The sequence below is a fragment of the Burkholderia sp. BCC0097 genome (assembly GCF_902832985.1).
GTDB classification, from domain to species: domain Bacteria; phylum Pseudomonadota; class Gammaproteobacteria; order Burkholderiales; family Burkholderiaceae; genus Burkholderia; species Burkholderia orbicola.
The window spans coordinates 906,703-961,508 of the sequence record NZ_CADFDM010000002.1; the positions used below are offsets into that span (position 1 = coordinate 906,703).

Annotated in this window: 44 protein-coding genes and 1 pseudogene (1 of these 45 running past the window's edge); 19 read left to right on the top strand and 26 right to left on the bottom strand. The window is 68.9% G+C overall.

Translation table 11 applies throughout. The features are described from left to right. Positions 1-584 carry the 5' end (the start) of a hypothetical protein gene (locus HWX07_RS09370; RefSeq protein ID WP_175876096.1) on the bottom strand. 940 nt of this gene lie to the left of the window's left edge, so 584 of the gene's 1,524 nt are visible here — the first part of the coding sequence; the start codon lies at positions 582-584; the stop codon falls past the left edge of the window. A 450-nt stretch (positions 585-1,034) separates the two neighbouring features. Here HWX07_RS09370 and HWX07_RS09375 point away from each other — a divergent pair, with 450 nt between their 5' ends. Then, complete coding sequence (locus HWX07_RS09375) at positions 1,035-3,203, top strand: hypothetical protein (RefSeq protein WP_175876097.1); 2,169 nt, start codon at positions 1,035-1,037, stop codon at positions 3,201-3,203. A gap of 7 nt (positions 3,204-3,210) precedes the next feature. Continuing rightward, positions 3,211-3,918: a DUF3142 domain-containing protein gene (locus HWX07_RS09380; protein WP_175876098.1), complete on the top strand. Its 708-nt coding sequence runs from the start codon at positions 3,211-3,213 to the stop codon at positions 3,916-3,918. 124 nt (positions 3,919-4,042) lie between these two features. On the opposite strand, the gene HWX07_RS09385 is transcribed toward HWX07_RS09380, so the two are convergent. Together HWX07_RS09385 and HWX07_RS09390 are read right to left on the bottom strand one after the other, a co-directional pair. After that, the gene (locus HWX07_RS09385; protein WP_124468777.1) at positions 4,043-4,879 is read right to left on the bottom strand and encodes an alpha/beta hydrolase; all 837 of its coding nucleotides are present in this window, start codon (positions 4,877-4,879) and stop codon (positions 4,043-4,045) included. A 135-nt stretch (positions 4,880-5,014) separates the two neighbouring features. Beyond that, positions 5,015-5,848 carry an oxidoreductase gene (locus HWX07_RS09390; protein WP_175876099.1) on the bottom strand — a complete coding sequence of 278 codons (834 nt, stop codon included), beginning with the start codon at positions 5,846-5,848 and terminating at the stop codon, positions 5,015-5,017. Between the two features lie 94 nt (positions 5,849-5,942). Between HWX07_RS09390 and HWX07_RS09395 the strand changes: the two genes are divergently transcribed. After that, positions 5,943-6,914 (top strand): AraC family transcriptional regulator, encoded by a 972-nt coding sequence (locus HWX07_RS09395; protein ID WP_175876100.1) that lies wholly within the window; start codon positions 5,943-5,945, stop codon positions 6,912-6,914. A 48-nt stretch (positions 6,915-6,962) separates the two neighbouring features. On the opposite strand, the gene HWX07_RS09400 is transcribed toward HWX07_RS09395, so the two are convergent. Both HWX07_RS09400 and HWX07_RS09405 read right to left on the bottom strand, forming a co-directional pair. After that, a complete protein-coding gene (locus HWX07_RS09400) occupies positions 6,963-8,168 on the bottom strand; it encodes an MFS transporter (RefSeq protein WP_175876101.1) in 1,206 nt (401 codons plus the stop codon). After that, the gene (locus tag HWX07_RS09405; RefSeq protein WP_006481349.1) at positions 8,165-8,530 is read right to left on the bottom strand and encodes a RidA family protein; all 366 of its coding nucleotides are present in this window, start codon (positions 8,528-8,530) and stop codon (positions 8,165-8,167) included. Before HWX07_RS09405 ends, HWX07_RS09400 begins: the two co-directional genes overlap by 4 nt. Before the next feature lie 134 nt (positions 8,531-8,664). Here HWX07_RS09405 and HWX07_RS09410 point away from each other — a divergent pair, with 134 nt between their 5' ends. Together HWX07_RS09410 and HWX07_RS09415 are read left to right on the top strand one after the other, a co-directional pair. Continuing rightward, complete coding sequence (locus tag HWX07_RS09410) at positions 8,665-9,483, top strand: TrmB family transcriptional regulator (RefSeq protein WP_175876102.1); 819 nt, start codon at positions 8,665-8,667, stop codon at positions 9,481-9,483. Positions 9,484-9,499: 16 nt separating this feature from the next. After that, positions 9,500-10,360 carry a PhzF family phenazine biosynthesis protein gene (locus HWX07_RS09415; protein ID WP_175876103.1) on the top strand — a complete coding sequence of 287 codons (861 nt, stop codon included), beginning with the start codon at positions 9,500-9,502 and terminating at the stop codon, positions 10,358-10,360. A 33-nt stretch (positions 10,361-10,393) separates the two neighbouring features. Here HWX07_RS09415 and HWX07_RS09420 read toward each other — a convergent pair whose 3' ends face one another. Both HWX07_RS09420 and HWX07_RS09425 read right to left on the bottom strand, forming a co-directional pair. After that, entirely contained in the window at positions 10,394-11,557 is a 1,164-nt protein-coding gene (locus HWX07_RS09420) for an aldose epimerase family protein (protein ID WP_175876104.1), read from the bottom strand. A gap of 101 nt (positions 11,558-11,658) precedes the next feature. Then, positions 11,659-12,564 (bottom strand): AraC family transcriptional regulator, encoded by a 906-nt coding sequence (locus HWX07_RS09425; RefSeq protein WP_175876105.1) that lies wholly within the window; start codon positions 12,562-12,564, stop codon positions 11,659-11,661. Between the two features lie 120 nt (positions 12,565-12,684). Here HWX07_RS09425 and HWX07_RS09430 point away from each other — a divergent pair, with 120 nt between their 5' ends. Beyond that, positions 12,685-13,593 (top strand): LysR family transcriptional regulator, encoded by a 909-nt coding sequence (locus HWX07_RS09430; protein WP_006481353.1) that lies wholly within the window; start codon positions 12,685-12,687, stop codon positions 13,591-13,593. Between the two features lie 45 nt (positions 13,594-13,638). Here the strand turns inward: HWX07_RS09430 and HWX07_RS09435 are convergent, their stop codons facing one another. From HWX07_RS09435 to HWX07_RS36940, 6 genes are all read right to left on the bottom strand, one after another. Next, positions 13,639-15,120 carry a mechanosensitive ion channel family protein gene (locus HWX07_RS09435; RefSeq protein ID WP_175876106.1) on the bottom strand — a complete coding sequence of 494 codons (1,482 nt, stop codon included), beginning with the start codon at positions 15,118-15,120 and terminating at the stop codon, positions 13,639-13,641. Between the two features lie 111 nt (positions 15,121-15,231). After that, on the bottom strand, positions 15,232-15,657 hold the full coding sequence (locus tag HWX07_RS09440) for a DoxX family protein (protein ID WP_175876107.1): 426 nt from the start codon (positions 15,655-15,657) through the stop codon (positions 15,232-15,234). Between the two features lie 230 nt (positions 15,658-15,887). Continuing rightward, on the bottom strand, positions 15,888-17,705 hold the full coding sequence (locus HWX07_RS09445) for a winged helix-turn-helix domain-containing protein (protein WP_175876108.1): 1,818 nt from the start codon (positions 17,703-17,705) through the stop codon (positions 15,888-15,890). 448 nt (positions 17,706-18,153) lie between these two features. Further along, positions 18,154-18,975 carry an alpha/beta hydrolase gene (locus HWX07_RS09450; RefSeq protein ID WP_175876109.1) on the bottom strand — a complete coding sequence of 274 codons (822 nt, stop codon included), beginning with the start codon at positions 18,973-18,975 and terminating at the stop codon, positions 18,154-18,156. Between the two features lie 64 nt (positions 18,976-19,039). Then, complete coding sequence (locus HWX07_RS09455) at positions 19,040-19,471, bottom strand: DUF3331 domain-containing protein (RefSeq protein ID WP_175876110.1); 432 nt, start codon at positions 19,469-19,471, stop codon at positions 19,040-19,042. A 126-nt stretch (positions 19,472-19,597) separates the two neighbouring features. Continuing rightward, on the bottom strand, positions 19,598-20,017 hold the full coding sequence (locus HWX07_RS36940) for a hypothetical protein (RefSeq protein ID WP_244129962.1): 420 nt from the start codon (positions 20,015-20,017) through the stop codon (positions 19,598-19,600). Here HWX07_RS36940 and HWX07_RS09460 point away from each other — a divergent pair. Then, positions 19,998-20,819 (top strand): alpha/beta hydrolase, encoded by an 822-nt coding sequence (locus HWX07_RS09460; protein WP_244129963.1) that lies wholly within the window; start codon positions 19,998-20,000, stop codon positions 20,817-20,819. The two genes, HWX07_RS36940 and HWX07_RS09460, sit on opposite strands and share 20 nt — an antisense overlap. 100 nt (positions 20,820-20,919) lie before the next feature. On the opposite strand, the gene HWX07_RS09465 is transcribed toward HWX07_RS09460, so the two are convergent. Continuing rightward, on the bottom strand, positions 20,920-22,500 hold the full coding sequence (locus HWX07_RS09465; RefSeq protein ID WP_175876112.1) for an MFS transporter: 1,581 nt from the start codon (positions 22,498-22,500) through the stop codon (positions 20,920-20,922). A gap of 83 nt (positions 22,501-22,583) precedes the next feature. Between HWX07_RS09465 and HWX07_RS09470 the strand changes: the two genes are divergently transcribed. Together HWX07_RS09470 and HWX07_RS09475 are read left to right on the top strand one after the other, a co-directional pair. Beyond that, positions 22,584-23,612, top strand: a complete 1,029-nt coding sequence (locus HWX07_RS09470) for an HlyD family secretion protein (RefSeq protein WP_175876113.1) — start codon at positions 22,584-22,586, stop codon at positions 23,610-23,612. After that, positions 23,609-25,045, top strand: coding sequence for an efflux transporter outer membrane subunit (locus tag HWX07_RS09475; RefSeq protein ID WP_175876114.1), 1,437 nt, complete (start codon positions 23,609-23,611; stop codon positions 25,043-25,045). The genes HWX07_RS09470 and HWX07_RS09475 overlap by 4 nt, the downstream gene beginning before the upstream one ends. Positions 25,046-25,076: 31 nt before the next feature. Here the strand turns inward: HWX07_RS09475 and HWX07_RS09480 are convergent, their stop codons facing one another. Continuing rightward, positions 25,077-26,348, bottom strand: coding sequence for an NAD(P)/FAD-dependent oxidoreductase (locus tag HWX07_RS09480; RefSeq protein WP_175876115.1), 1,272 nt, complete (start codon positions 26,346-26,348; stop codon positions 25,077-25,079). 229 nt (positions 26,349-26,577) lie between these two features. On the opposite strand from HWX07_RS09480, the gene HWX07_RS09485 reads away from it, so the two are divergent. From HWX07_RS09485 to HWX07_RS09515, 7 genes are all read left to right on the top strand, one after another. After that, a complete protein-coding gene (locus HWX07_RS09485) occupies positions 26,578-26,850 on the top strand; it encodes a UBP-type zinc finger domain-containing protein (protein ID WP_175876116.1) in 273 nt (90 codons plus the stop codon). Positions 26,851-27,199: 349 nt separating this feature from the next. Then, positions 27,200-28,480 carry a cytochrome c gene (locus HWX07_RS09490; RefSeq protein ID WP_175876117.1) on the top strand — a complete coding sequence of 427 codons (1,281 nt, stop codon included), beginning with the start codon at positions 27,200-27,202 and terminating at the stop codon, positions 28,478-28,480. Beyond that, positions 28,477-28,977, top strand: a complete 501-nt coding sequence (locus HWX07_RS09495) for a (2Fe-2S)-binding protein (protein WP_006498476.1) — start codon at positions 28,477-28,479, stop codon at positions 28,975-28,977. The genes HWX07_RS09490 and HWX07_RS09495 overlap by 4 nt, the downstream gene beginning before the upstream one ends. After that, entirely contained in the window at positions 28,977-31,238 is a 2,262-nt protein-coding gene (locus tag HWX07_RS09500; protein ID WP_175876118.1) for a molybdopterin cofactor-binding domain-containing protein, read from the top strand. The genes HWX07_RS09495 and HWX07_RS09500 overlap by 1 nt, the downstream gene beginning before the upstream one ends. Positions 31,239-31,342: 104 nt before the next feature. After that, positions 31,343-32,260: a LysR family transcriptional regulator gene (locus HWX07_RS09505; RefSeq protein ID WP_006481367.1), complete on the top strand. Its 918-nt coding sequence runs from the start codon at positions 31,343-31,345 to the stop codon at positions 32,258-32,260. A gap of 180 nt (positions 32,261-32,440) precedes the next feature. Beyond that, entirely contained in the window at positions 32,441-33,658 is a 1,218-nt protein-coding gene (locus tag HWX07_RS09510) for an MFS transporter (RefSeq protein ID WP_175876119.1), read from the top strand. Positions 33,659-33,735: 77 nt separating this feature from the next. Further along, positions 33,736-34,848 (top strand): alkene reductase, encoded by a 1,113-nt coding sequence (locus HWX07_RS09515; protein ID WP_175876120.1) that lies wholly within the window; start codon positions 33,736-33,738, stop codon positions 34,846-34,848. 96 nt (positions 34,849-34,944) lie between these two features. Here HWX07_RS09515 and HWX07_RS09520 read toward each other — a convergent pair whose 3' ends face one another. The 3 genes from HWX07_RS09520 to HWX07_RS09530 all read right to left on the bottom strand — a co-directional run bounded on the left by HWX07_RS09520 (position 34,945) and on the right by HWX07_RS09530 (position 40,683). Further along, on the bottom strand, positions 34,945-35,619 hold the full coding sequence (locus HWX07_RS09520; protein ID WP_175876121.1) for a phosphohydrolase: 675 nt from the start codon (positions 35,617-35,619) through the stop codon (positions 34,945-34,947). 81 nt (positions 35,620-35,700) lie between these two features. Further along, on the bottom strand, positions 35,701-37,599 hold the full coding sequence (locus tag HWX07_RS09525) for an amidohydrolase (RefSeq protein WP_175876122.1): 1,899 nt from the start codon (positions 37,597-37,599) through the stop codon (positions 35,701-35,703). A gap of 144 nt (positions 37,600-37,743) precedes the next feature. After that, complete coding sequence (locus HWX07_RS09530; RefSeq protein WP_175876123.1) at positions 37,744-40,683, bottom strand: winged helix-turn-helix domain-containing protein; 2,940 nt, start codon at positions 40,681-40,683, stop codon at positions 37,744-37,746. 398 nt (positions 40,684-41,081) lie between these two features. Between HWX07_RS09530 and HWX07_RS09535 the strand changes: the two genes are divergently transcribed. Further along, the gene (locus HWX07_RS09535; RefSeq protein ID WP_175876124.1) at positions 41,082-42,002 is read left to right on the top strand and encodes an AraC family transcriptional regulator; all 921 of its coding nucleotides are present in this window, start codon (positions 41,082-41,084) and stop codon (positions 42,000-42,002) included. A 30-nt stretch (positions 42,003-42,032) separates the two neighbouring features. Here the strand turns inward: HWX07_RS09535 and dld are convergent, their stop codons facing one another. The 3 genes from dld to HWX07_RS09550 all read right to left on the bottom strand — a co-directional run bounded on the left by dld (position 42,033) and on the right by HWX07_RS09550 (position 47,813). Next, the gene (dld, locus tag HWX07_RS09540) at positions 42,033-43,775 is read right to left on the bottom strand and encodes a D-lactate dehydrogenase (RefSeq protein ID WP_175876125.1); all 1,743 of its coding nucleotides are present in this window, start codon (positions 43,773-43,775) and stop codon (positions 42,033-42,035) included. 307 nt (positions 43,776-44,082) lie between these two features. After that, positions 44,083-45,072, bottom strand: a complete 990-nt coding sequence (locus HWX07_RS09545) for an alpha/beta hydrolase fold domain-containing protein (protein WP_175876126.1) — start codon at positions 45,070-45,072, stop codon at positions 44,083-44,085. Between the two features lie 179 nt (positions 45,073-45,251). Next, positions 45,252-47,813 carry a winged helix-turn-helix domain-containing protein gene (locus HWX07_RS09550; RefSeq protein ID WP_175876127.1) on the bottom strand — a complete coding sequence of 854 codons (2,562 nt, stop codon included), beginning with the start codon at positions 47,811-47,813 and terminating at the stop codon, positions 45,252-45,254. A gap of 261 nt (positions 47,814-48,074) precedes the next feature. On the opposite strand from HWX07_RS09550, the gene HWX07_RS09555 reads away from it, so the two are divergent. Next, entirely contained in the window at positions 48,075-49,046 is a 972-nt protein-coding gene (locus HWX07_RS09555; RefSeq protein ID WP_175876128.1) for a LysR family transcriptional regulator, read from the top strand. A gap of 275 nt (positions 49,047-49,321) precedes the next feature. Here HWX07_RS09555 and HWX07_RS09560 read toward each other — a convergent pair whose 3' ends face one another. Further along, entirely contained in the window at positions 49,322-50,368 is a 1,047-nt protein-coding gene (locus HWX07_RS09560; RefSeq protein WP_175876129.1) for an MBL fold metallo-hydrolase, read from the bottom strand. A gap of 216 nt (positions 50,369-50,584) precedes the next feature. Between HWX07_RS09560 and HWX07_RS09565 the strand changes: the two genes are divergently transcribed. Further along, entirely contained in the window at positions 50,585-51,490 is a 906-nt protein-coding gene (locus HWX07_RS09565) for a LysR family transcriptional regulator (protein WP_175876130.1), read from the top strand. Between the two features lie 28 nt (positions 51,491-51,518). Here HWX07_RS09565 and HWX07_RS09570 read toward each other — a convergent pair whose 3' ends face one another. From HWX07_RS09570 to HWX07_RS09585, 4 genes and pseudogenes are all read right to left on the bottom strand, one after another. Beyond that, on the bottom strand, positions 51,519-52,985 hold the full coding sequence (locus tag HWX07_RS09570; protein WP_175876131.1) for an alginate export family protein: 1,467 nt from the start codon (positions 52,983-52,985) through the stop codon (positions 51,519-51,521). A gap of 14 nt (positions 52,986-52,999) precedes the next feature. Next, positions 53,000-53,953: a glyoxalase gene (locus tag HWX07_RS09575; protein WP_175876132.1), complete on the bottom strand. Its 954-nt coding sequence runs from the start codon at positions 53,951-53,953 to the stop codon at positions 53,000-53,002. 204 nt (positions 53,954-54,157) lie between these two features. Then, positions 54,158-54,610, bottom strand: coding sequence for a DoxX family protein (locus tag HWX07_RS09580; RefSeq protein WP_175876133.1), 453 nt, complete (start codon positions 54,608-54,610; stop codon positions 54,158-54,160). 1 nt (position 54,611) lies between these two features. Next, positions 54,612-54,806: pseudogene (locus HWX07_RS09585) on the bottom strand (amidohydrolase); the annotation flags it as partial.

The window sequence follows — 54,806 nt, forward strand, 5'->3', positions numbered from 1 at the left end:
ACGTCCGGCGCGACTTCGAACGCCGTGCCCCAGCCGCCGGCCGGGCTGTACGGGCGCGCCCACAGCGCATACGTGTTCGGGCCCGGCATCCATTCGGTCCAGAACGCGACGGCCTGCCCGCTCGCGTTGCCGACCACGCGCGACGGACTCGAGCTCGTCGTGTTCATCGAATGCGAGCCGTCGCCCGTATCGAGCCGCGTCGCGGTTCCCCAGCCGGAGCCCGCGGCATAGCGCGCGCCCCACATCTCGTTGCCGTTCGCGCCGGTCGGGCCGTTGGTCATCCAGGTGGCGAGCGCATTGCCGCTCGCGTCGATCGTCACGCTGGGGGCGCCCTCCGGCCCCTTGCCGTCGACCGCGGCGGCGGTCGACCAGCCGGCCTGCGGCTGCGCGGTGCCGCCGCCGGTCGGGCCGCCGTTCGACCCGCCGCTCGTTCCGCCCCCGGGCGACGTCGAGCCGGACGGCGAACCGGGATTCGTCGGCGTCGACGACGATGACGACGCGCCGCCGTTCGGCGCGACATCGTCGCCGCCGCATGCGGTCAGCGCGAGCGCGGCCGCCATGACCATCCATGTAATGGGTTTCATCGGAATCCTCTTGTTTTCGTTGTCCGGCGCACGCTCGTCTGCCGTTGGCCGACACGGCGTATCGTGTCGCCCTTAAAATTGTTAAGCAATGCTACTGAACAGGCATGGAAAACGGCATCCGTTCGCCTCCCTCTCACGATCGATTCCGTCGCGCGGATCGATGCGAACGCCGCTTTCGGCAGACCTCCCCCGCCGTGCAGTGCGGCCCCCGTCAGATCGTCCATCGTCGGACGTCCGCCGCTGCCGGCTGCATCTTAATTCAAGCGATCCGGATTCAAGGTGGCGTTGCGTCCACACTGAGTGGATTTCCGTTTCACGGCGGCCGGCCCGCGGCGCGGCTGGCGCCCTGCGCACCGCCGGCCGTCACGCCCCGTGAGGTACGATACGCGCCGGGGCAAAACACCCCCTGAGAGAACCGGCCGTCGCGGCCCCCTACCCGGCACAAGAAAAATGCGAAGAAACCCGACGCTGAACCGAACCCTGTTCGCCGCGCTGGCGGCCAGCCTGCTCTGGACGCCCGCCGCCCACGCCAGCGGAGACGACGGCTGCTACGTGCCGAACACGCTCCGGCAGACCTCCTACTCGTGCGGCAACGTGCCGATGCTGACGCCCGCCAACGACACGCGCATCAACGCGATGCTGATGATGGTCGACAGCGCCAAGGTCGCGCAGGTGTTTCCGGACCCGAAGACCATCCCGGCGAAAGACCGGATCAACCAGATCGTCGTGCCGTTCCCGATGGATTTCTCCGGATGGATCTACATCGGCCAGAAGGAGCCCGACAAGAGCGGCGGCACGGCGGATGCCGATGCGTCGTCGAACCGGTATGCCGACGGCGAAGGCAGCATCTGCCGCAGCATGAGCGCGGGCGCCGACGCGTTCAACGACGCGCTGGTCGGCGCCGGCAGCCTGCCCGCCGACGAAGCCGCGCGCCTGCGCGCGGCGCGCGCCGACATCGCGCAGAAGACCTGTGCCGCGGGCGGCGCGAGCGCCGCGTGGACGAAACCGCCGGTCAAGTCGCCGCTCGGCCAGCAGTTCGCCGCGTACCTCGACGGCACGAACGCGTTCTACCGCGCCGACTTCCTCACCGCGACCCGCGCGTTCGCGAACGCCTCGCACAGCGCGGACCCGTGGCTGAAGGAAACCGGCCTCTACATGGCCGGCCGCGCGCAGTTGAACGCCGCGCAGGCCAACGTATTCGACAACGACAGCCCGACGCCGACGCGCGCACGCGTGACGAAAGTGTCGCTCGACGCGGCGAACACGGTGTTCCGGACCTACCTGAAGGTGTATCCGAAGGGACGCTATGCGGTGTCCGCGAGCGGGCTGCTGCGACGGGTCGCTTGGCTCGGCGGGAACGTCACGCAGCAGGCCGACCTGTACGGCCATGCGCTCGCCCGCTGGTCGCCGGCGACGTCGAACGTGCCGCTGATGCAACTGGCGAACGAACTCGACAGCAAGCTGCTGTTCGGCTCCGAATTCGACGCCAGCCAGATCCAGTCTCCGACCGTGCTCGCCACCGTCGACCTGCTGCGCATGCGCGCGTCCGACAGCAGCGACGCGAGCCGCAAGCCGATGACGCTCGACGAGCTGCAGGCGCAGAAGCCGCGCTTCGCGAACGCGCCCGCGCTGTACGACTACCTGCTCGCGACCTGGTACGTGCAGATCGGGCACAAGCCGGACGCCGCGCTCGACCTGCTGCCGCAAACGCCCGCCGCGCCGCTCGACTACTTCGGGCTGAGCCAGCAGGCGCTGCGCGGGTTCGCGCTGGAGGACAGCGGCCAGAACGACAAGGCCCGCCAGCTGTGGCGCGACCTGATCCCGCTCGCGACGTTCCGGTTCCAGCGCGAAATGCTGGAACTCGCGCTCGCGATCAACCTGGAGCAGGCCGGGCTCGTCAACGACGCGTTCGCCGACGATTCGCTCGTGCGCAACGTCGCGATCCGCGCGGTGCTGCTGCAGCGCGCGGCCGACGCCAACCTGCTGCGCGCGCAGGCGCAGAATCAGGCGACGAGCAACGCGCTGCGCGACACCGCGCTGTACACGCTGCTCTACAAGGAGCTCACGCGTTCGCACTACGCGGATTTCATCGCCGATACCGCGCTGGTGCCCGGCGCGCCCGCCGATCCGTTGAAGCCGTTCGTCGCAGCCGCCGCGAAAAACGAAGACGGCTACACGTGCCTGTCGGCGCGCGACATCGCCGCGACGCTGCAGCAGAATCCCGCCGATCCGAAAGGGCTGAACTGCCTCGCCGATTTCGTGCGCCTTCATCCGCCCGCGTACGGCCTCGAAACCGATCCGGTGCCGCCGTGGGTCCGCAACGCGTCGAGCACGGCCGCCACGCGCGTGCCGCCGACGCTAGGCGCGGCGCCGTCGCAGTTCGCGGGCAAGCCGTACGAACGGATGTCGAGCTACGTGACGGTGATGGCCGATACGCAGGCGAACCCGAACGATCGCGCATACGCGTTCTATCGCGCGATCAAGTGCTACGCGCCGGGCGGCTCCAACGAATGCGGCGGCAAGGAGGTGCCGAAGAGCACGCGCAAGCGCTGGTTCGACACGCTGAAGACCGCCTATCCGGGCAGCCCGTGGGCGCAGAAGCTTCGCTACTACTGGTAAGCGCCATATGAAGCGCATCGCGTGCGTCGCGCTGCTGCTGGCCGCGCGCGTCGCGCTGGGCGGCACCGTCGACGCCGCGCGGTACGACGCATTCTGGCTATGGGCCGGCGTGAAGCCGCAGGCGGTCGTGCACGGCGCGCGCATCGTCTACGTGCTGCAAGGGCAGATCGAAGCGTCGCCGCGGGACGAGTCGCAGGTGCGCGTGATCGCGCAGGGCGTCGCGCTGCCGCCCGCGCCCGGTGCGCGCGTGTGGCTCGTCTATCGTGCGCATACGCTGCGCTGGACGCCGCGCGTCACGCAGATCATGCTCGCGCAGCTCGCGCGCTGGCGTGCGTCGGGCCGCACGATCGCCGGCATCCAGATCGATTTCGATGCGGGCACGCGCCACCTCCAGGATTACCTCGGATTCCTGCGCACGCTGCGCGAAACCTTGCCCGTCGATTGCCGGCTCAGCATCACGGGGCTGCTCGACTGGAGCAGCCGCATCGATACCGACCAGGTCAACCAGCTCAAGGGCATCGTCGACGAGGTGGTCGTGCAGACCTACCAGGGGCGCCGCACGATCCCCGACTATGCGGCGTACCTGCCGCGCGTCGCGCGGCTGCAACTGCCGTTTCGCATCGGCGTGATCCAGGGCGGCGAGTGGGACGCGCCGCCGTATCTCGCGTCGAATCCGTGGTTCCGCGGTTATGTCGTGTTCCTGCGCAACGGTTGACGGTTGACGGGCAAAGCGGACGACAACACGGCGAAGCCGAACCGGCAGCCGCGGCCAGCGGCACTGCCGGTTCGCCGGCCTTCGATCATGGCGCGGCCCGCCGCAGCGGGCCGCGCCGCCACCGTCAGCCCCGCACGAACGCGAGCAGGTCGGCGTTGAGCACGTCGGCATTGACCGTCAGCATCCCGTGCGAATAGCCCGGGTACGTTTTCAGCGTGCCGTTCTTCAGCAGCTTGATCGACTTCAGCGCGGCATCCGCGATCGGCACGATCTGGTCGTCTTCGCCATGCAGCACGAGCGTCGGGACGGAGATCGACTTCAGGTCCTCGGTCTGATCCGTTTCCGAAAACGCCTTGATGCCGTCGTAATGCGCCTTCGCGCTGCCTTCCATCCCCTGCCGCCACCAGTTGCGGATCACGCCCTGGTGCACGGTCGCGCCTTCGCGATTGAACCCGTAGAACGGGCCGCTCGGCACGTCGAGGAAGAACTGCGCGCGATTGTCGGCGAGCGCCTTGCGGAAGCCGTCGAACACCTCGAGCGGCAGGCCTTCGGGGTTCGAATCGGTTTTCAGCATCAGCGGCGGCACCGCGCTGACCAGCACGGCCTTCGCGACGCGGCCGGCCGGCTCGCCGTGCTTCGCGACGTAGCGCGCCACTTCGCCGCCGCCGGTCGAGTGCCCGATATGCACCGCATTGCGCAGGTCGAGCGCTTCGACCACCGCGAACGCGTCGGCGGCGTAATGATCCATGTCGTGGCCGTCCCAGACCTGCGCCGAACGGCCATGGCCGCGGCGGTCGTGCGCGACCACGCGATAGCCGTGCTGGACGAAGAACAGCAGTTGCGCATCCCAGTCGTCGCTGGACAGCGGCCAGCCGTGGTGGAACACGATGGGCTGCGCGTCTTTCGGACCCCAATCCTTGTAGAAAATCTCGACGTTGTCCTTCGTGGTGACGTATGGCATCGCGGTACTCCTGTGAGGTGGATGAACGTGGCGAACGGGCCGCTGCCATTATCGGCTTTATTGTGAAACCACGACGCCATCGTGCAATGCGATGGCCGATCATCCACCGGCAGGAAACGAACGACGCCGCGCGCGTCAGCCGTCCGTCGACACCGTCACGGCTTCCCACGCGCGGATTTCGTCGTCCAGCGCCGCCAGCTTGTTCCGCACGAGCCGCAGCGCGTCGCTGCCGAGCAGCAGATGCGCGGGCGGATGGTCCGCCGCGATCACGGCGAGCATCGCCCGCGCGGCCTTCGCGGGGTCGCCCGGCTGCTTGCCGCTTTTCTCCTCCCGCGCGCGGCGGATCGGGTCGAACAACGCGTCGTAGTCGGCGATCGAGCGCGGCGTGCGCGCCATCGAGCGGCCGGCCCAGTCGGTGCGGAACGACCCCGGCGCGACGGCCGTCACCGCGATGCCGAACGGCTCGAGCTCCTTGCCGAGCGTCTCCGAAATGCCCTCCAGCGCGAACTTGCTGCCGCAGTAGTACGCGATGCCCGGCATCGTGATGTGCCCGCCCATCGACGTGATGTTCAGGATGCGGCCGCGCCGGCGTTCGCGCATGAACGGCACGACGGCCTTCATCATCGCGACCGCGCCGAACACGTTCACGTCGAACTGCCGGCGCATCTCGTCGAGCGGCGCCTCCTCCATGATCCCTTCGTGCCCGTAACCCGCGTTGTTCACCAGCACGTCGACGGGCCCGACGTTCGCCTCGATGTCCGCGACGACGCCGTCGATGCGCTCGAAGTCGGTCACGTCGAGCACGCGCGCGACGGCCGCCTGCGGGGACAGCGCTTCGAACTCGCGCGCCGCCTGCGCGCTGCGCACCGTGCCGACCACCGTGTGACCGGCGGCCAGCGCTTCCTCGGCGAGCGCGCGGCCGAACCCGCTGCTGACGCCGGTAATGAGCATGATGTTGCCGGATGCCATGTGAGCCTCTCCCGAATGTCGATTGAAGCGTGCATACTAGTCTGACGATCTGAGCCGAATAAGCCCGATTCCGCTGATTTTCTTGCACAAAACTATGAGCACCGTACCCGTCTCCGCCCGACCTCCGGCGCCTTCGCCGCGCGACCGGAAGCGCCTGGTGACGCTGCTGCGCACGCTGGCGCCCGACGAGGGCTACAACCTGACCGCGCTGCCGAGCGTGCGCATCCTGCGCTCGAACCGCGCGCTGTCGCGCACGCCGGTGCTGTACGACCCGGGCATCGTGATCGTGTGTCAGGGATCGAAGCGCGGGTACTTCGGCGGCGAGCGCTATTTGTACGACGAGCACCATTACCTGGCGGTCTCCGTGCCCGTGCCGTTCAGCATGGAAACCGACGCCACGCCCGAGCGCCCGCTGCTCGCGCTGTACCTGCACCTCGATTTCACGCTGGCCGCCGAACTCGCCGCGCAGATCGACCGAGCCGGCCTCGCGGAAACCGCGCAGGCGCCGAAGAGCATGATGTCGACGCCGATGGATCAGGCGATGCACGCGTCGGTGCTGCGTTTCGTCGAGGCGATGCAGCGGCCGCTCGACGCCGCGGTGCTCGGCCCGGCGCTGCTTCGCGAGCTGTATTTCCGCGTGCTGACCGGCGCGCAAGGCAACGCGATGCGCAGCGCACTGGCGATGCGCGGGCAATTCGGCCGGATCGGGCGCTCGTTACGCGTGATCCACACCGATTACGCACGGCCGCTCGACGTGTCGCAACTGGCCGATGAAGCCGGCATGAGCGTGCCGAGCTTTCACAGTCACTTCAAGGCGATCACGCAGGTATCGCCGATGCAGTACCTGAAGTCGACACGCCTGCATCAGGCGCGGCTGTTGATGGTGCGTGAGGACCTGACGGCGGAAGCGGCCGGCTACGCGGTCGGCTATACGAGCGCGTCGCAGTTCAGCCGGGAATTCAAGCGCCTGTTCGGCTTGACGCCGGCGAAGGAAACGCAGCGCATGCGCGCGAGCTTCGCGATTCCGCAGGCATTCGACGATGCGGTGTTCGTGTCGTCGCATTGAGGTGTGCGGGAACCTCCGGCCGATGACCGTCGCCGGTCCCGCACGCGCTCAACCGGCGGACGTCGCTTCGCCCGCGGCATCCACGCTCACGCGTGCGGCCCCGACCCACCCGGCCACCGTCACCGCACCCGCCGCGACGAGCATCATCGCGCCCCACCCGAGCCGTTCGACGAGCATGCCTGCCGCCACGGCGCCGCCCGCGCCGGCTGCGTAGTACAGCGTCAGGTACGCGGCGTTCAACGCACCGGCCCGCGCGGGCTGAATCGCCACGACCCGCGCCTGGTTCGCGACCTGGGCGGCGAAACAACCGGCATCGAACCACGCCAGCCCGACGCCCAGCCAGCCCGGATGACCGAGCGCGACACCAAGCAGCAGCGTGGACAGCGCAGCCACGGCGAGGCCGCCGCCGATCACCATACGATCACCGAAGCGATCCGTGAGCTTGCCCGCCACGCGTGTCACGCCGAGGCCGAGCACGCCGGCGAGACTGTATGCGCCGATCTCGGCCGCCCCCATGCTGTACGGCGGCGCGGCCAGACGAATCGCCAGCCCCACCCAGACCAGATTGAACGCGAAGAACCACAGCATGCCGGCGCAGGTCCGGCGCCTCAATGCGGCGCTGTCGCGCAATAGCCGTGCAATCGCGCCGATCGCGGCTGCGTGGCCGGAACGCCCTTCGGGGCGACCGCCGGGCAACAGCACGCCACTGCCGACGGCCGCCAACGCCACGCAGCCGGCCAAGGCGAGCAGCGCGCCCCGCCATCCGCACCATTGCGACAACGCGCCGCCGACGAAGCGGCTCAGCAGGATGCCGGCGGAAATGCCCGCGGAAACCACTCCCATTGCTCCGCCGCGCCGATGCGGATCCGCATGCTTGCCGACCAACGCGCTGCATTGCGCCGCGACCGTCGTGGCCGCGCCCACCAACAGGAAGCAGCCGTCGAGCGCGAACGGCGTCGCCGACAGCGACGCGCACGCGAGCAACGCCGCGAGCACGCCCATTTGCGCCGAAACGAGCGTGCGTGGACCAACCCGGTCGACCAGCGGCACCAGCAGCGCCAGGCCGGCCAGATAGCCGAGCATCGTCACGGACGTGAGGGTCGCCATCCGCGCGGCCGACACGCCGAAATCGCCGGCAATGGCCGACAGCGACGGCTGCAGCGCATAGCCGTTGGCGATCGCGACGCCCGCCGCGAGCGCAAGCATCGCGATCGCCGTGCGGGACAGATACGCGTGCGGGCCGGCGACCGTCATGCGACGGTCCGGACCGCGATCGCCTCGACCTCGACCCGAATCTCCGGATCGACGAACGGCAACGCATGGACCAGCGAGAACGCCGGCCGGATCTCGCCGTATATCTCGCCGTGCGCACGCGCCGCGTCTTCCCAATGGTCGAAGTCGGCGACCACCAGCCGGCTCTGGACGACATCCGACAGCGCGAATCCGCTGTCCGCGAGGACCTTGCCGAGCGTCGCCAACGCATCGCGCGTCTGCGCATACACGTCGTCGCCTTTGCCCGCCGTCCCCGACACGTAGATCGTGTTGTCGACGACCACGGCACGCGAATAGCCCACCTTCGGCTCCCACGGGGAGCCGGTACTGATCCGTTGACGCATCTTGATGATCCTCCTTGGCAAGGTTTGGAAATCTCACTTACTACTTCGGTAGTAAGTGAGATCGATTCTATACTACTCCGGTAGTTAATCAAGCACCGCCGTGATGCTGATCACGGCCATCCGAATCCATCCACATGAACGAAAACGCGGAACTGATCACGTCCCTGATCCGGCTTGGCTTCACGCAATACGAGGCGCAGGCGTACGCGGCGCTCGTCGGCCAAGCCGCGCTGACGGGGGCGGAAGTCGGCCGGCGCGCCGGCATGCCGCCATCGAAGGTCTACGAGACGCTCGGCCGTCTGGAGGCGCGCGGCGCGGTGCTCGTCAACCGCTCCGAACCGGTCCGCTATGCCGCCGTGCCGCACCGCTCGCTGCTGGAAGAATTGCGCACGCGCTTCAACGCGGATCTCGAGCTGGCGGCGGGCGCGCTCGACCGGCTGCCGGTGCGGCAAGAGCCGGGGCTGGTCTGGTCGTTGAGCGGGCGGGAGGCGATCGTCAGCGCCTTCGCGCGCGTGATCGACCAGGCAAAAACGAAAATCTTCGCGGGCGTCTGGGACGAAGAGATCGACGATCTCGGGCCGCTGCTCGAAGCGGCCGCGGCGCGCGGCGTCGATACGCACGTGGCGATCTACGGCACGCGCACGCTCGACGGGCCGCGTCACTACGACATGGCCAAATGCGGCGCCAGCGCGAGGCTTCGGCTCTCCGGACGGCGGCTGGCCGTCGCGGTCGCGGACGACACCGAGGCAATGGTCGCGGAATTCGGCGATCAGTCGCCCGACCAGGCGACGCTGACGACCAATCCGGTCATCGCGCTGCTCGCGGTCGAGTACATCAAGGCCGACGTGAGCGGCCGCGTACTGATCGACGCGATGGGTCCGGCGGAATACCGGAAAGTGCTGAAGCATCCCGACATGCAGGCGATGCTCGCACCGCTCGACAAGCAGGGCTGATCCCGACGAGATATCGATGACCCAATACACCTTCCGCCTGCTGAACGTCTTCGCCGAAGCGACGTTCGGCGGCAACCCGCTGTGCGTGTTCGACGATGCGCGCGGCATGGACGACGCGACCATGCAGGCGCTGGCCGTGCAGTTCAACCTGTCCGAGACGACCTTCGTGCTGCCGTCCGACCGAGCACATGCACGCGTGCGGATCTTCACGCCGGGCTACGAGATGGCTTTCGCGGGCCACCCGACGCTCGGCACCGCGCACGTCGTACGCGATCTGCTCAAGGCAGGCGATGCGCTCTCGCTCGAATTCAAGGGCGGCGTCGTCGACGTCACCGCGCGCGACGACGTGTGGACCTTCGTCGCGCCGCACGCCGGCATGCCGAACACCGCGCCGTGCGCGTTGCCCGATGCGCAGGTCGCGGCGCTGCTCGGGCTCACCGAGGACGATCTGCTCGCGCCGCCGCTGTGGGTCAATACCGGTGCCGACCAGTTGCTGGTCGCGCTCAAGGACCCGGCCGCCGTGCGGCGCGCGCGGCCCGACGGCGCGCGCGTCGACATCTGGCCGCCAAGCAGCCTCGGCCGCAGGACCGCGTACGTATTCGCGTTCGACGATGCGCGCCCGGGGACGGTCGTGTCCCGCTACTTCTTCGTGAAGCAAGGCGGTGGCGTGTCGGAAGATCCGGGCACCGGTTCGGCCTGTGCGAACCTGGGCGGCTGGCTGCTTGCCGCCAGTCACGATCTGCCGGCCGCGTTTCGGGTCGAGCAAGGCGAAGCCGTCGGCCGGCCCTGCCTGCTGCACTTGTCGGTCGATGCGGCGGGTGAAATCGGCGTCGGCGGGCGCGTGATCGAACTCGGGCGCGGCGTGATCAACGTGTGACCGACGCGCGCCCGCCGACGCCGCCGCCGCCGTTTATCGCGCGCCCACCCGCCACACCGTCACTTCGTGCAGCGTCTCGCCCGGCTTGAGCGCCGTCGACGGGAAGGCCGGATGATTCGGCGAATCGGGAAAATGCTCGGCTTCCAGCGCGAACGCATCGGTTTGCCGGTAGACCGTGCCGCCCTTGCCCGCGACGCTGCCGTTCAACCCGTTGGCCGTATAGAACTGCAGCCCCGGCTGCGTGGTGTACAGCTCGAGGAAACGCCCGGACGCCGGGTCGTAAGCGCGCGCGGCAAACGCGGGGGCCGATTGGCCGCCCTGGTCGAGCACCCAGTTCTGGTCGTAGCCATGCGCGATCGCGAGCTGCGGATACGCATCGCGCAAATGCGCGCCGATCGGCGTCAGCTGGCGCAGGTCCATCGGCGTGCCCGCGACGCTCGCCAGTTGCCCGGTCGGAATCGACGTATCGTCGGTCGGCGTGAAACGCGATGCGGCGATCTCGATCAGTTGCCGCTCGACGCTGCCGCCCGCCTGCCCGGCCAGATTGAAGTAGCTGTGGTTGGTCAGGTTGACGACCGTGTCCTTGTCCGTCGTGGCGCGATAGTCGATGCGGATCTGGTTGTCGCGGGTCAGCGTGTAGGTCACGTCCGTCGTCAACGTGCCGGGGAAGCCGTTCTCGCCGTCGGGGCTCACGTAGCGCAGCGTGACGCTCGAACCGGTCGCGTCGCTGTGCGTGCCGGTGACCGTCCAGACCTTCGCGTCGAAACTGTCGGGGCCGCCGTGCAGCGTGTTCGGCCCGTCGTTGACCGGCAGCTTCCACGTCTTGCCGTCGAGCGTGAAGCGTCCGCCCGCGATGCGGTTCGCATACCGGCCGATCAGCGCGCCGAAATGGATGTTGCCGTTGTGCGCCTCGTAGTCGCGCAGCGAATCGAAGCCGAGCACGATGTCGGCCGCGTGGCCGGTGCGATCAGGCACGTCGAGCGCGGTCACGATGCCGCCGTACGTGATGACTTTCAGCCTCACGCCGCGCGGGTTCGCGAGCGTGTACTGGCTCACCGCCTGCCCGGTCGCGGTCGTCCCGTAATCGGCGCGGCTGATCGAGACTTCGGGCGCCGCCGATGCAACGGCTGCGTGCAGCGCGAACGTTGCGAACACACCTATCGCGAGCATCGGTTGTCGCGGCCAGCGTCGTTTCATGGAAATCTCTCCAAAGTAGTGCGGCCCGTGCGGCCGCGCAAGTTGCATGCCTGCACGTCGCCGCGGTTGTCATGCCGCGCCCCGCATCCGCGTCGCGACGATCACGTATGGTCCGCGCGCCACCGGCGAGGCGTGACGCCGGTCAAGCGCGTGAAGGTGCGCGAGAAATGGCTCTGATCGGCGAAGCCGCACGCAACGGCGATCATGCTCAACGGCATGTTCGGGTCGCGCATCCATTCCTTCGCCCGTTCGACGCGCTGCACGATGAGCCAGCGATGCGGCGGCAGCCCGGTCGTTCGATGAAACGCCTTGACGAAATGGCCGCGAGACAGCCCGCACGCGCTCGCCACGTCGGCCAGGCCGATATTGCCGTCGAGGTGCGCGAGCAGCAAATCCTTCGCGCGGCGCGCCTGCGACGGCGTGAGCTTGCCGTCCGATCTTTCCCGCCGTTCGCCGACGCCGCCGTAACGATGCGCGACGTGCGCCTGAAACGCCAGCCCCACGTGATCGATGAAGATCTGCGACGCTTCAGCGGGCCGGGCCAGCGCGGGCAGCAACGCGTGTCCGAGCGCATGGATGACCGAATCGTGGGTGCTCAGATGCGGCGGCAGATAAAGCTGCGGCCGCTGCCGGCCGCCGAGGTCGTCGACCGTTTCCTCGAGCGTGTGGCGCGGCAGATGGAAATGCAGGCAATCGAACGCGCCCTGGAGATCGGCCACCCAGCGACGGTCGAGATCGTAGATCGACACGGTCCCCGCGTCATACGGAACGAACGGTGCGGGGCGGCCGTCGAGCCACAGATCCTGCTCGCCGAACGGGTGCAACTGCAGCACGATCAGATCCGTATTCTCGAGTTCATAGGGCGCGGTCAGCCCCATGTTCCTGCGCAAGCTCTTGAGCCGGACGATACCGATCTGCCCGTTCGGCAACGCTTGCGTGACGACGGTCTGCCTGACGTCGGCCGGGATGAAATCGGACGATGCGGTGTCCGGCTGAGGGGCGCTCATGGGGCGAGGCGGGAAGATGAATGCGAGGCTTGTCACTCTAGCAAATCGCGGCGACGCACGCTGCTCGCGCCGCACCCCGCACTGGTATGATGCGCCAGCCACCCCCTACCGGAATTCGCGATGAAGCTGTCATTCGAAGCGCTCGAAGCCCTGGACGCGATCGACCGCACCGGCACCTTTGCCGAAGCCGCGGAACTGCTGCATCGTGTCCCGTCCGCGCTCACCTACCTGGTGCAGAAACTCGAAAGCGATCTCGGCGTGGCGCTGTTCGACCGCAGCGGACGGCGCGCGAAGCTCACGCATGCGGGCCGCATCGTCGTCGAGGAAGGCCGGCGCCTGCTGCGCGCGGCCGAGCAGCTCGAAATGAAGGCGCTGCGCGCGCAACAGGGCTGGGAAACGGAAGTGCGCGTCTGTATCGACGAAATCCTGCCGTTCGACGCGCTGTGGCCGTACGTCCACCGGTTCTACGCGCTCGGGATGGACACGCGGTTGCGGCTGTCGACCGAAGTGCTCGGCGGCGCGTGGGATGCGCTGATTTCGCGGCGGGCGGATCTCGTCGTCGGCGCGGCGGGCGAACCGCCGGAATTGCCGGGCATCGTCGCACGGCCGATCGGCTCGCTGAAACACGTGTTCGCGGTCGCGCCGTCCCATCCGCTCGCGGCGCTGCCCGAACCGCTGGCGATGGCGTCGGTCGTCCAGTATCGCGGCGCGGTGATCAGCGATACGTCGCGCGAACTCCAGCCGCAGTCGGTGGCGATCGATGCGGGCCAGCCGTATCTCGCTGTACCGACGCTGGCCGCGAAGCTGGAAGCGCAATGCGAAGGGCTCGCGGTCGGCACGCTGCCCGAATGCATCGCGGCGCGCGCGATCGCCGACGGCAAGCTCGTCGCGCGCCAGGTGACCGGCATGCGCGATACCACGCACTGCTATCTCGCGTGGCGCGGCGACGAGGCGGGCCGCGCGCTGCACTGGTGGGTCGAGCAACTCGACCAGCCCGATCTCGTCGATCGTTTCACGACGCCGGACTGACGCGCGCGTTCGCGGCCCGGCGCCCCTTCGCGATCCGGCACGGCGTCAGCCGAGCGAATCGTGCAGCCGCTTCATTTCCTTCTCGAGCCAGCCGATCAGGCTGAACCCCGCGTGCGCTTTCTCGACCGGAGGAATCATCACCCGTTCCTCGGTCGCGATATGGTCGGTGAGCGACTCGCACATCAGCCTGCCGAGCGCCGGCTTCCTCGCGATCAGTGCCGACAGATCCTCGCTGCGAAGCTGATGCACGGTCATCGCGGTCACCGCGTGAACGGTCGCATGAAGCCGCGTGCCGGCGAGCACGACCGACTGACCGATCGCATCGCCCGGCGCCATCCGCCGGACTTCGACGTCGCCGGACGCGCCCGGCACGAACACCGCCGCGACGCCCGATTCGACGATCGTCAGCACGCGCGATTCCGCATTCGACGCATAGATCACGTCACCCTTGCCGAACGAACGCGCGACCAGCGCATCGGCCAGCACCGCCAGATCGTCGTCGTCCACGCGCGCGAACAATTCGACCGCGCGCAACAGCAGTAGCCGACGCGATACCGGCTGCCCTTGCGATGTCGATGCGGACGCCGGCGCAGGCACCCCGAGCGGCCGCCACGCGACGCCCGCCGCGGCCAGATGCCGATGCGCGAGATCGTAGAGCGCGTTGCGCACGGTGATTTTCTTCTGCAGCGCGTCGACGTAGCAGACGAGTTCGTACTGGATCGCATTCGCGCGGAACGCCTTCACGACCGCGATCGGCGCGGGGCGCGCGAGCACGTCGAGCGAACTCGCCGCGGCCCGCTCCAGCGCACCGACGGCCACCGCCGGCCGCACCGCGGGATCGAGGTCGAGCGCGAGCGTCACGCCGTGCAGGCCCGGAGGTTCGCTGAGATTCACGATCGTCGCGCGCGCCGCGGTGCTGTTCGGCACGACGACCAGGTTGCCGAGGCTGTCGATCAGCTTCGTCGCACGCCAGTTGCTCTCGACGATGCGCCCTTCGAGCTCGCCGATCGAGACCGTATCGTCGAGCCGGAACGGTTGCGTGGTATTCAGCACGAGCCCGGAGAACACGTCGTTCAGCGTGTTCTGGAGCGCGAGGCCGAGTATCACCGCCACGGCGCCGGAGGTCGCGACCAGGCCGCTCAACGGCAGGCCGAGCACGTAGCCGAGCGCGGCCACCGCGGCCGCGCCGAACACGATGCCTTCCGCGAGGTCGTGAAACAGCCGCTGGTTGCGCCACGCATGCGGCAGCAGCAGATGGTTGAGCAGCAGGCTGAACACGATCGCGCACTGGAGCCACCACGCGATGCAGACGGCCTGGACCACGATCCGGTCGAGCCCGCCGAGCGACGCGGGCACGGCGAGCGGGCTCACGCCGGTCGCGAACAGCACCGCGGTCAACACGGCGAACGCCGCACAGCGCCGGATGGCGCGCGCCACGGCGCGATCGCGCCCGAACAGCCGCCACGCGGCGAGATCGGCCAGCACGATCGGTGCGCCGTAGAGCGCCGTATCGGAGAAATTCAACATGTCGGAACGCACGCGCGGCGCGTGAATGGATGGGCGCGGCAGCACGTACGTCGCCGCGCGGACGGAATCGTCGGGCACATGGCGTGCGGGCCGCCGACGCGCTGGCCGCGGCTAGGCGCGCCGGCGCATGACGCCCGGCAACGGCAGCGGCAATACGTAGCGGCCGGCGCCCGCGATCGCGATCGTGCCGAACAGGATCAGCAGCATCCACGCGAACTGCGCGTCGCGCAGCGGCCAGTCGGGGTGGACGAACACCAGCGCGACGAGCGTGACGATCATCACCGGAAGCGCCGCCAGCCTCGGGTACAGACCGACGATCATGAAGACCGGGCACACGACCTCCGCGAAGATCGCGAACAGGATCGACAGCGTGCGGCCGAGATGGAACGGATCTTCGATGGCCGCGGCTTCGGCCGTGTAATGCACGACCTTCGGCAAGCCGTGCACCACGAGCAACAGCACGCTGGCGGCGACGCGCAGAAACAGCAGGCCGAGATCGGTCGCGTGACGGGAAAGGTCGGGTTGATCAGGTTTCATGCGGCGGGTCGTCGGTTGAGCGGGATGCGCGGCGACGCGCGCGCCGGGCGTTTCGCCGCGCCGGCGTTCAGCGGGGTCGCGCGATGTCGGCGGGCGCACGCGGTCGGCGCGCATGCGTGCCGACGAGGTGCCGGCGCGCTCCGTTCAGGCAATCTACGCGCGCCGCCTGCCGCCGTCCTGTATCCGGGCTGAATCGTTCTGAAACAGGGGGGACGCGCACGAACCCGGCGTCACGACTCGCGCGACGGCAGTTCGGCCTCGGCCGCATCGAATCCGAGTGCGTGCACCTCCGACCATGCATCGTGCACGATCCGCGTCGACCCCGCGGTATGCGCGAGCGCCGCCGCATACGCGGCCAGCACCCGCACGCGCGCATCGTCGGACACCCCGGTTGCATTCGCGTCGCGCATCGCATCGAGCGCGACGCGGGCGCGCTCGCGACATTCGTCGACGAGCGACAGATCGAACAGGCACGGCACCGCGACGGCCGCGAGCGCGATGCCGAGCGCCGCGTCGCCCTGCGCCGAAAATGCCCAGTCGAGCGCGGCACGCAGATTGCCGAGTTCGCGCCGGACCGCATCGAGCCGGGTCGCGCCATCCGGCCCACTGCCCGGCCCGCTGCCCGGCGCGTCGCCATCGTGGGCCGCGCGCCGGAACAACGCGAGGAAGTAGGTCGCGTGCGCGCGCGCCGCGGCCGCGCCCTCGCCGTGACTGTCGAGTTGCTGTTGCGCGTAGGCCCGGGTGGTCGTCAGCAGCCGGTAGCGCGGCACGCCGTGCGCGGTCTCGAGGATCACCAGCGATTTCGACACGAGGCCGGCGATCGTATCGAGCAGATCGGCGCCGGCCGGCCCGTTGGCGCCGACGACCTCGCGCACGGCCTCGATCGAGAAGCCGTCGCGAAACACGCCGAGCCATCGCAGCAGCAGGCGCTCGGCGTCCCCGAGCAACCGGTAGCTCCAGTCGTACATCGCCTGCAGCGTCTGGTGACGCGGCAACGCGGTGCGAAAACCGCCGGTCAGCAGCCGAAAGTGATCGTCGAGATGGGCGGCCAGCACGTCGATGCCCAGCACGGCGGCGCGGGCCGCCGCCAGCTCGATCGCGAGCGGCAGGCCGTCGAGGCGACGGCAGACCGACGCCATCAACGCCAGGCTGCGCGCGTCGAGCGGAAAACGCGGATCGGCCGCACGGGCCCGCGCCGCGAACAACTGCACCGCGCTGGCATTCATCGCCTCGCGATCGCCAGCCCCTTCGTCGGGGACGTCGAGCGGCGGCACCGGGCACACGCGCTCGCCGTGGATGCGCAGCGATTCGCGGCTCGTCGCGAGCACGCACAGCCCGTCGTTCGCATCGGTGAGCGCGCTCGCGATCTGCGCGGCGGCGTCGAGCAGGTGCTCGCAATTGTCGAGCACGAGCAGCATCCGGCGACGCGCGACGCTGGCGAGCACCGCTTCGAGGGTCAGCGATCCGGTCGGCTGCGTGATGCCGAACGCGCCGGCCAGCGCGTCCGGCACGAAGCGCGGACACGCGACGGTCGCGAGCGAAACGAATACGGTGCCTTCCGGAAAGCGTGCGTCGGCGCGCGCCGCCGCTTCGATCGCGACGCGCGTCTTGCCGATGCCGCCCGCGCCGACCAGCGTCACGACGCGCGCGCCCTGCAGGGCGGCCAGCACGTCGGCGACCGTCTGTTCGCGGCCGAACAGCGTGCTCGGCGCCGCGGACGGCCGCCACGTCGCGGGACGCACGGGCGCGTCGCCGTCGTCCTGCCCGGCGACCAGCCGATAGCCGCGGCCCGGCACCGTCACGATCAGGTTGCGGTCGCCGGCCAGCGCCTTGCGCAGCGACGCTATGTGCACCTGCAGGTTGTTTTCCTCCACCACGGTGTGCGGCCATACCCGCTGCATGATGTCGTCTTTCGATACCAGCGCACCGTTCGCCCGAATCAACAACTCGAGAATTTCGAATGCGCGGCTGCCGATGCGCAGCAGCTTGCCGTTCGAACGAATTTCACGTCTGTCGAGAAAAACGTGAAGTGTTCCAATCCGGATCATGAGAATTTCTTGAGGGTGACATTCAACGGCGTCCCACTGAAATCGGGTGTGCCGGTTCGGCATCAATGCTACGGTATTTGCATGGTCGAATGATTCAAATTATCAGAATGAACGGCTCGAATTTTTTGAAATGACGAAAAATTCCGCCATGCGGCGCTGCTTTGGGCCCGAGTACCGCCCAAGCACCGAAATACGGCGAGGTCACGCACGTTTCATGTGCAAATCGTGCATGCGTCCATGAATGCGATTTCGATATATCGGACGAAACGTTTTTCGAGCGGAGAAATGTGGCGCATTTTCTTTTCGATTCGAACGGCCGGTTTATTTTCGGGCGCTCTATTACGTCGGCCGAATATCCGTCGGCTCATTTGTGTGCGCTTCCGACCCGATTCGTCACGCGAAACAGGCGGCGCGTGCCCCGCGCCGCCACCGGCCGGCGTCGCGGAGCTCAGCCCTGCACGAACGCCAGCAATTCGTCGTTCAGCCTGGCCGCATGGGTCAGGTACAGCGCATGCGGGCCGCCTTCATAGACGCTCAGCGTCGCATCCGGCACGAGTTTCGCGGTCGCGGCGCCCGTCAGCGCGAGCGGAGCCGTCTGGTCGTCGTCGCCGTGAATCACGCGCGTCGGCACGTCGAACCGTTGCAGGTCGGCGCGGAAATCGGTTTCGGAAAACGCGCGAACGCACTCGAGCGTGCCCTTCAGCCCGCCCTGCAGCGCCATCACCGAGGTCCAGCCGAGCGCCGCGCGCGACACCGTCGAGCCGCCGCGGTTCGAACCGGTAAAGAGCGGCCAGAAGCCGTCGAAAAACGCCGCGCGATCGGCGACGATGCCCGCGCGAATGCCGTCGAATACCGCGACGTCCACGCCTTCCGGATGATCGTCGCGGCGCGCGACGAGCGGCGTCACGGAGCCGATCAGGACCGCCTTCGCGATGCGGCGCGTGCCGTGCCGGCCGATGTAGCGGGCCACCTCGCCGCCGCCCATCGAAAAGCCGACGAGCGTCACGTCATGCAGGTCGAGCGTCTCGAGCAGCGTCGCGAGATCGTCGGCCAGCGTGTCGTAGTCGTAGCCGCTCCACGGTTGGCCGGAGCGCCCGAAGCCGCGCCGGTCGTACGCGATGCCGCGCAGGCCGTGCGACGCCAGATGATGCATCTGCACGTCCCACATGTCGGCGTTCAGCGGCCAGCCGTGAATGAACACGACCGGGTGGCCGCTGCCCCAGTCCTTGTAGTGGATCGACACGCCGTCGCGGGTGGTGAACGTGCTCATGAAGGTTCCTTTCGAGTAGGGAAGCCGCGCCCACGGACGCGGCCAAAGCGTGCGGCGCGGCGCGTCACGCCCGGGACTGCCGGGCGACGAACTGCTCGAGCGCCGTCGCGAGCACCATCTCGCGGCAGTTCGCGGGGCGTTTCTCGCCGCGCCACTGGGGTTTGTAGATCGCGTCGCCGACCCGGATCGGTTGCCCGGTGAGCGCGCAGCGCGCCAGCCTGCGCGCCTTCGCGCTGATCCAGCGTTGTTCGTCGTAGCGGCAGCGCGTCGGATCGCTCCACGACACCAGCATCGACGAATCGGTCTGCCGCTCGACGGCGACGATCGCGCTGCGGCGGCGCACGTCGCCGCTCGACGGCACCGGCGCATCGTCCCGATGCGGGCGACGCGAGCCGTCCGTCTCTCGCGCGCGCGGCATCGGCGGCATCCGGACGCCCGTGGCAGATAGCGGTCCGAGCGACGTGATCATGTGCTCCCAGCGATTGAAGGCGTCCATGGCGGCTTATCCAGGCAGGTGACGGGCGGCGCGGGCCGGTCGGCCCTGTTCGCGTGGCGCGCGACGTGTGCCGATGACCCGATGCTGACGATAACCGCCGTGCGCTGAAGAGTCCCGGTCGCGGGCTTAATTGTTCTGCAGTGCCGCAAATCCGCTGGAGGCGTCGCGGCGTTCAAGAGAATTCAGCCGGATTTCAGTACGACGCACACCGCGCCGGATTACGCTCCCGACGGCATTCGTTCGTCCGCGCGCCACCATCGACGCGCGGCGGCGCACGCCGGACGGCTGCCGGGCGGGATGGCCGCGGCCAGCCGCCACCGATCCACCATCCCGTGCGGCCTCGCCGCCGCATACCTCAGGAGTCCAGATGCATCCCGAACAGACCGACGCCGTTTCGTCGGCGCGCCGCCGCGACATGCTGCTCGCCGGCGCGACGGCCGTTGCCGCAGCCGCGCTGCCCGCCATGGCGGCCGCGGCCGGCACGCCGTCCCACAGCCCCTCTTCGGCCCACTCAGGAGCGCACACGATGAACACGATCACCACCAAGGACGGCACGCAGATCTACTTCAAGGATTGGGGCAGCGGCCGCCCGGTCGTGTTCTCGCACGGCTGGCCGCTGTGCGCGGACGCGTGGGACGCACAGATGCTGTTCCTCGTGCAGCACGGCTATCGCGTGATCGCGCACGACCGCCGCGGCCACGGCCGTTCGGGCCAGCCGTCGCGCGGCAACGACATGAACACGTATGCGGACGATCTCGCCGCGCTGCTCGACGCGCTCGACGTGCGCGAAGCCGCGCTCGTCGGCCACTCCACCGGTGGCGGCGAAGTCGCGCGCTACATCGGCCGCCATGGCACGAAGCGCGTGGCGAAGGCGGTGCTGATCGGCGCGGTGCCGCCGCAGATGGTGAAGTCGCCGACCAATCCCGGCGGCTTGCCGATGGAGGTGTTCGACGGCATCCGCAAGAACGTCGCGGAGAACCGCTCGCAGTTCTACAAGGATCTCGCCGTGCCGTTCTTCGGCTTCAACCGCCCGAACGCGAAGGTGTCGCAGGGCACGATCGACGCATTCTGGTCGCAGGGCATGATGGGCGGCATCCATGGCCAGTACCTGTGCGTGAAGGAGTTCTCGGAAGTCGACTACACCGAGGACCTGAAGAAGATCGACGTGCCGACGCTCGTGCTGCACGGCGACGACGACCAGATCGTGCCGATCGACGATTCGGCCCGGCTGTCGTCGAAGATCGTCAAGCACGCGGTGCTGAAAGTGATCGAAGGCGGCGCGCACGGCATGTGCGTCGTGAACGCCGATCGCATCAACGCCGAGCTGCTTGCGTTCCTGCAGGCGTAATCGCGCGGTCCGTCGCGACGGCGTGCATGCCGCCGCGACGGACGCGGCGGACGCGCCGTTCAGGACTTTTCAGGAAATTTCAGACCGCCCGGTGCCACACTTACGGCGCCCGCACCGGGCGCAGCAGGATGCCGAGCAGCGCGCCGGCGAGCGCGAACGCCATCGCCACCCGGAAGTTGTCGGCCAGCGCGAGCGTCGTGGCCTGCACGCGCACCGCGCGATCGACGAGCGCATAGGCCGCCTGGTTGCCTGTCGCGAACGTGGCGCCGTGCGCGACCAGCGACGCCGCGCCGGCTCGCAGCCGTTCGAGCGTTTCGGGATCCGACAGCGACACATGCAGACCGACGAGATTCGAATGGGTAGCCTCCCTGATCCGCTGAATCACCGCGATCGACGTCGTGCCGAGCTGCCCGCTCAGCAGGCGCGTCGCCTGCACGACCGCGCCGAACGTCAACGCGTGCTCGGCCGTCACGTGCTTGCCGAAGAAGAAGATGACCGACGTGAGCGCCATCGTCTGACCGAGCGCCTGCAGCAGCTGCGACGGAATGAAGTCGGGCTCGGCCCACACCGGCGTGAGCCGCGAGCCGAGCGCGAACGCGATCGCCACCATCGCGAAGCCGGCGACGATCAGCCGGCGCGGATCGACCCGCTGCAGCAGCAGCGCGACGCACGGCGCGAGCAGCAGTTGCGGGATCGCGATCCAGCGCAGCGTGTCGCCGATCTGCAACGGCCGCAGGCCGTACGTGCTGGCGAGGAACAGCGACGGGATGAAGCTCGTGTTGAGCACGGTGAAGCGCACGAGGCCGACGAGCACGATCAGCAGCGCGATGTTGGGCCGTGCGAGGTAGCCGAGATCCAGCCCGGCGCGCGGCGACGCGAGTTCGTGAATCAGGAAGGCGGCGATCATCAGGATGCCGGCGGCCAGCAGCGCGACGATCAGCGGCGACTGCAGCCAGAACAGCCGCTCGCCCTGGTCGAGCGCGATGCACAGGCACGCGAACCCGCCCGCGCCGAGCAGCATCCCGCGCGCATCGATGCCCGACGCGAAGCGCTTGATCGGCTCGTCGGCGAGCGACAGCATCAGGCACGCGATGAACGGCACGGTCAGCGCCGCGTTCTGCCAGAACAGCCAGCGCCAGCTCAGGTGTTCGCTATACCAGCCTTCGAGCGTGGCCGACAGGTTCAGCGACATCTCGAGATTCATCGCATACGCGGCGATGCCGAACGGAATCAGCCGCGGCCGCAGCGTGCGCACGACGAAGCCGACCGTCAGCGGCACGAACACGCCGGACGCGAGCCCCGCGATCGCCTGGCATACGATGAACGCGCCGAATTGCGTGCACAGCGGCAGCACGCTTTCCGCGCCGAGAAACACCACGGCGCCCGCGACCAGCACGCGGCGCGTGCCGAACATGAAGGCCGCCGCGATCGCGAGCGGCCCGACGAACATCTGCGACGCGGTGAACGCGGTGTTGATCCACGTGCCTTCGTCGAAGCCGACGCCGAGCGCGCCGCGCACATCGGCCAGCCCGAGCGACGTGATGCGCGACGTGAGCGTCGCGATGATGGCGCCGAGCAGCACGGCGGCGATCGCGGCGATCGACCGAAACGTCGGAATGTCGGAGGCCGGGCCTGCGGCCGGTGCCGGCACGGCACTGCCGGTAGCGAACGTCGTGTTCATCGTCGAGCGGCTCCCGCCTGTCAAGCTGGCGCAAGCATAACGCGGTGCGTCGAATCCTGCCCGTACGACGGAGTTTGCCGATCATGACCCCACCCTCTCCCGCACCGTCGCCCGCTGCGCCCGCGCGTTCCCGACGGCCGGCCATCGTCGCGATCGCCGCGATCGCGCTGCTGCTCGTCGCGTTGCTCGTGTACGAGTTCGATGCACGCGATCGCGGCACCGACGACGCGTACGTGACCGGCCATCTGCACGTGATCTCGCCGCGCGTCGCCGGCACGGTCGAGCGTGTGCTCGTCGACGACAACCAGTTCGTTCACGCGGGCGACGCGCTCGTGCAGATCGATCGGCGCGACTTCGACGTGCGCGTCGCGGCGCAGCGCGCCCGCGTCGCCCAGGCGCATGCCGATGCGAGCCGCGCACGCGCGCTGATCGAGCAGGCGGACGCGGCGCTCGTGTCGGCGCACGCCGATGCCGAAAAGGCCGAACTCGATTACGCCCGTGCACGCGAACTGACCCGCGAGACGCCGCGCGGCTTGTCGAAGCAGGAGTTCGATGCGGCCGATGCCGCACGCAAGTCCGCCCGCGCGCGCGTCGCGGCGGCCGATGCGCAACGGCGCAGCGCGCTCGCCGCCGCTCAGGCCGCCGATGCCGCGTCGAGCCAGAACGACGCCGAGTTGCGCGACGCGCTGCTGCAACTCGGCTACACGGCGGTCGTCGCGCCGTCGGACGGCTACGTCGGCAAGAAGACCGTCGAGACCGGCGAGCATGTCGCGCCCGGCCAGGCGCTGCTCACGCTGGTCGAGCCGCATCCGTGGATCGTCGCCAATTTCCGCGAGACGCAGTTGCGACACGTGCGCGCCGGCGACGCCGTGCAACTGCGCTTCGATGCGCTGCCGCAGCGCGTGTTCAGCGGCCGCATCGACAGCCTGTCGCCCGCGACCGGCGGGCAGTTCGCGCTGCTGCCGCCCGACAACGCGACCGGCAATTTCACGAAGGTCACGCAGCGCGTGCCCGTGAAGATCCTGCTCGACGGCCCGGCCGCGACGGAACCGCGCATCCGGCCCGGGCTGTCGGTCGTCGTCACGCTGCAACCCGGCAGCGAATCGCGATGACGCGCGTCTTCGCCCTGCTCGCCGCGAGCCTGCTGGCCGCGTGCTCGATTACGCCACAGCCGCTCGCGCCCGTCCCGGTCGGACACGACGGGTTCCGCCATGCCGATCCGGCGACCGATGCGCGTGCGCCGTCGCTCGCTGCGTGGCCCGCCTGGTTCGGCGATCCGCAGCTCAGCGTGCTGATCGATGCCGCGCTCGCGCACAACCTCGATCTCCGCGCGGCGGCCGCGCGCGTCGACCAGGCGCAGGCGCTGCTCGGCGTGCGCGATGCGGCACTGGCGCCGACCGTGCGCGTCGACCCGTCGTTCAGCCGCACGCGTGTATCCGGCACGGTCGACAACGCGCTGCCGAAGCGCACGATGCACAACTGGTCGGTTCCCGTCGCCGCGAGTTATGAAGTCGATCTATGGGGGCGCCTGCGCGGCGACGCCGACATTGGCGAACAGAACGTGCTGCAGGCGGCGGCCGACCGCGATGCGGTGCGTCTGCGGGTGGCGACCGAAGTGGCAGTCGACTACCTGACGCTGCGCTACGTCGACGACGATCTCGTGACGCTCACACGCGCGATCGGGCTGCGGCGCACCGCGCTCGACGTGATCGCCGCGCGCGTGCGGGCCGGCGCGGCCAGCGATCTCGACGGGCTGCGCGCATCGGCCGATCTCGATACCGCGCATGCCGATCTCGCGGAGAGCCGCCGGCTGCGCGAGAACCTCGTCGACGCGATTGCGGTGCTGACCGGCGTGTCACCGACCGCGTTCGACGTCGACACGGGCACCGTGCCCGTGCAGGTGCCGGACGTGCCGGCCGGGCTGCCGTCTTCGCTGCTCGCCCAACGCCCGGACGTATTCGCGGCGGCCCGGCGCGCCGATGCGGCGTCGCTCGAACTGGGCATCGCGCGCACCGCATGGCTGCCGACGCTGACGCTGACCGCCGACGGCGGTTTCGCCACCCGCGACCTGCGCTCGTTTCTCGACCGCAACAGCTCGCTGTGGAGTCTCGGCGCGAACGTCGCGCTGACGCTGTTCGACGGCGGCAAGCGCGATGCCGCGGTGGCCGCCGCGCGGGCCGGCACGGACGTCGCCGACGCCAACTATCGCGCGACCGCGATCGCTGCGTTGCGCGACGTGCAGGATGCGCTCAACGACATCGCCGCGCACAAGGAGCGGATCGTGCGCTACGACCACGCGGCGCGCGCGACCGACGCCGCCGCGCGGCTGTCGCTGAGCCGCTACGCGCATGGGTACGTCAGCTACCTGGAAGTGATCGACGCCGATCGCGATGCGCTGAATGCGCGGCGCCAGCTGATTCACAGCCGGCAGGCGCTGGCCGTCGCGACGGTGAGCCTCGTCCGCGCGTTGGGCGGCGGGTGGACGCCGCCAGCGCGCGCCGGCCGGGGCGGGTTGCGCGACGCGACGCAAGCCGACGCGCGATGAATGCGTCGAACGGCCCGCGAACGCGTCCGCGTCACGCACCTGCGAGCCGATGCGCATCCTCGCCGAGAAACCGGTGCACGAAGGTCACGGCCATCGCGCCTTCGCCGACCGCCGACGCGACGCGCTTGACCGATCCCGATCGCACGTCGCCCGCCGCGAACGATCCCGGCACGCTGGTTTCCAGATGGTACGGCCGGCGCTCGAGCGGCCACACGCGCTCGAACGCCGGACAATCGTACAGATCGCCGCCGGTCACGAGATAACCGTCCGGATTGCGAATGATGTCGGTGTCCTTCGCCCAGTCGGTATTCGGCGCGCCGCCGATGCACACGAACAGGCGCGTGGCCGGCAGCCGTTCGCGCGTGCCGTCCGCCGAGCGAAGCTCGATCGCGTCGAGCCAGCCGTCGCCGTGCAGCGCGGCCACGCTCGACCGGTAGCGGACCTCGATGTTCGGCGTGCGCTCGATCCGGTCGATCAGGTAGCGCGACAGCGTGTCGGCGAGCGACGCGCCGCGCACGAGCATCGTCACCTGGCGCGCATGCCGCGAGAAGTTCATCGCGGCCTGGCCGGCCGAATTGCCGCCGCCGACGATGAACACCTGCTCGCCCGCGCACATCGGCGCTTCGCTCGACCCGGCGCCGTAGAACAGCCCCGCGTTGAGAAACGCCGGTTCCTCCGGCAGCCCGAGGCTGCGATATTCGATGCCGGTCGCGCAGATGTTCGCGCGGGCGACCAGGATCGACCCGTCGGCGAGCTCGACGCGGATCTTGCCGTCGACGAACGTCGCATGCACGCCCTCGCGCATCGTCAGCAGTTCGACGCCGAACTTCACCGCCTGCTCGCGGGCGCGCTCCGCGAGCTCCGCGCCCGGGATGCCGTCGGGGAAGCCCATGTAGTTCTCGATCAGCGAACTCGTGCCGGCCTGCCCGCCGATCGCACCGCGCTCGATCACGACCGCGCGCAACCCTTCGGACGCCGCGTAGACCGCCGCGGACAGCCCGGCCGGCCCCGCGCCGTAGATCGACACGTCGTATTCGACGAAGCGCGGCCGCGCGACCCAGCCGAGCCGCGCGGCGATCTCGGTCAGGGTCGGCTGGTACAGGCGCGAGCCGTCCGGAAAGATCACGACCGGCAGCCGGATGTCGCGCAGCGGCGCGATGCCGAGCACCTGCGCGCAGTCGGCGTCGGACGTCAGCTCGCACCAGTCGTACGCGATCATGCGCCGCTGCAGGAAATCGCGGATCGCGTACGCGTCCCTGCTGCGCGGCAGGCCGACGATCCGCACGTGTTGCGGTTGCTCCATGAGCGCCTCCCGATGATGTCGATGTCGAATGCGGTCCGGCCGGTGCGGCGATGCCGCGGCCGGACGCATTCGCGACTGTACGCCGCCGGTACGCGCCGCGCGGGTCGCTTCATGACAATTAAGGTCCGGCCGCGACGCGACGCTGCACAATGCCGCGTACCCCTCCCGCTTGCGGCCGCGTGCCGGCCACGCCGCAAGCGTCGCTCCCGCGCCGGCATCGGAGCGCAAGATGGCCAACGCCTGTATGCATCTCGACGAAGCACGCGTGTTCGACACCGACAAGGACTACTGCGAGGAATGCGTCAAATCGGGCAGCCCGTGGGTGCATTTGCGGATGTGCCTGATCTGCGGGCACGTCGGCTGCTGCGACTCGTCGCCGAATCGCCACGCGAGCCGGCATTTCCACGACACCGGCCACCGGCTCGTCCGCTCGATCGAGCCCGGCGAGCGCTGGATCTGGTGCTACGCGGACGAAGTCGTCGCCGGCGAGGTTCCGTCATGACGCGACGTGCGGGACGGCCGTGACATAGCCCGCCCGTCATCCGTCGTCGGCGCCGAACCCCGGCCGATCCGGGGCCGGACACCGTTCAGAACGTTTCAGCGCCGCTTCAGGCAACGGTGGCGGCCTCTGCGTAGACTGCCTTCATGCGCTGCATTCATGCGCTACCGCGCACGACAGCGCTTGCGCCCGTTATCGACTGCTGGAGTGACAACTTGATCCCCGCCGCCCATCACCGCCGCTCGGCAACACGCTCGCGGCCGCATCGGACGACCCCGCACGGCCGCCCCGCATCGTCCGGTGTCGCCGCGCCTCGCATGACTTGCGGCGCACCGCGTCGCCCGGAGCTCGCATGAAGCACAAACGACTCTGGCTCGGCGCGGCCGGCATCGCGGTCGCGGGCCTCGCGGTCGCGATCGGCATCATGGTGCGGCCGTCGATCGCGCCGATCGATCCGCCCGCCCCCGCCTCGTTCGATCCGCAACTGGTGCGCGCCGGCGCGCGCGTCGTCGCGCTCGGCGACTGCATCGTGTGCCACACCGCGAAGGACGGCAAGCCGTTCGCGGGCGGGCTGCCGCTCGCGACGCCGTTCGGCACGATCTATGCGACCAACATCACGCCGGACGCCGAAACGGGGATCGGCCGCTGGTCGCGCGACGCGTTCGCCCGGGCGCTGCGCACCGGCATCGGACGCAACGGCCAGCCGCTCTACCCGGCGTTTCCGTACATTCATTTCACGCGGATGTCGGACGACGACATCGCCGCCGCGTATGCGTACCTGATGACCCGCGAGCCGGTACACGCGACGGCGCCCGCCAACGACCTGATCTTTCCGCTGAACTTCCGCCCGCTGGTCGCGTTCTGGAACGTGCTGTTCCTGCGCGAAGGCGCGTATCAGCCGGACCCGGCGCAGTCCGCGCAATGGAACCGCGGCAGGATGCTCGTCGACGGGCTCGGCCACTGCGCGTCGTGCCATTCGCCGCTGAACGCGATCGGCGGCGAGCAGCGCGGCCGCGCGTTCGACGGCGGCATCGTCGACGGCTGGGAAGCGCCGCCGCTCAATGCGCTCGGCCAGGCCGCGCGGCCGTGGACGCAGGCGCAGCTCGTCACCTACCTGCGCACCGGCCGCGCGAGCGAGCACGGCGCGGCGGCCGGGCCGATGCTGCCGGTCACGCGCGACCTCTCGACGGTGCCGGTGGAGGACGTCGAGGCGATCGCCACTTACATCCTTTCGGTCCAGAAGCCGGCGAACGCGCGTGCGGCCACGAATCCGGTCGAACGCGCCGCGACGACGCCGGCCGCGCAACGCGGCGCGACGCTGTTCCAGGCGTCGTGCGCGCAGTGCCACGGGCCGGCCGCGCCGATGCAGTCCATCGGCGAGCGGCCGACGCTTTCGTTCAGCACGGCGGTCAACGCCGATACGCCGCGCAACGCAATCCAGATGATGTTCAACGGGATCGGCTGGCACGGCGAGGACACGCTCAACTACATGCCGTCGTTCATCGACCAGTACGATGACGCGCAGATCGCCGATCTCGCCGCGTACGTGCGCGAGACCTATACCGATCGTCCCGCGTGGCCGGGCGTCGACGCGATGGCCGCGAAGCTCAGAAAAGAGGACACCGCACGATGATTACCCTCACCGTCAACGGCGTGCGGCACACGCTGGACATCGATCCGTCCACGCCGCTGCTGTACGCGCTGCGCAACGACCTGCACCTGCACGGCGCGAAGTTCGGCTGCGGCCTCGGCCAATGCGGCGCCTGCACCGTGATCGTCGACGGCAAGCCGACCTTCTCGTGCCTGATGCCGGTGGCCGCGGTCGGCGCGCGCAGCGTGCGCACCATCGAAAGCCTCGGCACCGCCGAGCATCCGGGCCCGCTGCAACGCGCGTTCATCGAGCACCAGGCCGCGCAGTGCGGCTACTGCATCGCCGGGATGATCATGCGCGCGCAGGCGCTGCTCGAACGCAATCCGAAGCCGACAGAACAGGAACTGCGCACGCACATGGAACCGAACCTGTGCCGCTGCGGCACGCACATGCGGATTCTCGCGGCGGTGCGCTCGGTCGCGGGGCTGCCGGCCCCCGAACCCGCTTCCGCTCCCGTCACGATCAGCAAGGGGCTGTAATGAATTCCCACGACGACATCGACGAAGGCCGCCGGCATTTCATCGTCTCCGGCGCGCTGTTCGTCGCGTTCAGTCTCGCGCCCGCGTCGCGCGCGGCCGCGCAACTGGTGATCGCTGACGAAGGCGCGGCCGTGCACGTGGCGAAGGCCACCCAGGCGCTCGCCGGCAGCCTGAAGACCAATCCGCTGCTCGACGCGTGGGTCAAGATCGCGCCGGACGGCAAGGTCACCGTGTTTACCGGCAAGGTCGAGCTCGGCACCGGCGTGCGCACCGCGCTGCTGCAAGTGGCCGCCGAGGAACTCGACATGAAGCCGTCGCTGATCACGTTCCTGACCGCCGACACCGGTGCGTCGCCGGACGAAGGATTGACCGCCGGCAGCCATACGATGGCCGACAGCGGTTCCGCGCTGCTGAACGCGACCGCGCAGGTGCGCGCGCTGCTGGTGGAAGGCGCGGCGAAACGCTTCGGCGTCGATCCGGGCGTGCTGACGACCGCCGACGCGGTGATCAAGGCGCCCGACGGCCGCACGATGACCTACGGCGACGCGATCCGCACGGTCGACCTGCATCGCAATGCGGCCCCCATGTCGCCGCTGAAGAACCCGGCGACGTTCGCCGTGATCGGCACGTCGCTGCCGCGCGTCGACATCCCGAACAAGGTCACGGGCGGCGTCAGCTACGTGCAGGACATGCAGCTGCCCGGCATGCTGCACGCACGCGTCGTGATGCCGCCGGTGTACGACGCGACGCTGCTGTCGTTCGACGAAGCCGCGATCCTGAAGCTGCCCGGCGTCGTGCGGGTCGTGCGCAACGGCAGCATGCTCGCGGTGGTCGCGCAGGGCGAGTGGCAGGCGGTGGTCGCGCAGCGCGCGCTCGCCGCCGGCTGCCGCTGGTCGCCGGGCCGCAAGCTGCCCGAGCGCGGCACCGTGCACGCGGACCTGAAACGGATCTCGACGCAGCGCATCGAGATCGCGAACACGCACGCGGCCACCGCGCCGGCCGTGAAGACGCTGAACGCGACGTTCCTGAAGAACTACCTGCTGCACGGGTCGATCGGGCCGTCGTGTTCGGTCGCGCATCTCGAGAACGGAATGATGACGGTGTGGACCCACTCGCAGGGCGTCTACCCGCTGCGCGACGCGCTCGCGGAGATGCTGTCGATGCCGAAGGCCAGTGTGCGCTGCATTCACACCGAAGGCTCCGGCTGCTACGGCCACAACGCGGCGGACGACGCGGCGGCGCACGCGGCGCTGATCGCCGCCGCGATGCCGGGCAAGCCGATTCGCGTGCAATGGATGCGCGAACAGGAACACACGTGGGATCACTTCACGCCCGCGATGGTGACCGAGGTCAGCGCGTCGCTCGATGCGGGCGGCCGCATCGTCGACTGGAACTATGCGTTGTGGAGCAGCTCGCACAACGAGCGGATCGTCAACGCCGGCCGGCTGCTGCCCGCGCGCATGCTCGAGCCGCCGTTCGTGCCCGCGCCGTCGACACCGATGCTGCAACCGGAGGGCGGCGGCGACCGCAACGCGATTCCGCTGTACGCGCTGCCGAACCAGCACATCGTCAACAACTTCTCGCCGACGATGCCGCTGCAGACTTCCGCGATGCGCTCGCTCGGCGCGCACACCAACGTCTGGGCGATCGAGAGCTTCATGGACGAGCTCGCGCGCGCGGCCGGCGTCGATCCGGTCGAATTCCGGCTGCGTCACATGGAAGACCATCGCGCGCGGCAGGTGATCCAGCTCGCCGCGAAGCACTTCGGCTGGCCGCGGCCGCCGCGCGCGCGCAACCGCGGCGTCGGCTTCGCGTTCGGCAAGTACAAGAACCTGATGGCCTACGTCGCGATCGCGGTCGAGGTATCGGTCGTGCCGGAAACCGGCCAGGTGACGCTCGAACACGCGGAAGCCGCCGTCGACGCGGGCCAGATCGTGTCGCCGGACGGCATCCGCAACCAGATCGAGGGCGGCATCGTGCAGGCCGCGAGCTGGACGCTGTACGAGGCGCTGAAGTACGACACGGAACGGATTCGCAGCTTCGACTGGAGCAGCTACCCGATCCTGCGCTTCTCGGCCGTGCCGCAGAGCGTGAAGGTCCACCTCGTCAATCGCCCCGGCGCGCCGTTTCTGGGCGCGGCCGAGGCGTCGATGGGGCCGACCGCCGGCGCGCTGGCCAACGCGATCTTCGACGCGACCGGGCAGCGCATGCGCGAAATGCCGTTCGCCGGCGACGCGCTGAGAAAGCGCATCGACGCATAGCGGGTCGGTCACCCCCGCTACGCGCCCCCCTATATCCGACATGAGACAAGACGGCGCCGGCACGCACCGGCGCCGCATGCCGACAGGCTGGAGAACTTCCGACGATGGATACCTTGCTTTCGATGCGCGTGTTCACGCGCATCGTCGAAACCGGCAGCTTCACGCGCGCCTCCGACACGACCGGCCTCACCACGCCGCGCGTGTCGGCGCTGCTGAGCGCACTCGAGCAGCATCTCGGCTGCCGGCTGCTGAACCGCACCACGCGGCGCATCTCGCTGACCGAGGACGGTCAGGCCTACTACGAACGTTCCGTCGCGGTGCTGCGCGAGATCGACGACATGGAGGCATCGGTCTCGCAGGCCCGCAACGTGCCGCGCGGCCGGCTCAAGGTGAACCTGCCGCCCGCGATGGCCAAGCAGGTCGTGGTGCCCGCGCTGCCGGCGTTTCTCGACGCCCATCCGGACATCATGCTCGAACTCGGCGTGACCGACCGGCAGATCGACCTCGTCGGCGAAGGGGTCGACTGCGTGGTGCGCATCGGAGCGCTCGACGATTCGGGCATGATCGCGAAGCGGATCGGCAGCCTGACCACCTGTACGTGCGGCTCGCCTGCCTATTTCGCGCGGTGCGGCGAGCCGCAGACCGTCGACGATCTCGCGCAGCACGTCGCGGTCAGTCACATCTCGGCCGACACCGGGCGGCCGCGCCCGTGGGATTACGTGGTCGACGGCGAGCCGCGCATCGTGCAGATGTGCGGCACGGTGGCCGTCAACGACGCGGACAACTACATCGAGTGCGGCGTCGCCGGCATCGGCCTGATCAAGACGTCGCTGTACCTCGTCGAGCCGTACCTGAAATCGGGCCGGCTGCGCGAGGTGCTGACCGATTTCAACGCGCCGGCCCGGCCGATCTCGGTGCTGTATCCGCCCAATCGCCACATCCCGGTCAAGCTGAAGGTGTTCGTCGACTGGCTCGCGGGCCTGTTCGAGCAGATTCCGACGCTGCAGGGCAAACGCGGCTGACCGGCCCGGCGCGCCACCTTTGCGTGCCGCGCAACGCTCGATTGCGCGGCGTCCCGCTTCCGGCTTTATCGGTTGATCACTAGTATCGACGGCAATGCGGTGCACCGTATCGCGGCCAGGCGAGCTTCATGCCGGTGCGACGCTCCGGTGCCCGGCCCTTCCCTTTTCCAGGAGTCGACCATGTCAACTGATTCAACACCGCTCGCGCCGCCCGCGCACGGCGTCAAGCTCACGCAGGGGCTGATCCTGCTGTTCGCCTTCAGCTGCGGCGCGATCGTCGCGAACCTGTACTACGCGCAGCCGATCACCGAGCTCATCGCGCCGGGCCTGCACATGTCCGGCAACACGGCGAGCCTGATCGTGTCGCTGACGCAGATCGGCTACGCGCTCGGGCTGTTCTTCATCGTGCCGCTCGGCGACCTGCTCGAAAACCGCAAGCTGATGATCGTGACGGCCGTCGTGTCGATCGCGAGCCTCGCGGCGGCGGCGCTCGTGCGCACGCCCGGGCTCTTTCTCGCGATTTCGCTGCTGATCGGGTTCAGCTCGGTGGCCGTGCAGATCCTCGTGCCGCTCGCCGCGCACCTCGCGCCGGACCATTCGCGCGGCCGCGTCGTCGGCACGATCATGAGCGGGCTGCTGCTCGGCATCCTGCTGGCGCGGCCGCTGTCGAGCGTCGTGGCCGACGCGTTCGGCTGGCGCTTCGTGTTCGCGGCGGCGGCCGTGCTGATGACGCTCGTCACGGCCGTGCTCGCGCTGACGATTCCGTCGCGCCAGCCCGATCACCGCGCGACCTATTTCGAACTGATCGGCTCGCTGCTGCACCTCGTTCGCACGATGCCGGTATTGCGTCACCGCGCGCTTTACCAGGGCCTGATGTTCGCGTCGTTCAGCCTGTTCTGGACCGCCGTGCCCGTCGAGCTGACGCGTCACTACGGGTTGTCGCAATCGGCGATCGGCCTGTTCGCGCTGGTCGGCGCGATCGGCGCGACCTCGGCGCCGGTGGCCGGGCGCCTGGCGGATGCCGGCCATACGGTGCGCGCGACGCTGATCGCGCTCGTCGCCGGCGCGCTGGCGTATGCGGTCGGGTTCGTGCACGGCACCGGCCTGTACGGGCTCGTCGTCACCGGCATCGTGCTCGACTTCGCGGTGCAGATGAACATGGTGCTCGGCCAGCGCGAGATCTATGCGCTGCATGCGGCGAGCCGCAATCGGCTGAACGCGCTGTACATGACGAGCATCTTCGTCGGCGGCGCCGTCGGCTCCGCGCTCGCGAGCCCGCTGTACGCGCATGGCGGCTGGCCGCTCGTCGCCGCGGTGGCCGGCGCGTTCCCGATCGTCGCGCTCGCGCACTACCTGCTCGTCGGGCGGCCGCACGCACAACGTCACGCCGCGGGTTGACCCGCCGTCGCACGCCGAACCGATCCGTTCGCGGGGCGCGCCGCCGCCCCGCTCCCGTCGAACCACAGGAGTCCATCATGTCTTCCCTGCTCAGTGCTTACGATCTGCGCGGCCTCGCGCTGCCGAACCGCGTCGTGATGGGGCCGATGACGCGCTCGCGTGCGCCGTCGCGCGGGCTGCCCACCGAACTGATGGCCGAGTACTACGCGCAGCGCGCGTCGGCCGGCCTGATCGTGACCGAAGCCACCAACGTCAGCCCGGCCTCCGCGGCATTCGAGCTGACGCCGGGGCTGGTCGACGATGCGCAGGCCGCCGCCTGGAAAATCGTCACCGATGCCGTCCATGCGAACGGCGGGCGCATCTTCGCGCAGCTGTGGCATGGCGGGCGCGTCAGCTCGCTGACGCTGCTCGGCGGCGCCGCGCCGCTGTCGCCGTCCGGCGTGAACGACGACCTCGAACAGTTGCAGGTCTGGGCGCAGCTGCAGAATGGCTACTACACGAAGATTCATGCGACGCCGTCGCGCGCGATGACGACCGATGAAGTCGTCGCGACCGTCGACGAATTCCGGCAGGCCGCGGCACGCGCGATGGCCGCGGGCTTCGACGGCGTCGAGATTCATGCGGCCAACGGCTACCTGCCGCACCAGTTCCTGTCGTCGACGCTGAATCGCCGCGACGATCGCTACGGCGGATCGGTGGCGAACCGCGCGCGCTTTCTCGAGGACATCGTCGACGCGGTCGGCGGCGTGATGCCGCTGAGCCGCGTCGGCGTGCGGATCTCGCCGTACGCGAAATACAACAACGTGCGCGACGCCGATCCGGACGCGACGCTCGCATACGTCGGCCGGATGCTCGACGCGGCGGGCGTCGCCTATCTGCACGCGGCCGACACCAACGGCTGGAGCGGCGAACCCGATCTGCCTCGCATCGTCGAGCACGCGCGCCGGTCGTTCCACGGCACGCTGATCGTCAACGGCGGCATTTCACCGGAGGCGGCGAGCGCGCTGATCGACGCGGGCGACGCCGATCTCGTCGCGTTTGCGCGCGCGTATATCGCGAACCCGGATCTCGTCGAGCGCATCGCGGCCCGCGCACCGCTCGCGGAGCCGAAGTCCATCGGCTGGTACGGCGGCGAACGCGCCGGCTACGTCGACTACGCGCGGCACGACGCGGCGCAATCGCCCGCCTGACCAGTCCATTCAGCGCGCGCGGCCCGGCATGCCGGACGCCGCGTCGCGACGAGGCGCCTGTCGTGCGGCGGGTTGTCGATCAGCGGGCCGGCGCCGTCACGCGTCGTGCCAGCGCGCGCCGAGCACGCGTCCGCAGAAGTTCGGTCGATGAAAGTCGGGATCCGCCCGTTCGAGCGCGTCGGCACTCCACGTGCCGAACGTCGACAGCGGCCGGTGCTCGACGCCGCGCGCGAGCGTGGCGAGAAATGTTTCGCGAAAACCGCTGCCGCGCGGATAAGCCGCGAGCAGCGCCGCACGCTCGTCGGCGGTATAGGCGTCGAAGTCGGTCGCCATCAGGTCCGTCGACATCGCGCACGCCAGTGCGCAAGCCAGCGGCGACGCGCGGACGGCGACACCCGGCGTCGTATGCAGCGCGATCGCATGCCACACGTCGTCGCGCATGCGCTGCGGACGGCGATGCCGGATCAGCAGCGCGCGCGCGGCATCCGCCCCGTCGAGCTCGTAGCGTTCGGTCGAACGGCAATACGCCGGGCTCAGCCCCATGTTCGCGTACATCGCGGCGACGTACAGCGCGTCGGCGTCGCACGCGTCGCCTGCGCGCCGTGCGGCGAGCGACGCGAACACGAACACGCGCGCCGCATGATCGGCGAGCGCGGCGGGCAACGACGCGCGAACCGCGTCGGCCGCCTCGAGCGCAACGGCGGTGCGCGGAATGCGCACGCCGGCCACTTCGTCATTGCCGGCCGATGCGCGCGGGTGCGCAGCATTCATCCTGTCTCCTTCATGCCCCGCGCACGGGGCGGAAAATCGTTCAATGCATGGCGGCGCCCGGCGCCGCGCGGCACGCGCCGCTCAAAACGCGATACAGCCGCGGCCGAAGGCCCCGCAGCGCTCGGCGGCCGCACTCGCCGTCGGGTAGCGCGGCCGCGCGAAGCGGCGTCCGTGACCGCGCGCACGGCATGCGTCGCTGCCGGAAACCGCGCACGCGTCGCTCGCCGCCGCTCCGTGCGGCCGGGCACGCGCGTCGGCGCCCGCCGCGCCGGCGCCGACGCCCGCGGCGACCGGCGACCACGCGGGGCTGACGGGCGGCGGCGGCGGCGCAAGCGGCGAGAATTCCTGTTCCGCGTGCACGATCTTGCCGTCGACGACCGTCAGCACCGACGACAGCGTCGGGATGCGCCGCACATCGATCGTGAAGTAATCGTCGCTCAGCACCGCGAAATCGGCGTACCGGCCGGGCACCAGCGCGCCCTTGCGATGTTCGTCCGCGGAGAACCACGCGCTGCCGACCGTGTAGCGGCGCAGCGCCTCCATCCGGCCGAGCCGGTTGCGCGCCGGGTACAGCGCGGTGCCGCCCACGCTGCGCCCCGACACCATCCAGTACAGCGCGACGAACGGGTTGTAGCTCGCCGCGCCCATCGCGCCGGACCCCGCGCCGACCGGCAGCCCGGCCGCGAGCATCGCGCGGATCGGCGGCGCGCGCGTGGCCGCCGCCGCACCATGGCGCGCGATGAAGGCTTCGCCCTGGAACGCCATGCGCGGCTGCACGGTGATGCCGCCGCCCAGCGCCGCGACCCGCGCGATATTGGCGTCCGAAATCGTCTCGCAGCGGTCGAAGCACCAGCGCAGCCCGTCGAACGGCGTGTCGCGGTCCACCGCTTCGAACACGTCGAGGAAGCGGCCGATCGATTCGTCGTAGGTCGCCTGCAGCCGGAACGGCCAGCGATGATGCACGAGCAGCCGGACGATGGCCGCCAGTTCGACCTCGACGGACGCGGGCAGCGCGACGCGCGGTTCGAGGAAATTCCCCAGATCGACCGCCGAGAACAGCAATCGCTCGCCCGCGCCGTTCGCGCGCAGGAACGCGTCGCCGTCGCCGGGCGCGGTCAGCGCGATCCATTTCGCGAAGTCGTCGAGCTCCCGGCCGGCGTGCCGCGCGCCCAACGCGTAGGCGATGCGCGTCGTCAATTCGCCGCGCCGCGCGAGCGTCGCGACCGCCGCATAGTCGTCCGGATACGCGAGGCCGTCGCCGCCGGCGTCGATCGCGCTCGTCACGCCGACGCGGTTCAGCGCGCGCATGAACTGCCGCGTCGAGTTGACCCGGTCGGCCGCATCGAGCCTCGGCGCGCGTGCGAGCGCCGCGCCCAGCACCGCCGGGTCCGGACGCGCGAGCAGCAGCCCGGTCGGCTGCCCATGGAGGTCGCGCCGCAGTTCGCCGCCGGGCGGATCGGGCGTGTCGCGACCGTAGCCGAGCGCACGCAGCGCGGCCGCATTCAGCCACGCACTGTCGGCCAGATGCTGGACGAATACCGGCGTGTCGGGCGCGATCGCGTTGAGCTCGGCCGTCGTCGGGCCGCGCTTTTCCGCGAACTGCAGCGCGGTCCAGCCGCCCGCCACGCGCGCCCAGTGCGGCGCGGGCGTGCGTCGTACCTGCCGGCCCAGCAGCTCCAGCGCATCGGCCAGCGACGGCACGCCGTCCCAGCGCACCTCGAGGTTGAAGTTCATGCCGCCGCGGATCGCCTGCAGGTGCGCGTCGATCAGGCCCGGAATCACGGTACGGCCGTTCAGATCGATACAGGCGGTGTCGTCGCGCGCATGGCGCAGCACGTCGCGATCGTCGCCGGTCGCGACGATGGTCCCGTCCTTCACGGCGAGCGCACGGACGAACGAGCGTTGTTCGTCCTGGGTCGCGATCTTGCCGTTGAACACGACGAGGTCCGCCGAACGCGCGGGTTCCGTCGCTCTAAGCACCTTCGGGCCCCCCGTGCGCGCCTGCGCGCGACGCGGCGCGGGCCGCCCTGCTGCTCGTCGAACGCGGGAAAGCGGCCGTACCGCACGCATCGGCATGCATGCTGCGATCGCGCGGCCGCGCGGCCGTACCCGATTCGCGCATCGTCATGCCGCCTGCTGCGCCGCGTCGGCGGCATCGCGTCGCGCGCGCGTCAGGCTCGGCGCGAGCGGCGCGTCCGGACGGACGAAGTTCTGCACGCGCAGCAAGCGGCGCACGTCGTGGGCGCGCGAGTCCGGATCGAAGTGCCGAGCGACCCCGGCGACCAGCGCCGACGCCTGCGCGGTGTGCCCGCGCTCGATCAGGTGATCGGCGAGATCGAGCGAGCCGCGCAGCGCCCACATCGCGGCGCCCTGCGCGTTCGCGGTCTGGATCGCCATCTGCAGATGGCGATGCCCGTCGGCCTCGTACGCCGTGGCGAGATCCGCGCCGACGATGCGCGCCTGTTCCAGCATCGCGACGCCTCTCACGCGCAGCAGTTCGGGGACGAACAGGTGCTCGCCGTGCGCGCGGCAGCGTGCGAGCGTCGCGTCGAGCCGGGTGCACGCTTCGTCCGCGCGGCCGGTCCGCACGAGGCCCTCCGCGTATGCGACGGTCAACGGCGCGAGCACGCGCCGGAAGCCGCTCGCCTCGACGCGCCGCAGCGCGGGTTCGAGCCGGGCGAGGCCGGCGCCGGGATGGCCGGCCTGGATGTCGAACTGGCCGGTCAGGCATTCGGCGTGACTGCGCCAGATGTCGAAACCGTGCGCGTCGGCGGTCGCGCGCAGCGTCGCGAGATAGTCGGAGGTGATGTCGTGATCGCCGTAGCGCAGCGCGATCGGCACGGCGGCCGCGCCGAGCACGACGCACAGTGCGAGTGGCGACGGGTCGCGGCGCGCATGCTCGACCGCATGCGCGGCGACGCGCATCGCGTGCTCGGGCTCGCCCTGCATCCACAAAAGACGGATCAGCATCGTGCGCCCGAGCGTCGCGATGTCGACGCCCAGCGCGGCCTGCGCGCACGGCGGTTCGCCCGCGTCGGTCAGCTCGGCCGTCGCCGCTTCCAGCCGCTCGCGCGCCTGCGCATGCTCGCCGAAGTAATGCAGCGACGTCGCGACCATCGTGTTCGCCAGCAACCGCTGCGAGCGGTCGCCGCGCCGCTCGGCCGCCCGCTCGAAGCGCGTCGCGTAGCGCAGCGATTCGTGAATGTCCGACAGCGTCAGCATCGTGTTCCACAGCCCGACCAGCGCGCGCGCGTCGAATGCATCGTCGCCGATGTGCGCGGCGAGACCGAGCGTGCGGTGCCACATCGCGGCGGCGGCCAGTGCGTCGCCGTCGGTATGCAGCAGCGCCGACGCGCAGGCCGCCCGCAGCCGCATCTCGCGCGCGACGTCGACCGGGCCCGTGGCGTCCGTGTCCAGCCCGTCGAGTACCTGGCGCGCACGCGCCGTGCACGCGCGCATCCGCGACGGCTCCAGCAGCGCGCGCGCCAGCCGGTCGGGCTCGAGCATGCCTGCGGCTTCGGCGGCGTCCGTCGGTTCTTCAATCGGTTCTTCAGTCGCTTCGTCCACGGACGGCACGGCGGCGAGCGTCACGGAAGGCGCCGCGAGACGCGCGGGCGCCCGCTCGCGCTCGTACTCCGCATGGCGTGCGACGATGCGCTCGAACTCGCCTTCGTTGCGCAGTTTTTCCAGCGCGTACGCGCGCGTCGATTCGGTCAGCCGGTAGCGCGCATACGCGCCATCGAACTCGACGGTCACCAGCGATTTCGCCACCAGCTCGCCGAGCACCGCGATCATGTCCGCGGCCGAGGTGCCGGGCTCGGTCGCGACCGCGCGCGCGGCATCGAACGAAAACGGCCCGATGAAGCACCCCATCCGGCGAAACAGCGCGCGCGCGGCCCGGTCGAGCAGCACGTAGCTCCAGTCGAACGTCGCGCGCAGCGTCTGATGACGCGGCAGCGCCGAGCGCAGCCCGCCCGTCAGCAGGTTCAGCCGGTCGTCGAGACGCGACGCGACGACCGCGAGCCCGAGCGTCGCCACGCGCGCCGCGGCCAGTTCGATCGCGAGCGGCAGCCCGTCGAGGCGCCGGCAGATGTCGCCGATCAGCCGCATGCCGGCTTCGTCGACCGCGCAGTCCGGCGCGGCCGCGCGCACGCGTTCCAGGAACAGCTCGACGGCCGAACAACGGACGATTTCCGCTGCGGACGCGTTGCCGTCCGGCACCGCGAGCGGGCTCATGCGCAGCACCGCTTCGGCCGAGATGTGCAGCGGCTCGCGGCTCGTCACGAGCACGCGCAGCGAGCCGGCGCTCGACGTCAGCGTTTCGACGAGGCTCGCCACCAGATCGACGATGTGCTCCGCGTTGTCGAGCACCAGCAGGCAGCGCGACGTCGCGAACGCGTCGCCGATGCGGTCGATGGCGGGCACGCCGGGCGTATCGAGGCCGAGCTCGGCGGCGAGCGCGATCAGCATGTCGTCGCGCGTCGACGCGCGCGCCAGTTCCACGAACAGCACGCGCTCGTGCGCGCGGCTGCGCACGCCGTGCGCGACGCGCACCGCCAGACTCGTCTTGCCGATGCCGCCCGCGCCGACGAGCGTGACGACCGGCGTGCGTTCGAGCATGTCGACGATCTGCACGATTTCGGCGTCGCGCCCGACGAGCGGCGGGAGCGGCGACGACGCGAAGGCATCCGGCAGCGCCGCGCCGGCCTGCGGTACGGCGACGGCCGGCGCTTCGGCTTCGGCTTCCGCCTCGGCCGCGAGATCCGGGCCGGGCGACGCGCTCGCGACCAGCAGGTAGCCGCGCCCGGGCACCGTCTTGATCAGATCGCGGCTCGCGCCGAGCGCCTTGCGCAGCGTGGCCACATGCACCTGAAGCCGGTTTTCCTCGACGATCAGGCCCGGCCAGACCGCATCCATGATGTCGTCTTTCGACACGACCGAACCGCTCGCGCGGTGCAGGACTTCGAGAATGTCGAGCGCGCGCGCGCCGATGCGCAGCGACGCGCCGTGGCGGCGAATGTCGCGTTGCTCGAAGTCCACCGACAAAGTTCCGATCTGGATCATGGCCGCCTCCGGGTTCCTCGGGATGGCTGCCGAATGAACGCGGCAGTTCACCCGGCAGGAAGTCCATGTCCGGCGCACCCTTGCACCGGACGAAAATGTCGAATTCCGGACCGAGTGTAGACGGGCATGCCGTGAAAATCTTGAAGGAAAATGCGCTGCCCGCGCATTTCGCGCGGACGCGATCGGCACGATCACTTGCGTGTAAAAGTGGGGCGCTATACTCTGCCGGGCCGCGCGCGCAAGCCTTGCGCGGGGGGACGCACTCACCGCGCACACGCATTGAAAGCAATTTGTCAGGATGACGAGCGGACGTTTATGCAAATTCATTTTGAACGTTCGCGTGCGCATCTAAACTGGACTCGTCATTTCACTCTCCGAGTCCCTCGCTGGGGAATTCCATGTCAGACACCGTCATCGCCGCGCCGGTGGCAGCGCCTTCGCGGCGGCCGAAAGACACGCTCGGCTGCGTATCGAGCCTGCTGGCGAAGGATGTCGAGACGACATCCGGCGGCCTGAAGCTCCACCGCAAATGCATGCGCGAAGCGCACGTCGAACGCATCGAGATGCCCGCGTGCGACCGCGGCTTCCTGGTCGGCGTGTCGCTGAACGGCGGCCACCGCCGCACGCTCTACGGGCGCGCCGGCGCGAGCGAACGCCGGTTCGAGCATCACTCGATCTACATTCGCGATTTTTCCCGCCCTTTCCACGCGGATCTGTACGGCAACTTCGACTTCGTGCTGGTCGAGCTGCCGCATGCGTATCTCGAACGCGTCGGCCCCGAGCACGGCGGCCAATCGATCGGCGGCCTCGCGTGCCGCCCCGACGTCCGCGATCCGGTGCTCGGGCATCTCGCGCACGCGGTGGCCGACAGCCTCGACGCAGGCGGCCCGCTGAATGCGCTGTTCATCGAACAGGTCGGGCTCGCGATGGGCACGCATCTCGTGCGCCGCTACGGCAACGCGCGCACGCGCGAACTCGAACGCAAGGGCGTGCTGTCTGCCGCGAAGGTGGCGCGCGCGCAGGAGCTGTTGATGGAAAAGGCGGACGTCGGCGTGTCGATCGAGGAAGTGGCGAACGAATGCGACCTGTCGCGCGGTTATTTCATCCGCGCGTTCTCGCGCACCACCGGCCGCACGCCGCACCAGTGGCTGCTCGAACAGCGCGTGATGCGCGCGCGCGAGCTGATCGAGACGTCCGACATGACGCTGGCCGACATCGCGGTCGCGTGCGGCTTCTCGGACCAGAGCCATCTGAACCGCGTATTCGCGAGGATCGTCGGCTATCCGCCCGGCGTGTGGCGGCGCACCCGGTCGCACTGAAGCATATCGGCCTGGCGCCGCTCCTATCGATCAGCCTTCCCGGTAGTTCGCGAATTTGGATGTATGTCCGATGCCGGGATTGAAGCAATTGCACGGATCCAGGTCCATGTAATGCTGCTTCAACGCGGGTTTGGCGAAGTAGAGATGACCCACGTTGTGCTCCGCCGGGTATTCGGCCCCACGGCTGTCGAGGATCTTCCACATCTTGTGCTCGATCGACATCGGGTCGACCCCCTTCTTGACGATGTAGTCCTGATGAAACACATGGCACAAGAAGTGGCCGTAGTAGAGCTTGAGGATGAGCGGGCTCTGGATGTCGTCCGGGAGCGTTTCAAACCACGTCTTGCAATTCCGAGGCAACGCGATGTCCAGCGCCAGAATGTTCTCGACCTCTCGCGTGTGGACCGCGCGATACCGGTTGGCTGCGCCGGCTGCCGCGAATCGATGCAAGAACGCCTTGTCGCCTTCGTCGTCGGTACATTCGAAGAAACCACCGTCTCCGTCGGAAAAGAACTTCTCCAGGAATGACCTCGCCTCGGCGGCGCCGGCGGCCGAGACCTTCAGAAGAAGGTGGTGCTCATACTGACGGTGATAATCCTTGATACGCGCAGGGAGGTGACTCGGGAAGAGCCTGCCGAGCCCCTGCATGACCCGATCCGACAGGTGTGACGGCAGGAACGGGATTCGATCGAAGAACGCGTCGCACCTGGCTTTGATGGCAAAGAGCTTCGGCAGGAACGCCGTGCCAAGATAGTGAATCATCAGGAACGTATCCTTGCCATACTTCTCGGCGACGGCAAATGCGTCCCGGTGGAGATACTCTCCGGAGATCGGCATGTGCTCGAAGTCGGCCAGGACACGCCTGCGGATTTCGCTCAGTTCGTCGGCGCTGTTCGTGCCGATATAGAAGACCTTCGCGCCTTTCTCCACCGGGAAGGTATCGAGCCGCAGGGCAAACACCATCACCTTTCCCGCCGAGCCCGACGACTCGTAGAGCCGGGAAGGATCGGCATTGAATCGGGCAGGCGTAGGCTCGTCGATTTCGCGTACGTGCGAGACGTATTTGTGATCATGGCCGAACCCTGCATCATGACTGACGTCCGCGTCGGTGAAGGTGCCATCGTCCAGTTTCTTGAGGAGTTGCTCCTCGTCGCCATCCAGTGCGATGCCGAGGTGGTTGACAAGGTTGAGATTTCCGTCCGCATCGACGCGCGCATAAACCGACATTTGTGTGTATGCAGGACCACGTTGCACGAGTGCGCCGCCCGAGTTATTGCAGACGCCACCGAATACCGAGGCGCCGATACAACTCGAGCCGATGACGGAGTGCGGCTCTCTTCCCAACGGAAGAAGCAGGTTTTCGAGCTCGTACAAGGTTGCACCAGGCAAGCAAACGACCTGCTTTCCACCGTCGACCAAGTAGATTTTGTCGATCCGCGTCATGCTCACGATGACGATATCGCGATCATAGTCGTTGCCGTCAGGGGTTGAGCCACCGGTAAGACCCGTATTGGATGCTTGGGACAGAACGATAACGTTGGCTTCGACGCATGCCTTCAAGACGCGCCACTGCTCAACGAGGGAAGCAGGTCGTACGACTGCGAGAACCTTCCCGGCGCCAAAGCGAAAACCGGTGCGATAGCGGCGGGTGTCGCCGTCGGTCGTCAGCACGTATTGCTTCCCAACGACGGATTCGAGTTTCGAAAGAAGTTGGGTAGGGTCGGTGCGCTTGCCTAGGGTGGCTGCGGCTGGAAATTCGAGAGTTGTGGACACTCAATCGCTCCTGGTTCTAGGATGGGCCATCCAGTTGACGTCGGGCGGAATTCGTGGAGGCCAACGGGCTAAGCAGCGATCTGATTCGGAACCGACAATTTCGCCGCTGTACAGATCCTTCAGCCCGGCAAGATGCAGCCGGTCCTCGTCGGGTCGGTCACGCCTAAATTAGAGGACGCCTCCCCACCGACGACAACTTAATCGTTATGACGGAAACGCGCTGCCGCTCGATTTCCTGAACGGATGGGAAGGTCGAGCTTCGGCGTTCGTCAATGCACTCGACTGACATATCGATCGATCCCCCTATTCAGGGTCCGCGTAGCGTCGCGCGGATCGTGCCGCATGCCAATCGCAATGCCGCCTCGGTGGGCGGCGTGTCGGCGAGGCCATCGAGCACCGTGAAAGCGTGAATCGTGCCGAGGCAGCGAACCGCGCTGACGCGAACCCCGGCGAGCATCAGCTTGCGGGCGTAGGCTTCGCCGTCGTCGCGTGCGGCATCGTTTTCCGCTGTGACGATCAGCGCGGGAGGCAGGTCTTCGAGATCCGTGTAATTCGCGTTTAGCGGCGTCGCGATCATTTCGCCGAGGTTTTCGGACGGAAAGCGCGTCCGTGCGTGCATGCGCCCGGTGTGCGCGGTCAAGCCGGGATCGTCGGCGTATCTCGCTGCCGAGGCGCTCGCCGTGCTTGTGGAAAGCGTCGGACACAGCATGATCTGAAGCGCGATACGGGGACCGCGGCGCGCCTTGACGAGCAGCGCGAGGGTGGCGGCGAGATGACCGCCCGTGCCTTCGCCGGCGACGACAAGGGCGCCTGCGTCGAGATTCAATGCCCGTGCGTGCTCGTGCAGATGGACGAGCGCGGTCAACGCCTGCTCGTTTTGGGTCTGAAAGCACGCAGCGGGCGCGGACGTGTAATCGACCATCACGACGGCCGCCTCGGCGTCGGTGGCAATCCTGCGCGCGAGCCGGTCGTCGCTTTGGCGACCCGCGAGGCTCGCGCCGTCCGGCAGGAAGAGCACGGCGGGCAGCGGAGTCGGCGCCGCCTGCCGCGGTCGTACGATCCGTATCGTGAAGCCCGGGGCCGCGGCGCCAGCTTTCAGCGCGATTTCTTCGGCGTATATCGCGTCGGTCGCATCGCCGTTTGCCCATTCGCGCAGACGCTCTGCCGGAACCCCTGCCTCGGTGGCATGGTCGACGAACGATTGCGTTGCCGCATCGAGGACCGGATACGAGTCCGCGGATCTGATCAGGCCCGGTGCGGCGTCTTCGGGCAGACGGGCAGACGTGAAATCGTTCATGGGGCAGTTTCCGATGAGTGAGGCTTGCTTGTCGATCCGGCACCGTTGGCCGTCGACGGAACAAATTTTCATCGGATTCCCGCACGAGCGACAGTTAAGCGTTGCTAAGAGGCGTTAAGCCCGTGTCCAGCAAGGCGTTCCGGCGACTGACGCGCGCGTCGAGCCGATTTGCCGTCGCTTCATGTCCGCACACCGCGCATGGCCGCGGCCTCCTGCAAATGCACCCGTAACCACGACGGGGTGTCCGCCCGTCCTGCTTCGATCAATGCGTTCGCGCTCCCTGCATCGCCAGCGCGCGCGAACACTTCGAGTTGCATCGGGGTTGCGCCTGCCGGCGTGACAGGCCTCCCTTCGTGGATGGCCTCGAAGCCCTCGCCCCATTTGTCCCAATACGCGAGGCCGCGCCGGCGCGTGCGCTCGCGAAGCCGCGCGGTCCATTCGCGCGCGAGCGCCCCTTCGCCTTCCCATGTCGCGACGGCGATCGAGCCGATCGCGAGCCCATAACAGACGGTCAGATCGTGATCGATCGCGAGCGCCTCCGACGCGCAGTCGCGCGCGAGCGCCATTGCCGCGTCGGTATCGCCCTGCAGCCACAGAATGCGCATCAGAATGGCAATCGCAGCGATATGCGCGTCGACCTGCGCGTGATTCGCGTGCGTCGCGCGTACCGGGTCCTTGTCGCGAGCCATCACCGCTTCGATCAATGCGCGCGCGATATCGTGGTCCCCGAGGAAGTGATGCGACAGCGCGCACATCCGGTCGCCGGTTTGCGTCGCCGAAAAATCGCCCGTCCGTGCGGCGGCAGCGCGAAACGCACGCGCATGTTCGAGGCTTTCCGTGTACTCGCCCGCGAGCGTCCGATGCGCCCACACGCCCCACAGCATGCGCAATGCGAGCCGGTCGTCGCCGAGGCGCTGCGCGGCGGCCCGTGCGGCGTCGAACGCGTTCGCCATCTCCGCCGTCGGCCCACGCGTGTGCCACAGCGCGTGACCGTACGCGGCAAGCAGCTCGATATGTTGCTCCGCGCCCGCCAGCTCCGAGTTTTCCGCCGCGGCGATCGCGCGCTCGGCCATCCCGAGGAACTCGTGAGGAAGCGAAAGATGGAACCACAGCGGCGCCGTCGCGATCAGCAGGTCGATCGCGAGCTTCGCTTCGCCATCCCGGCCGGCCGCCCAATCGAACGCGGCTCGCACGTCGTCGATTCGCTGGCTGTGAATCGCGAGCCACTGACGCGGCGCCTTGCCTTCCCACGCCGCCACGGGGTCGGCAAAGATCGCACGGCAGTACGACGCATGGCGGCGGCGCGCGTCGTCGCGCTCACCCGCCTCTTCAAGTCGCATGGCCGCGTAATGGCGCGTCGTGTCGAGCAGACGATACGGATGGCCCGAATCGTCGATTGCGCAGGCGATCAGCGACTTGGCGATCAGGCCGGTGACGGCGTCGAAGGCGGCGAGGTCATCCACGTCGCCACCGGCCGCGACAGCCGCGGCGGCATCCATGCCGAAGGCGGCCCGCATGACCGAGAGGCGGCGCAGCACCTGGCGCTCCTCCGGCCGAAGCAACTCATAGCTCCAGTCGAGCGTTGCGCGCAGCGTCTGCTGGCGCGGAAGCGCCGTGCGGCGGCCCTGCGTGAGCAGCGCGAAGCGGTCGTCGAGCCGCGCTGCAATCGAATGCACGTCCATCAAGCCGACGCGCGCCGCCGCAAACTCGATCGCGAGCGGGATACCGTCGAGCCGTCGGCAAATATCGATAACGGGCCCCAGATTCGCGTCGCTCAACGCAAACCGGTCATTGGCGGCGCGCGCCCGATCGTGAAACAGCGCGATCGCCGGGAACTGCATGGCGTCGTCGAGGCTCACGCCTGCGTCCGTGCCGGGCGACGGCAATGCGGCGAGGCGATGGACGGATTCGCCTTCCGCGCGCAGCGGCTCGCGGCTCGTGACCAGCAGATGCACGCCGGACGCGCCTTGCAGCAGTTGCTCGGCGAGCACGGCAACGGCATCGATCAGATGCTCGCAGTTATCCAGCACCAGCAGCACCGGCGACGCCCCAAGCGCCTGGATAAGGTCGGGTACCGGATCGCCGCTGGAGACGGCAACGCCGAGCGCCGACGCGATCGTGCTGGCCGCGCTCGCGGCCGCGGAAACCGGCGCGAAATTGACGAACACGGCGCGCATGCCGGTGCGCTGTGCGAAGCGATGCGCGACAGCGACGGCGACGGTCGTCTTGCCCATGCCTCCCGGGCCGGCGATGGTGAGCAAGCGTCGCTCGGGCAGGTGGTCGGTCAGCCCTGCGATGACATCCTCACGGCCTATCACGCGAGCGAGCGTGACCGGGAGACCGCGTGACCCGCTTTCGGACCCGGTCGAAGGCTGGGCCGCGTGCATCGGAGGCCGTGCTGCGGCAGGGTCCACTGTTTCGGCACGGGTAACGGGCGCCGCGAAACGATAGCCGCGTCCGGGTTCATTGACGATGTAACGCGCACCGTCCGGTCCGTCACCGAGCACCTTGCGCAGCGCCGACAGATGCACGCGCAGCGCGCCTTCCTCGACGACGTTGTCCACCCAGACGCTGTCGCACAGATTGCGCGTCGACACCAGCGCGCCCGCCTGCTCGACAAGTACGACGAGAATATCGAGCGCGCGGCTACCGATTTTCAGCGGCGTACCGTCCTTGAGCAGGATTCGTTGCGGGAATTGCAGCGTGAAAGGGCCGAACGCGAGGCTGTAAGGAGCGGTCATCGAGAGCGTCATCGCGCGGGTTGAGGGTCGGCCAATACGGTGCACTCGGCGCGCACATTGACGCAACAACAGCCAATCATTGCTCAAAAGCGCAGTACGCGCCCTTAAAAGATCTTAAAAAAACCCGCTTTGTTGCGGCCCGTGAGGATTGGCGCGGATCCGGGCGCCGGCTTAGCAACGCTTAACAAGTCGTAACTGGCCCGATGCGCGTCTGCCCGCCAACATGGCTCCATGCAAGCCAATCAATGATCGGAGGTCGAGATGGAGCGTCTGAAAGCGCTGGAGGTATTCAAGGCAGTGGCGGACCACGGCAGTTTCACGCGGGCAGCGGACGCCACCAATCTTGGCGTACCGTCGGTGAGCCGCGCGGTGCAGGATCTTGAAACGATGCTCGGTGTGCAGCTCTTCAACCGGACCACGCGCCGCGTCGCGTTGACGACGGCGGGCCATGCGGTGCTGGAGCGCGTCACGGGCGTTCTGTCCTCCTATGAGGAACTCGCGCGTACCGGCAGCGACGAAGCCGGCGATTGCGCGGGGAACGTCCGCATCGAGGTGCCGGCAATCTTCGATACCGCCCGCCTCACTTCCGTCCTGGTCCGCTTCATGCGCGCCTGGCCGAAAGTACGGGTCGACGTGCGGCGCGTCGACCATCTGGCCGACACGCTCGGCGATCTTGCAGACCTCGCGATCGTCGTCGGGCGCTCGGCGCCGTCGTCGTGCATCGCGCGATCGCTCGCGGCCGTGCCGCTCGGGCTCTATGCGAGCCCTGCCTGGCTCGAACGGACCAACGCTCTCGCTCACCCGCTGGATGTGCCTGCCGAAGCTTGCCTCGCGACGGGCGCGCAGCATTCGGTATGGACACTCAGCCATGCAGCATCCGGCGAGTGTGTGTCGCTTGGCGCGCGCGCGGCGCTGCGCACGAATTGTCCTCATGCGCTGCTCGCGGCGGCCGTCGACGGCGAGGGAGTAGCCATCCTGCCCAGCCAGCTCGCACAAGCGGCGCTCGATCGCGGCGAACTCGTGCGTGTGCTCGATGCGTGGCAGGTGGCGCCGCTGGAAGCCTGTCTCGTTTACCGGTCCAGACGCAATCTCCCCGCGCGGGTGCGCAAATTGACCGAGTATTTGCTCGACGCCTTCGGCGAGCAGCGCGACGAGGCGGGTGCAATGGCGGCTGTACCGAACATGGCCCGGATGGCAGCGACGCAGGCGACGCTCACGCCGTGCGCAGCTTGACGAAGATTTTGCCGATACGAATGCAGGGGAAACAACGAAATGACGGTTGATTTTGCTGGATGTGTGCTGGACGTGTCGTCGCGGTATCTCGGACTCGCGATCAAGAACCGGACGGTAGTGACTTCCGTCGAAGCCGGATCGGGACACGCCACGCGCGTGAGCGATTCACGTCGTGGCGCGTCGTCCTACAGAATGCCGCAGCGTGCGCATGTCGCCACGGACGTGGCCTCGCCGATGTCGTCGGCCGTCAGAGGAGCGACGTGACGGCATTTTCGTCACCGCACCGGCGTCGCGTCGTAGTTCACCGGCACCCAGTCGTATTGCGCACCGTCCCGGCGCAGGTGGCCAAGCCCGGGAAACGCGATATGCGCGGCGCCGACGAGATAGCGTCGATCGGCGACGCGCTTCAGCGTATCCCGCCGCGTGCGGCGTGCAGTGGCGGCATCGCTGTCGTACTGGACCGTCGCATCGACGTCGCGCAACTGGATCGCCGCCACGTGCACGATGTCGCCCCACGCGAGCAGGCCCGCATTGCCGCTCTCGATCAGATAAGCCGTATGCCCCGGCGTATGGCCGGGCATCGGCACCGCGCGAATGCCGGGCGCGAGCGTCGCGTCGCCGCGAAACGTCTTGAAGCGGCCAGCCGCGACATAAGGGGCGACCGCCGCGGCGGCCGCATCGAAGAACGACGCGAGGAACGCCGGCGCGTGCGCCTTGTTGGCCGGATCGAGCCAGTACGCGGCCTCCACCGCGTTCACCCGCACGACGGCATTCGGAAACGTCATCGCGCCGTTCGACGCAATGCCGCCCACGTGATCCTTGTGCAGGTGCGTGAGCAGCACTTCGTCGATCTGCGCGGGCGCGTAGCCGGCCGCGCGCAGGTCGTCGAGCAGCTTGCCGCAGCAGTCGCCGTACAGCGTACCGGCGCCCGCATCGACGAGGATCCGCTTCGACCCGGTATCGACCAGGAACGCGTTGATCGACCCTTGCACGGGCGGCTCCAGGAACGCGCGGTCGAGGTCGCGCCGGATCTCGTCCTTCGAGATGTCGCGAAACACCGTGTCGACCGGAAACGGATGGGTGCCGTCGGACAGCGCGATCACCGTGAAATCGCCGATCTTCTGTCGATAGAAGCCGGGGGGCTGCTGGCCCGCCGCAGGGGCTGGCGCCGTGGATTGCGCTTCGGGTTGCGCATTGGCGTGCGCGTTGGGCTGCACGCCGGCCTGCGCGAAAGCCGCAGGCGCCAACAGGCCCGCGCACCCGGCCACGATCAGCAAACGGGCCGCCTGCGCAACGCACGCGTGCCGGAACAGGGTCTTCATATGTTCTCCGTGAGAAACCGTGCGCGCGCCCGGTCACGAATGGAACGGTCCGTGCGACACGCGATGTGGCGCAGCTTATCGGGCGCCTTCGCGAAAATCCCGCGCGGCGCCTGAATTGTCCTGAAGACCCGGCACGCGCGCGCGGCCGCCGCACCGGCCGGCGCTAGAATGCGAACCGCATGCAACACGACGTGACGACCTGCACCGAGGCGACCCATGGACAAATTCTCCGCGCTGCGCGCCTTCGTCGAAGTAGCGGAAGCCGGCGGCTTCTCGAGCGCGGGGCGCCGGCTCGATCTCGCCGCTTCGTCGGTGGTGCGCGCGGTGGACGCGCTCGAGGCGTCGCTCGGCACCGTGCTGCTGAACCGCACGACGCGGCAGGTCACGCTGTCCGACGCGGGCGCCGTCTACTATGCGCGGGCGAAACGCGTGCTCGGCGAACTCGCCGATGCCGACGCGCTGGTGGCCGACCGCGGCGACGCGCCGTCCGGCCCGCTGCGCGTGTCGGTCCCGGTCGCCTACGGGCTGCGCCGCATCGCGCCGCACGTCGCCGCGTTCGTCGCGCGCCATCCGAAGCTCGACCTCGACCTGCAGCTCACCGACGAACGCGTCGATCTCGTATCCGCCCGGATCGACGTCGCGATCCGGCTCGGCGACGCGGCCCCGACCGCGGACGTCGTCGCGCGGCCGCTCGGCACGTTCCGGCGCTACGTGGTCGCGAGCCGCGCCTACCTCGACGCGCACGGCACGCCCGCGACCCCGGGCGAACTGGTCGATCACGCGTGCCTGCGCTTTCATTTCGGCGTCGACCAGCAGACGTGGACGTTCGTGGGCGCGCAACGCACGACGCAGGTCGTCGTCACCGGGCGGCTGAAATCGAACCACAGCGAAGTGCTGCGCGAGGCCGCGCTGGACGGCGCCGGCATCGCGCTGCTGCCCGACTGGCTGGTCGATACGGACCTCGAAGCCGGCCGCCTGCAACGGCTGTTCGATCAGTACGACGTGACGCCGGGCTCGGCGCGCGCGGTGATCACCGCGCTGTACCTGCCGAACCAGCGCGGCTCGAAGCGCGTCACCGCGTTCATCGATTTCGTCGAATCGCTCGCTCGCGCGCAGCCCTGATACGGGCGACGCGCGGCGATGCCATGCGTCACCAGCCGAACTTCGCTTCCATCCCGACGTAGTCGGCGTTGCGTGCGCCGAGTGCGCGAATCGACGAGCCGAGCTGGAAGTGCACGGCTTCGAGCGCGAGCGCGACGTTCGCGTTCACGAGCCAGTCGACGCGCGCCTGCGCGTACATCCCCGTCCACGCGCCGCCCTTGCCGGCCGTGCCCGGCACCGCCGACATCCCCTGCCCGTAGATCGCGTCGGCCGTCGTTTGCCGCCACTGGAAACCAACCGCGGTGAGCACCGTCACCGAGCTGGCCGGCTTGAACGTCAGCGACGGCTTCACGTGGATCAGGTTGCTGTACCCGGTATAGCCGGCGAGCGTGAAGTAATAGCCGTTCGGAAACATCGGGTTGAACGTGCCGACGCGCCGGTCGCCCGGATGCGCGTCGCCCGATGCGCCGTCGACCTGGATGCCGATGCGCGGCGTGCCGGCCGTCTTCGCGAACGTGTAGCCGCCCAGCGCGCCGAACGCCCATGCGCCGATCGTGTCCTGCCCGACGTGGCCGGTCTGCAGCATCGCCTCGACGTCCCAGTCGACCCCGTCGGCCTTGCCCGCGTAACGCATGTCGAACACGTCGCGCCGTTCGGTGCCGGACGCATCCGGATAGCGCGCGTTGTCGCGCGTATAGCGCGACCAGTACGCGGACAGATCGCCGGGCCCCGTGCCGGTGCGCTCGACGCGCACGCCGTCGAATCGCAGGTGGCGGTTCGACACGTCGTCGAACACGGCCGCATTGCGATACTGCACCGGGCGCGTCACATAACCGATCAGCCGCCATTTGCCGATTTCGTAATCGGTCCACAGTCCGTCGTACGCCTGCCGCACGTTCGGGCCGTCGCGCACCGACACGAAGCGCTGCAAGTCGAACGCCATCTCCTGCCGGCCGATCCGCGTCTTGAACGTGCCCGGCCCCAGTTGATCGACGTACGCGACGAATGCCTGCTCGAGGTCGAGCTGATCCTTGTCGACCGGGCCGACCGTGTCCTTGCCGAACGGCCGCGCATCGACGAACTGCACGAACGCCTGGAAGTGCCCGCGATAGCGCAGGTCCGCGTGCACGTTCGCGCGCTGGATCACGTAGTTGTCGTCGTGCGCGGCGCCGAGGCCGAACAGCGGCGCGTTGTTCAGTTCGAAGCGCTCGCGCAGGTTCGCGCCGAGCGACAGGTAGGTCGACGGATCGTCGCCGAGCCGTATGTATTTCAGCGCGTCGAACGGCTTGCGCGGCACGCACGGATTCGCGAGCACCGACCAGTCTTCCTGCCAGCGGTTGAACAGCACCGTCGGGCGTTTCGCGGTGCACGCCGCCGCGGCGGCAGCCGGCGACGCGGCCGCGCCGGCCGCCGTCACACCGGCATCGGCCTCCGCGCCGACGGCCGAACCCGCATGCAACGCGGCGCCGCCCGCCAGCACGACGCACGGCAGCGCGCCGCGCCACGATCGCTTCATCGGCCGGCGCACCGTCATTTCGACCGCGCGTGGATTTCGGCGACGTAGCCGCCCGGGAACTGCACGAGCGCCGCGTCGCGGCCGTCCGACTTGAACGGCGGCACCAGCACCGTCACGCCCGCGGCTTCGGCCTGCTTCAGCGTCGCGGCGAGATCGGCCACTTCGTAGCCCGTCATTTCACGCCCGAACGGGTACGGCAGGTGGCCGTCGGTCGCGAGCACGGTCATCTTGCCGAAGCCCGATTCGATGCGAATGCGGCGGTACGTGTCGTTCGGCCGGCCGATCTCGATGCCCGGCGCATGGCGCACATCCGACACGATCTTGCCGTGCGAGAACGCGGCGAAATTGCGTGCGAGCTTGCTCGCGCTTTCCGGCGACACGTACACGCGATTCTCCGGCACCGTCTGCAGCGCGTCGTAGTTCGGCGCCTGCGTATGCCAGTACAGCTGCATGTTCACGCCGCCCGGCCAGCGAACGATCGCGTCGCGCCCGATCGGATCGGGGAACGTCGATACGACGATGTCCGCGCCATGCGCGCGCGCCGACTTCACCGCGACGTCCATGTCGGTCACGAGATAGCCGGTGCGTTCCTCGCAGAACGGATACGGAATCGGCGTCTTGAAGCCGAACACAGAGATCGTGCCGACCGGCGTCAGCACGAGCTGCGACATCGTCTGGCTGGGCGTCGGCGTGACCTGGAACACACCCTGCTTCGACTTCTTGCCGCCGAACGTCGCGACGAAGCTGTCGGTGAAGCGGTCGAAGTCTTCGGGGGCGACGCACACGTGCGTCGTGTCGTACTGCGGGCCGACCGCAATGGCCGGCGACCGCGCCGCGGCGGCCGGCGACGCGATGTCGTCGAGGTGGGTTTCGTCGGCGAGCGCCGGCGCGCCGGCCAGCAGCGCGGCGAGCACGGCCGACGCCGCGGCGGTGATGCTCAGCATGTTGCGCAGGTTCAATGAATTCATTGGTTTTCTCCTTGATGGTGATGCGCGCGGCCCGGCGCCGCGTGCGGATTCAGCGGGATACAGGCCGCTCGTCCGGGCGCCCCGAACGACAGGCGAGAAAGATGCGCACCGCGAGCAGCCGCGTGCGCCGCAATCGGGCGCGCGCGGCTTCCCGCTCGACGGCAGACGGCGCAGACTCGTCGTTTCGGCACGGTCGTCGCAACGTCACCGACTGGCGGAAACGCTGCCAGCCTGGTTTCGCCTATCGTTGAGCACGGTGACGAGGACGAGCCCACCGATCAGTCCCAGATGTTCGAAAAATGCGTTAAGCGCCATGAAGCGCGCAGCGCCCGTCATGTTCCAGAAGTCGGCGGCCACCAGCATCGCGACGAGGGTCAATACACCGAGGCCACCCGCCCCGAGCCACGTGAAACGCCGCGACAGCACGCACAGTGGCCCGCCGATCTCGACCACGATCGCCATCGCCGCCCACACCGACCCGGGGTGCAGGCCGAAGTGCGCCTGCTCCGCGGCGGCCGCATTGAAATCCAGCAGCTTGTACATGCCCGCGATCAGATACGCGGACACCAGCATCAGACGCGCGACCGGCAGCACCCATGGCTGCGACAGCAGCGCACGGACCCACGCCGGGGAGTCGTAAGTGGTATCCATCGTCATATCAGATCGCCCAGCACGAGCACCCGAATGCACCCCAGAAGCCCTTCGCGTCGGACGTCGGCAACGCGTTTGCCCATGCGTTCGCGTGCGCATGCTGGTGAACGTTGCATTCGTTCGCGCAGGCGCACATCGCGGCGGCCGCCGCGCGCTGCAGCGGCGCGCCGTTGCGCTGCGTCGCGCCCCAGCCGCCATAGCC

Coding starts and splice junctions, on each gene's coding strand:
- HWX07_RS09415 (WP_175876103.1), top strand. CDS start 9,500: ATGACCCAATACACCTTCCGCCTGCTGAACGTCTTCGCCGAAGCGACG.
- HWX07_RS09545 (WP_175876126.1), bottom strand. CDS start 45,072: ATGAACGATTTCACGTCTGCCCGTCTGCCCGAAGACGCCGCACCGGGC.
- HWX07_RS09410 (WP_175876102.1), top strand. CDS start 8,665: ATGAACGAAAACGCGGAACTGATCACGTCCCTGATCCGGCTTGGCTTC.
- HWX07_RS09425 (WP_175876105.1), bottom strand. CDS start 12,564: ATGAGCGCCCCTCAGCCGGACACCGCATCGTCCGATTTCATCCCGGCC.
- HWX07_RS09490 (WP_175876117.1), top strand. CDS start 27,200: ATGAAGCACAAACGACTCTGGCTCGGCGCGGCCGGCATCGCGGTCGCG.
- HWX07_RS09570 (WP_175876131.1), bottom strand. CDS start 52,985: ATGAAGCGATCGTGGCGCGGCGCGCTGCCGTGCGTCGTGCTGGCGGGC.
- HWX07_RS09440 (WP_175876107.1), bottom strand. CDS start 15,657: ATGAAACCTGATCAACCCGACCTTTCCCGTCACGCGACCGATCTCGGC.
- HWX07_RS09560 (WP_175876129.1), bottom strand. CDS start 50,368: ATGAAGACCCTGTTCCGGCACGCGTGCGTTGCGCAGGCGGCCCGTTTG.
- HWX07_RS09450 (WP_175876109.1), bottom strand. CDS start 18,975: ATGAGCACGTTCACCACCCGCGACGGCGTGTCGATCCACTACAAGGAC.
- HWX07_RS09380 (WP_175876098.1), top strand. CDS start 3,211: ATGAAGCGCATCGCGTGCGTCGCGCTGCTGCTGGCCGCGCGCGTCGCG.
- HWX07_RS09565 (WP_175876130.1), top strand. CDS start 50,585: ATGGACAAATTCTCCGCGCTGCGCGCCTTCGTCGAAGTAGCGGAAGCC.
- HWX07_RS09510 (WP_175876119.1), top strand. CDS start 32,441: ATGTCAACTGATTCAACACCGCTCGCGCCGCCCGCGCACGGCGTCAAG.
- HWX07_RS09555 (WP_175876128.1), top strand. CDS start 48,075: ATGGAGCGTCTGAAAGCGCTGGAGGTATTCAAGGCAGTGGCGGACCAC.
- HWX07_RS09515 (WP_175876120.1), top strand. CDS start 33,736: ATGTCTTCCCTGCTCAGTGCTTACGATCTGCGCGGCCTCGCGCTGCCG.
- HWX07_RS09535 (WP_175876124.1), top strand. CDS start 41,082: ATGTCAGACACCGTCATCGCCGCGCCGGTGGCAGCGCCTTCGCGGCGG.
- HWX07_RS09445 (WP_175876108.1), bottom strand. CDS start 17,705: ATGATCCGGATTGGAACACTTCACGTTTTTCTCGACAGACGTGAAATT.
- HWX07_RS09390 (WP_175876099.1), bottom strand. CDS start 5,848: ATGGCATCCGGCAACATCATGCTCATTACCGGCGTCAGCAGCGGGTTC.
- HWX07_RS09475 (WP_175876114.1), top strand. CDS start 23,609: ATGACGCGCGTCTTCGCCCTGCTCGCCGCGAGCCTGCTGGCCGCGTGC.
- HWX07_RS09465 (WP_175876112.1), bottom strand. CDS start 22,500: ATGAACACGACGTTCGCTACCGGCAGTGCCGTGCCGGCACCGGCCGCA.
- HWX07_RS09435 (WP_175876106.1), bottom strand. CDS start 15,120: ATGTTGAATTTCTCCGATACGGCGCTCTACGGCGCACCGATCGTGCTG.
- HWX07_RS09575 (WP_175876132.1), bottom strand. CDS start 53,953: ATGAATTCATTGAACCTGCGCAACATGCTGAGCATCACCGCCGCGGCG.
- HWX07_RS09455 (WP_175876110.1), bottom strand. CDS start 19,471: ATGGACGCCTTCAATCGCTGGGAGCACATGATCACGTCGCTCGGACCG.
- HWX07_RS09485 (WP_175876116.1), top strand. CDS start 26,578: ATGGCCAACGCCTGTATGCATCTCGACGAAGCACGCGTGTTCGACACC.
- HWX07_RS09430 (WP_006481353.1), top strand. CDS start 12,685: ATGAAGCTGTCATTCGAAGCGCTCGAAGCCCTGGACGCGATCGACCGC.
- HWX07_RS09385 (WP_124468777.1), bottom strand. CDS start 4,879: ATGCCATACGTCACCACGAAGGACAACGTCGAGATTTTCTACAAGGAT.
- HWX07_RS09480 (WP_175876115.1), bottom strand. CDS start 26,348: ATGGAGCAACCGCAACACGTGCGGATCGTCGGCCTGCCGCGCAGCAGG.
- HWX07_RS09505 (WP_006481367.1), top strand. CDS start 31,343: ATGGATACCTTGCTTTCGATGCGCGTGTTCACGCGCATCGTCGAAACC.
- HWX07_RS09550 (WP_175876127.1), bottom strand. CDS start 47,813: ATGACCGCTCCTTACAGCCTCGCGTTCGGCCCTTTCACGCTGCAATTC.
- HWX07_RS09405 (WP_006481349.1), bottom strand. CDS start 8,530: ATGCGTCAACGGATCAGTACCGGCTCCCCGTGGGAGCCGAAGGTGGGC.
- HWX07_RS09470 (WP_175876113.1), top strand. CDS start 22,584: ATGACCCCACCCTCTCCCGCACCGTCGCCCGCTGCGCCCGCGCGTTCC.
- HWX07_RS09395 (WP_175876100.1), top strand. CDS start 5,943: ATGAGCACCGTACCCGTCTCCGCCCGACCTCCGGCGCCTTCGCCGCGC.
- HWX07_RS09460 (WP_244129963.1), top strand. CDS start 19,998: ATGAACACGATCACCACCAAGGACGGCACGCAGATCTACTTCAAGGAT.
- HWX07_RS09375 (WP_175876097.1), top strand. CDS start 1,035: ATGCGAAGAAACCCGACGCTGAACCGAACCCTGTTCGCCGCGCTGGCG.
- HWX07_RS09500 (WP_175876118.1), top strand. CDS start 28,977: ATGAATTCCCACGACGACATCGACGAAGGCCGCCGGCATTTCATCGTC.
- HWX07_RS09530 (WP_175876123.1), bottom strand. CDS start 40,683: ATGATCCAGATCGGAACTTTGTCGGTGGACTTCGAGCAACGCGACATT.
- HWX07_RS09420 (WP_175876104.1), bottom strand. CDS start 11,557: ATGAAACGACGCTGGCCGCGACAACCGATGCTCGCGATAGGTGTGTTC.
- HWX07_RS09400 (WP_175876101.1), bottom strand. CDS start 8,168: ATGACGGTCGCCGGCCCGCACGCGTATCTGTCCCGCACGGCGATCGCG.
- HWX07_RS09495 (WP_006498476.1), top strand. CDS start 28,477: ATGATTACCCTCACCGTCAACGGCGTGCGGCACACGCTGGACATCGAT.
- HWX07_RS09520 (WP_175876121.1), bottom strand. CDS start 35,619: ATGAATGCTGCGCACCCGCGCGCATCGGCCGGCAATGACGAAGTGGCC.
- HWX07_RS09580 (WP_175876133.1), bottom strand. CDS start 54,610: ATGACGATGGATACCACTTACGACTCCCCGGCGTGGGTCCGTGCGCTG.